Here is a 55,019-nt window from a genome sequence, read left to right on the forward strand (position 1 = left end):
GGTGGTGACCTGCTCCGGGGCGGGAGCGGGGGCGGGACTGGTGCTGCGCGGGGGCACGCGTCTCCCTCGGGTGGTGCTGCTGGGTGTCGGCTGAGCCTACTCGGGGTCCTTACCTCGGCTACGCGCTTTTCGTTCCCCGCGCCCGGCGCCGACCGACCCGGTAGAACGGGCTGGTGAGCGACTCCCCCGCACCCCTGTCCCGGACCGAGCGCGCCGCGCTCGCCGACCTGCTCACCGAGCTGGGCCCCGACCGACCCACCTGCTGCGAGGGCTGGACGACCGCCGACCTGGCCACCCACCTCGTCATCCGGGACCGGCGTCCCGACACCGCCCCCGGCGCCGTCCTCGGCGGGCCGTTCGGTCGCTGGACCGAGCGGGTCGCGGCCCGCACGAAGCTGGAGACGCCGTGGCCGGAGCTGCTGGAGAAGCTGCGCAGCGGCCCGCCGGCCCTGCTGCCGACGGCGTGGGGCCCGGTCGACGCGGTGCTCAACACCGCCGAGATGACGGTCCACCACGAGGACGTCCGACGGGCCCAGCCCGACTGGACCCCGCGCGCCCTGCCCCGCTCGGCGCAGGACGTCCTGTGGGGCCAGGTCGGCTTCATGGCCCGGACCCGCTCCCACGAGGGCGGTCTCGAACTGCGCCGCAGCGACACCGGGGCGTCCAGGACCGTGCGGTCGGGGCAGCCGCTGACCACGGTGACCGGCGAGCCGCTGGAGCTGCTGCTGTGGGCCGGTGGCCGGGATGCCGTGGCGCGGGTGGAGGTCACCCGGGCCTGAACGGGCACCCCGGTCCTCGGGTGTCGGGTCGTCCTGTCGAGGTGTCGACGTGTTGACCCGGCGCCGGGTTCAGTCGCGCAGCGGCCGGTCGGCCTCGTGCCGGATCGGGACGCCGGCGGCATCGAGGGCCTGCTTGACGTCGCCGATCCGCATGTCGCCGAAGTGGAAGACGCTGGCGGCCAGCACCGCGTCGGCGCCGGCCTCCACGGCCGGGGCGAAGTGGTCGACCGAGCCTGCTCCCCCGCTGGCGATGACCGGCACGGTCACCTCACGGCGGACCGCCCTGATCAGCTCGGTGTCGAAGCCGGCGCGGGTGCCGTCGGCGTCCATCGAGTTGAGCAGCACCTCACCGACCCCCAGCCGAGCGGCCTCGACGACCCACTCGACGGCGTCCCGGCCGGTGCCGCGGCGCCCGCCGTGGGTGGTGATCTCGAAGCCGGAGTCGGTGACCGCGCCGTCCTGGCACCGGCGGGCGTCCAACGAGAGCACCAGCACCTGGTTGCCGTAGCGGTCGGCGATCTCGCTGATCAGCTCCGGCCGGGCGACGGCGGCGGTGTTGACCGCGACCTTGTCCGCGCCGGCCCGCAGCAGCTTGTCCACGTCGTCGGGGCTGCGCACGCCACCGCCGACGGTGAGCGGGATGAAGACGCTCTCGGCGGTCCGGCGCACCACGTCGTAGGTGGTGGCCCGGTCCCCCGAGGAGGCGGTGATGTCCAGGAAGGTCAGCTCGTCGGCGCCCTCGGCGTCGTAGACCCGGGCCATCTCCACCGGGTCGCCGGCGTCGCGCAGGTCGACGAAGTTCACGCCCTTGACCACCCGGCCGGCGTCGACGTCCAGGCACGGGATGACCCGCACGGCCAGGCTCACGGGGCCACCCAGGCGTCCGCCTCGACCTCGACGAGCATCGCCGGGTCGATCAGCGCGCTGACCTCCACCATCGCGGTGGCCGGCCGGGCGGCGCCGAAGAACTCCCCGTGCACCCGTCCGACCTCCCCCCACTGCGCGATGTCGGTGACGTACAGCCTCGTGCGGACCACGTCGGCCGCGCTCGCACCGACCCGCTCCAGGGCGGCCACCACGTTGGCCAGCGCCTGCCGGGTCTGCTCGGCGGCCCCGCCCTCGACCAGGACGCCGTCCCGGGTGCCGGTGGTGCCGCTGACCCACACCAGCTCGCCGGCCCGGACCACGCGGGAGTAGCCGACGACGTCCTCCCACGGGCTGCCGGAGCCCAGCCGCTGCACGCTCACGCCGGTGCGACCTCGGCGGTCAGCGCGAGCGCCTCGGGCAGCGTGAACTGCCCCGCGTACAGGGCCTTGCCCACGATGGCGCCCTCGACGCCGATGTCGGCCAGCCCGGCCAGCGCGCGGATGTCGGCCAGCGAGGACACCCCACCGGAGGCGATCACCGGGCGGTCGGTGGCGGCGCAGACCTCGCGCAGCAGGTCCAGGTTCGGGCCCTTCAGCGTGCCGTCCTTGGTGATGTCGGTGACGACGTAGCGGGCGCAGCCCTCGGCGTCCAGGCGGGCGAGGGTCTCGTACAGCTCACCGCCCTCGCGGGTCCAGCCGCGGGCGGCCAGCCGGGTGCCGCGCACGTCGAGGCCGACGGCGATCCGGTCGCCGTGCTCGGCGATCGCCCGGGCGCACCACTCGGGGCTCTCCAGCGCGGCGGTGCCCAGGTTGACCCGGCGGCAGCCGGTGGCCAGCGCGGCCTCCAAGGAGGCGTCGTCGCGGATGCCGCCGGAGAGCTCCACGTCCACGTCGAGCTCGCCGACGACGCGGGCGAGCAGGTCGCGGTTGGAGCCGCGGCCGAAGGCGGCGTCCAGGTCGACCAGGTGCACCCACTGCGCACCGTCGCGCTGCCAGGTGCGGGCGGCCTCCAGCGGGTCGCCGTAGGAGGTCTCGCTGCCGGCCTCCCCCTGGACCAGACGGACGGCGAGGCCGTCGGCGACGTCGACGGCGGGCAGGAGCTGCAGCGTGGGCACGTGCACAGCCTAGGGAAGCCCTCCGACACGACTGTCGGACCTGTCGGGCAGGGTCCCGGGGTGTGGAGTTCAGCGAAGTCGTGCGCCGCCGCCGGATGGTCCGTGACTACGACCCGGACCGCCCGGTGCCGCCCGAGGTGCGGGACCGGCTGCTCGAACACGCGATCCGGGCGCCCAGTGCCGGGTTCAGCCAGGGCTGGGCCTTCCTGGTGCTGGAGAGCGCCGCCGAACGGGACGCCTTCTGGGCCGCGACCACCGGCGCCGGCACACCCGACGGCTGGCTGACCCGGATGCGCCGGGCCCCGCTGCTGGTGGTCCCGTTCAGCCACAAGGCCGCCTACCTGGACCGGTACGCCGAACCGGACAAGGGCTGGACCGACCGGGACGAGTCCCGCTGGCCGGTCCCGTACTGGGACGTGGACACCGGCATGGCCTCCCTGCTGATGCTGCTCACCGCGGTGGACGAGGGCCTGGGCGCCTGCTTCTTCGGGGTGCCGCCCGAGCGGGTCGCGGGCCTGCGGGCGGCGTTCGGCGTCCCGGACGCCCACTCCCCCGTCGGGTGCCTCTCCATCGGGTACCCCGGCCCCGACGACCGGCGCTCACCGTCACTGCGCCGGGGGCGGCGCGGGACCGACGAGGTCGTGCACCGCGGCCGCTGGTGAGCCGACCTGCGCACACTGGGCCGGTGGACAACGACGGGACGGGCAGCTCCGGCTGGACCCGCGCCCTGCCGGCCCGGGCCGGCCGGCGCACCAACCTGGCACTGCTGGGCCTGCTGCTGGTCGCCGGCGGCACCGGGGTGCTCGGCTTCGCCGTCGGGACGCCGACCGCCGGCCGGGTCACCGCCGTCGCGCACGGCGCCGCCGGGCTGGGCATGCTGCTGCTCCTGCCCTGGAAGACCGTCGTGGTCCGCCGCGCCCGGCGTCGTCCGGCGGTCCTGCGGGCCCCGTCGGCGGCCTGGTGGTTGACCGGTCTGGTCGCCGTGGTGCTGGTCAGCGGCGTGCTGCACTCCGCCGGCGCGGCCGGCATCTGGGCGACCTCGGGCACCCCGGTCGCCGCGTTGCAGGTGCACGTGGGCGCCACGATCGTGCTGGTCGTCGTCCTCGTGGCGCACGTGTGGGGCCGACACCAGCGCCCGCGCCCCACCGACCTGGACCGGCGGGTGTTGGTGCGCACCGGCGCCCTGGCTGCCGGGTCGCTGGCGCTGTGGGGCGCCGGCGAGGCGGTCTGGCGGGCCACCGGCACCCCGGGCGCTGACCGTCGGGGCACCGGCTCCCTGGAGCGCGGGACCGACGAGCCCACCGCCATGCCGGTCACCCAGTGGGCCAGCGACACCGTGCCGCAGTCGGTGGGCACGGACGTCCAGGTCGTCGCCGGTGGGCGCAGCGAGCGGGTCGCCGTCGCCGACCTCGCCGGGCAGGACACGGTTCGGGCCCTGCTGGACTGCACCGGCGGCTGGTACGCCACCCAGGACTGGGGCGGCACCACCCTGGCGCGGCTGTTCACCGACCGGTTCGGCGCCGACGTCCTCACCGACGCCGGCCACAGCATCGAGGTCACCTCGGTGACCGGCTACCGGCGGCGCATCCCGGTCCGGGACGCGACCACCACCCTGCTGGCCACCTCGGCCGCCGGTCGGCCGCTGTCGGTCGGGCACGGCGCCCCGGTCCGCCTGGTCGCCCCGGACCGGCGCGGCGTCTGGTGGGTCAAGTGGGTGACGAAGGTGGAGCTGGTCGAGTCCCCGTGGTGGCTGCAGCCCCCGTTCCCGCTGCAGTGAGGGCCGTCAGTCCACGGTGACGGTCGTGCCGACGACGAGCAGGTCCGAGGTGTGCGACCCGGCCACCCCGACGTCGTCGGGCCGGGCCACGAAGCCGGGCAGTTCGCCGATGCCGTCGCTGCCGTCGACGGCCCGCACCGTCACCGGGCCTGCACCGGTCACCCGGAGGACCACGTCCACGCCGTCGGCGGGCGGGGCGTGCACGGTGACCGTGAGGTGGTCGGCGCCCAGGGACTCCGCGGGGACGTCGCGGCCCTCGACGGCCGCGGCGTCCACCGAGGTGACCCCCGCCAGCCGGAGCACGACCAGCCGGGCGTCGCGCCGCGGGGCGATCCGAACGGTGACCTCGTCCCCGTCCCGCACGGCGGTGACCTCGGGCGCGGGCAGGTCCGCGGCCTGGGCGGGCCCGGTGGCCGCGCCCTCCGGCAGCACCGGGAACGCCTCTGCCAGGTCGGCCTGGCTCCCGTCCAGGTAGGCGCGCGTCCAGTCCTGCGGGCTCACCTCGGTGGACACCCACCAGGCCTGGCCGGTGTCGGCGTCCAGGGCGTACATCAGCTGCGTCGGGATCGGACGGGCGGCGTCGAACCGGTCGACGACCAGCCCGGTGACCACCAGCGCGACGGCCGCCACCAGGGCGGTCAGCGGCACCGGCAGACCGCGGCGCTCCCGGGGGAGGAGCAGCTCCAGCACCGGCAGCAGCGCCAGACCGAGCAGCACGGCGAACAACGCGGGCGCGCCGCCGGTGGCCAGGCCCAGCGCCGGGAAGAAGAGCACGACGGTGGGCGCGAGCACCAGCACCCCGACGGCGCCGCCGACCACGAGCGCGGGCAGCGCCAGCCGGGGGGCGAGCAGGGCGACCAAGCCGGCGACCGCGGCCGCCAGCGCGGGCACCGCGGCCAGGTAGGAGCCACCCGGGGCCAGCGCGGCCAGCACCAGGCCGAGCACGGCCAGCCAGACCAGGCCGCCCACCGCCAGCGTGACGGCGCCCAGCCGCCGGCGCAGCAGCACGTACCAGGTGAGCAGCACGGCCAGCACCAGCGCGACGACGCCGGCCCGGTACCAGCCCGGCTGCCACGGGTCGGTCATCCCGGCGTAGCCCGGCCGGACGGCGACCAGCAGGGCCCACAGCCCCTGTGCGGCCAGCGGGGCCAGCACCAGCGGGACCAGCCCGGCCGCGGCGCCCAGCAGCAGGCGCGGGGTGGTCGTCGTCCCCCGGCGGTGGGCGACCAGACCCAGCGCGAGGACGGCGACCGCCGCTCCCCCGGCCAGCGGCCACACCGACCAGCCGGGCAGGGACACCAGCTGCCCGAGCACCGGGAAGTAGGTGGCGTCCGACGCCGACGGCCGCCCCAGGTCGTCCAGGTCGGCGGCCCCCAGCGACCGGGCCAGGGCGAGGGTGTTGTCCCCCATCGCCTGCAGGCTGCCGGTGTCCATCGAGGCCGGGGTGTCCTGGGCGGTGTGGTAGGCCGCGGACCCGTCGATCCAGGCCGTGTTGAGCCCGGTGAACCGGCCGGCGTCCAGGAACGGGGAGAAGTCGGTGTCGTTGGGCAGCAGCCGGTAGACCTCGACGGCGAAGCTGGTCGCGACCGGGTGCACGGCGGTCTCGCCGTACACCCCGGCCAGCGCGCTGTTGCCCAGCGAGGTCTCGAAGGTGACGGGCGGGCCGCCGGTGCCGCGGGCCTCGTTGTTGAGCACCACCCCGCCGTCGCGGGCCAGCTCGTCCCGGGAGACGAAGGCCTCCGCGCCGCAGAGGCAGGCCTCCTCGGCATCGGTGAGGACCACGACCACGTCGTTGCGCAGCTGCGGGCCCTCGGTCAGCGCCCGGACGGTCTCCAGGATGCTGGAGACGCCGGCCGCGTCGTCGTTGCCGCCGGGGCCGGTCTCCACCGAGTCGTGGTGGGCGACCAGGAAGAGCCGGCCGGTGGGGTCGCTGCCGGGCAGCACCGCGACCACGTTGCGCACCCGCGCGGCCTCCACCTCGCCAGGCCCGTCGGGGTTCATCCCGATCGTGTCCTGCACCCGGACGTCGAGGCCCAGGTCGGTGAGGGTGTCCACCAGCCGCTCACGCACCCGGTCGTTGGCCGCGCTGCCGGTCACGTGGGTCTCGGCCGCGATCCACCGGACCTGCTCGAAGGCCCGGGCGGCGCTGAACCCCGTCGCCGGGGCGTCCGCCGGCTCGGGGTCCGGCGGTTGCACCGACAGCACGCCGAGCAGGGTGAGCGCGGACAGCAGCAGGACGGCGAGGAGCCCCGCCGGCCGCGAGCCGGTCAGGCCGTCGGGACGCACGGGACCTCCGGGGACGTGGTGGTGGTGCGGGTCACCCTAGGGCCCGCGCCGCCGCCGCCGTCCCGTGCTCAGACGGTGGCGAGCCAGTTGGTCAGCAGCGCGGCGCCGGCGTCCCCGGACTTCTCCGGGTGGAACTGGGTGGCGCTGAGCGCGCCGTTCTCGACCCCGGCGACGAACCGGTCGCCGTGCTCGGCCCAGGTGACCGCCGGCGGGGTCAGCGGCCCGGTGTCGGCGTGCTCCAGCGGGAACTCCCGGACGCCGTAGGAGTGCACGAAGTAGAAGCGCTGGTCCTCGATGCCGGCGAACAGCCGGGTGCCCGCGGGGGCCTGCACGGTGTTCCAGCCCATGTGCGGCAGCACCGGGGCCTGCAGTGCCTCGACGACCCCGGGCCACTCGGCGCAGCCCTCGGTGTCCTGGCCGTGCTCGACGCCGCGCTCGAAGAGCACCTGCATGCCCACGCAGATGCCCAGCACCGGTCGGCCGCCGGCCAGCCGCTTGCCGATGACCTTGGGGCCGTCCACGGCGCGGAGCCCGGCCATGCAGGCGGCGTAGGCGCCCACCCCGGGGACGACGAGACCGTCGGCCTCCATCGCGGCGTGCGGGTCCGCGGTCACCGTCACGTCGGCACCCACCCGGGCGAGCGCGCGTTCGGCCGAGCGCAGGTTGCCCGATCCGTAGTCCAGGACGACGACCTTCTTCACCCCTCCCACGCTACCCAGCCCGCGCCACCGGCCGCGCTCACGCCCAGGGCAGCACGGTCAGGGCGGGCCACTCCGCCTGCCAGCGGGCGGCCTTGGCCTCGTAGACGTGCCGGGCCGCCGGGCTCCCCGGGTTCGGCCGGACGACGAGGCCGAGGAGGTCGGCGAGGCCGTGCGGCGCGTACACCTCGCGGGTCGACACCGAGACCCCCACGCAGCAGCAGACCGCGGCGAAGTGGTCGATGGCGTCCCGGCAGTCGGTGAACGGCCGCGGGGCCGGGGCGTCGAAGTGGTCGGCGTACCAGAGGTGCACCCGGGCCTCGTTGCGCACCTCGACGGGCACCGGGCTGCCGGCGAACACCGTGGCGGTCCGCCGGATGACCGCGTCCTCGGCCTCCCAGGAGAGGTCGGGGTCGAAGTAGAAGAGGTCGGCGTCGCGGACGCCGGCGCCGGGCGGTCGGCCGGCCAGCCCGTTCCAGGCCGCCTGGAAGAGCACCCCGGCGGTCAGCCAGGCGTCGGGCAGCTCCAGCTCGCCCGCCCGGTCCAGCACCGAGGCGACGGTCGGGTCGGCCAGCACGAGGTCCAGGAACCGCCGCTCGTCCGACACCCTCCCCTCACGTGAGGGTAGGGTCCGCCTCGACTCGGCCCCGCGACTGCGCGGTGCGGCCCACTCCCCCAGCTCCACGACCGGAACGGTGCCATGACCACCACTGCCCTGCGCCCTGCCCGCACCCCGGGCTGGCTCGCCGCCCTCAAGGACCCCCGCCAGCTGCGCATCGAGGTGCTCGCGGGCCTCGTCGTGGCCCTCGCCCTCATCCCCGAGGCGATCAGCTTCTCCATCATCGCCGGCGTCGACCCCCGCGTCGGGCTGTTCGCCAGCTTCACCATGGCCGTCACCATCGCCGTCGTCGGCGGGCGCCCGGCCATGGTCTCCGCGGCCACCGGCGCCATCGCGCTGGTCATCGCCCCACTGGTCGCCGAGCACGGCCTGCAGTACCTGATCGCCGCCGTGCTGCTGGGCGGGGTGCTCCAGGTGGTGCTCGGCCTGATCGGCGTCGCCCGGCTCATGCGCTTCGTCCCGCGCAGCGTGATGGTCGGCTTCGTCAACGCCCTGGCGATCCTGATCTTCGCCGCCCAGGTGCCGCAGCTGGTCGACGTCCCGTGGTTGGTCTACCCGATGGCCGCGGTCGGACTCGTGATCATCTTCGGGTTGCCGCGGCTGACCACCGTCGTCCCGGCCCCGCTGGTCGCCATCGTGGTGCTCACCGCCGCCGCGGTCGCCGCCGGCATCGACGTCCCCACGGTCGGGGACCAGGGCGAGCTGCCCACCAGCCTGCCCGGCCTGCTGCTGCCCGACGTGCCGTTCTCCTTCGAGACGCTGTCGATCATCGCCCCGTACGCGCTGGGCATCGCCCTGGTCGGGCTGATGGAGTCGCTGATGACCGCCAAGCTCGTCGACGAGATCACCGACACCCCCTCCTCCAAGACCCGCGAGTCGGTCGGCCAGGGCATCGCCAACCTCGTCACCGGCTTCTCCGGCGGCATGGGCGGCTGCGCCATGATCGGCCAGACCATGATCAACGTCCGCTCCGGCGCACGGACCCGGGTCTCCACGTTCCTGGCCGGGGTGTTCCTGCTGGTCCTGGTCCTCGTCCTCGGCGACCTCGTCGCGGTGATCCCGATGGCCGCCCTGGTCGCCGTCATGGTCTTCGTCTCCATCGCGACCTTCGACTGGCACAGCCTGCGCACCATCCACCGCATGCCCCGCAGCGAGACCGCGGTGATGCTGGTGACCGTCGCCGTCGTGCTGGCCACCGACAACCTGGCCATCGGCGTCGGCGTCGGCGTGCTCACCGCCTGCGTCCTCTTCGCCCGCCGGGTCGCGCACCTGGTCACCGTCACCGGTGGGGACGTCGTCGACGGCGCACGCACCTACGTCGTCCGCGGGGCGCTCTTCTTCGCCTCCACCAACGACCTGGTCGGCCAGTTCGACTACGCCTCCGACCCCGCCCGCGTCGTCGTCGACCTCACCGGCGCCCACGTGTGGGACGCCTCCAGCGTCGCCGTCCTCGATGCGATCGAGCACAAGTACGCCACCCGCGGGACGACGGTGGAGATCGTCGGGCTCACCGACGAGACCGGGCACTACCACCAGCGGCTGGCTGGCCGGCTGGGCGGCGGGCACTGATGCGCGAGCCGGGCACCATGCAGATCGGCGAGGTCGCCGAGCGGATCGGGCTGTCGCTGCGGACCATCCGCCACTACGAGGAGGTCGGCCTCGCCGTCCCCTCGGCCCGCTCGGACGGCGGCTTCCGGCTGTACGTCGAGACCGACGTCGAGCGGCTGCGGGTGATCATGCAGATGAAGCCGCTGGGGTTCTCCCTGGAGGAGATGCGTGAGCTGCTGGAGGTGCTGGACGCCGGCGGCCCACCCGACCGGCTGGCCGCCTTCCGGGAGGCCGCGGCCGAGCGGGTCGCCGGCCTGCGCCGCCAGCTGGAGACCGCGGAGGCCTTCGCGAGCCGGCTCGGCGCTGCCCCTCAGTAGTAGCGCAGCACGCCCGAGGCGATGGCCAGCCCGGCCGCGACGAGCAGCACGACGACGACGGACCACTGTCCGCCCGTGCGGCCGTTCTCCGGGTCGTTGGCCTTGAACATCGACCAGGCGCCGCCCAGCAGGAAACAGCCGATGACGATCAGCCCGGAGGCGAAACCCACTTAGAGGGCGCCCTTGGTGCTGGGCACGTCGGTGACGCGGGGGTCCAGGGCCACCGCGGTGCGCAGCGCCCGGGCCAGGGCCTTGAACTGGCCCTCCACGATGTGGTGGGCGTCCCGGCCGGCGTAGAGCACCCGCACGTGCAGCGAGATGCGGGCGTTGAACGCGAAGCTCTCCAGCACGTGCTTGGTCAGCGACGTCGGGTAGTCCGGGCCGATCATCGGGGTCATGCCCTCGGGCTCGGCGTGCACGAAGTACGGCCGGCCTGACAGGTCGACGGCGGCCTGCACCAGCACCTCGTCCATCGGGATCGTGGCGTCGCCGTAGCGGGTGATGCCGCGCTTGTCCCCGAGCGCCTCGGCGAAGGCCTGACCCAGGGCGATGGCGACGTCCTCGACGGTGTGGTGGGCGTCGATGTGCAGGTCGCCGTCGGCACGGACCGTCAGGTCGATGCCGCTGTGCTTGGACAGCGCGGTGAGCATGTGGTCGTAGAAGCCGACACCGGTGGCGATGTCGCCCTTGCCGGTGCCGTCCAGGTCCACCTCGACCACGAGGGTCGTCTCTTTGGTGGTGCGCTCCACGCGCGCGGTGCGGGTCATGGTCGTCATCCTCCCAGGCCGTGCTCGGCGACGACCTCACCCAGGGCGGTGAGGAAGGCGTCGGTCTCCTCGGCGGTGCCGGCGGTCACCCGCAGCCAGCCGGGCAGCCCCACGTCGCGGACCAGCACCCCCCGGTCGAGCATCGACTGCCAGACGGCGGGGGCGTCCGGGAAGCCGCCGAAGAGCACGAAGTTGGCGTCGCTGGGCACGGTGGTCAGGCCCAGCCCCGGCATGGCCGCCACGATCCGGTCCCGCTCGTGCTTGACGGCGTCCACCGTGGCCAGCAGCTCGTCCGTGTGCGCCAGCGCGGCCCGCGCCGCAGCCTGGGTCAGGCTGGACAGGTGGTAGGGCAGCCGCACCAGCTGCAGCGCGTCGACGACCGCGGGGTCCGCGGCCAGGTAGCCCAGCCGCAGCCCGGCCATCCCGAACGCCTTGCTCATCGTGCGGCTGACGACCAGCCGGGGGCGGCCGGGCAGCAGGCTCAGCGCGGACGGCGTGCCCGGCCGGGCGAACTCGGCGTAGGCCTCGTCTACCACGAGCACGCCCTCGGTCACCTCGTACAGGGCGGTGACCGTGTCCAGCGCGACCGCGGTGCCGGTCGGGTTGTTCGGGCTGGTGACGAAGACGACGTCGGGCCGCACCTCGCGGACCTGCGCGACGGCCTCGTCGACGTCGATCGTGAAGTCCGCCCGGCGGTGCCCGTCGACCCAGGACCCGCCGGTGGAGGCGGTGATGAGCGGGTGCATCGAGTAGGACGGGGTGAAGCCCAGGGCCGTGCGGCCGGCGCCGCCGAAGGTCTGCAGCACCTGCTGCAGGATCTCGTTGGAGCCGTTGGCCGCCCACACCTGCGGGACCTCCACCGTCTCCCCCGACACCCGGGTCAGGTAGGTGGCCAGGTCGGTGCGCAGCGCGATCGCGTCCCGGTCGGGGTAGCGGTTGAGACCCAGCGCCGCCGTCCCCAGGGCCGCGCCGAGGTCGGCGAGCAGCCCGTCGGGCAGCGGGTGCGGGTTCTCGTTGGTGTTCAGCCGGTGCGCGGCCGGGACCTGCGGGGCGCCGTAGGGCGTCTTGCCGCGCAGCTCGGGCCGCAGCGGCAGGTCGTCGAGCGAGGTCACCGCTGCCGCACCGCCACCGCCGCGGCGTGCGCGGGCAGGTCCTCGGCGTGGGCGAGCACGTCGACGTGCGGGGCGATCTCGGCCAGCGCGGCCTCGTCGTACTCGATGAGGTGGATGCCGCGCAGGAAGGTCTGCACGGACAGCCCGCTGGAGTGCCGCGCGCACCCGCCGGTGGGCAGCACGTGGTTGGACCCGGCGGCGTAGTCACCCAGGCTCACCGGCGACCACGGGCCGACGAAGACCGCGCCGGCGTTGCGGACCCGCATCGCCACGGCCCGGGCGTCCCGGGTCTGGATCTCCAGGTGCTCGGCGGCGTAGGCGTCCACGACGGCCAGGCCGGCCTCCAGGTCGTCGACCAGGACGACGCCGGACTGGGCGCCGGCGAGGGCGGTGTCGATCCGGTCGGAGTGCTTGGTGGCCGCCACCTGACCGGGCACCAGCTCGAGCACGGCGTCGGCGAGGGCCTCGCTGGTGGTGACCAGCACGGCGCCGGCCAGCGGGTCGTGCTCGGCCTGGCTGATCAGGTCGGCGGCGACGTGCACCGGGTCGGCGGTGTCGTCGGCGAGGACCGCGACCTCGGTGGGGCCGGCCTCGCTGTCGATGCCGATCAGCCCGCGGAGCAGGCGCTTGGCGGCGGTGACGTAGACGTTGCCCGGGCCGGTGACCAGGTCGACCGGCTCGCAGGACCCGGCCCCGTAGCCGAAGACGGCGATCGCCTGGGCTCCACCGACGGCGTACACCTCGGTGACCCCCAGCAGCGCACACGCGGCCAGCACCCCGGCGTCGGGCAGCCCGCCGTTGTCGCGCTGGGGCGGGGTGGCCACCGCGATGGACTCGACGCCGGCGATCTGCGCGGGCACCACGTTCATCACCACGCTGGACAGCAGCGGCGCCAGCCCACCCGGGACGTACAGACCCACCCGGCGCACCGGGACCCAGCGCTCGGTCACCGTGCCGCCGGGGACGACGTCGGTGGTCACGTCGGTGCGGCGCTGGTCGGCGTGCACCTTGCGCACCCGCCGGACCGCCTCCTCCAGAGCCGCGCGCAGCGCCGGGTCGCAGGTGGCCAGGGCCTCGTCGAGGGCGGACTGCGGGACGGCGAAGTCCTCGGCGTCCACGCCGTCCAGGCGGGCGGTGATCTCCCGGACGGCGACGGCCCCACGCAGGCGGACGTCCTCGCACAGCGGGCGGACGGTGGCCAGCACGGCGTCGATGTCGGTCGCCGCGCGCGGCAGCAGACCACTGAGCTCACGCAGCCCCGGCAGGTCGGATCCACGCAGGTCGATGCGGGTGAGCACGGAGTTCTCCTCGGACGACGGACGGGACGTCCCAGGGTAGTTGCGCGCAGAGGCCGCCCACCGGCCGGTGCACCCGTAGGGTCTGCTCCCGTGGGCGAGCTGATCCCGTTGTTCCCGTTGAGCAGCCCCCTGTTCCCCGGCGTCGTGCTGCCGCTGCAGATCTTCGAACCGCGCTACCGCCGGCTGGTCGCCGACCTGGCGTCCTCCACGGACCCCCGGCGTCCGCGCTCCTTCGGCGTCGTCGCCATCAGGCAGGGCTGGGAGGTCGAACGCGTCGCGCCCGCCGAGGCGCTCTTCGACGTGGGCTGCACCGCCGTGCTGCGGGCGGTCACCCCGCAGGCAGACGGCGGCTACCGGATCGTCACGGTCGGCGCCGACCGGTTCCGGCTGCTGGACGTCGTGGTCGGGGACGACCCGCCCTACCTGCAGGCCGAGGTCGAGTGGCTGCAGGAGGAGGAGGCCGCCGAGGAGGCCGCCGGCGACGCCGACGGGCTCACCCCGCCGGACACCGCCTCCGACGAGGTCGTCAGCTCGGTGGCCCGCGGCTCCCTGTCGGTGCTGGTGCGCAGCGTCTCGGACCTGTTCGCCCGCTACGTGACCGAGGTCGCGGCGCTGCGCGGCGGGCTGGACGCCGACGACGAGGAGGACGCCGAGCTGCTGGCCGACCTGGGCCTGGACGGCGACGACGACCTCGGGCAGGCCGGCTCGGAGACCGCCGCACTGCTCCGCCAGGTCGGCGACGACGCCCGCGGGCTGTCCTACCTGGTGGCCTCGGCCGCGCTGCTGACCACCGAGGACCGCCAGTCGCTGCTGGCCGAGTCGGCCACCCGGCGCCGGCTGGCCGCGGAGTCCCGGCTGCTGCGCCGGGAGCTCACGATCCTGCGCGAGCTGGGCGCGGTGCCGGTGCCGCTGCAGCAGTTCGCCGGACCCCTGACCCCGAACTGAGCCGGGCGCCCGCCGTCTGATCCGCTCGGCACGGCGGACGGTCGCGCGGCGGTGTGGTGCCTGGTCGCGGCCCCGGTCAGCGGGGCTGGGTGGTCCCGCGCGGCGTGATCGGCCCTGGTGCTGTGGGCGGACCGCTTGTCCACGGCTGGTCACCGGTCACGTGGCCGCCGGACGACGAGGACGCGCCGGGGTACGACGGGGCGGCAGGGTCGGCCGGGTCGGCGCGGCCCAGGTCGTCGCGTGAGGTGAGCACGGTGGCGACCAGGTAGACCACGACCGCGGTGAACGGGCCCACGGCGAGCGCGGCCAGCGCGTTGAGGTCGACCGCGGTGGTCACGACGGTGCCCACGGTGGCCAGCTGGTCGGCGGTGGGCCCACGGCCCAGCAGCGCCCCCACCTGCCAGGCGGTGAGGGAGGCCAGCAGCATGCCGCCGGCCAGGCAGGACAGCAGCACCACCCCGCGCCGGGCGCGGAGGACGAACCAGCCGACGAGCCCGGCCAGGAGGCCGAGCCCGGCCAGCACCAGCACGTAGACGCCGTCGTCGCTCATGAACAGCTCGGGGCTGACCAGCCCGCCGCCGACGACCTCGACGCCGCCGTCGGTGGAGGTGACCCGGAAGTCCACCCGGGGCGCCAGCCACACCCAGACCAGCCCGGCGAGCGCGCCCAGCACCAGCAGCGCCAGGACCACCCGCAGCCCGACCGAGGCGTCGTCGCGGCTGCCGCGCAGGCCCGGCACCCCCACCGGCACGGCTGCCGGCGGTGTGACCGGGACCGGTGCGGCCGCGCCCGGACCGTCGGCGGACAGGCTCACAGCAGCGCCACGCTGGTGGGCCCGAGCAGTGCCTTGATGTCGCCCATCAACGCGGTGCTGGGGCGGACCCGCAGGCCCTCGGCCAGCCGCAGCACGGTCTCGCGCTGGCCGTTGACCAGCTTGAGCTGCACCTCCGTCGTCCCGGGGTGGCTGCCCAGCACCTCACGCAGCCGCTCGACCACCGGCGGGGTGCACCGGGCGGCGGGCATGGAGACCAGCACCGGCCCGCGCGGGCCCTCGGTCAGCTCGGGGACGGTCACCTCGGAGCCGAACAACGACGGGGTGTCGTCCCGGCGGGAGATGCGGCCCTTGACCACGACGATCTGGTCGCGGGCCACCTTGTCCTGCACCTCGACCCAGGTCTTGGGGAAGAAGAGCACCTCGATGCCGGCCTCGAGGTCCTCGATGGTGGCGATCGCCCAGGGCGCGCCCTGCTTGTTCGTCCGCGGCGACACCGCGGTGAGGATGCCGGCCACGGTGACGTTGGCGCCGTCCTCGACCCCGCCGGAGATGATCTCGGCCAGCGCGGTGTCCGCGTGGCTGGTGAGCACGTGCTCCACGCCGTGCAGCGGGTGGTCGGAGACGTAGAGGCCCAGCATGTCGCGCTCGAAGACCAGCCGCTCGGACTTGGACCAGTCCGCGGTCGGGATGGCGATGTCCAGGGCCGCGTTCAGCGGGTCGTCGGCGCCGAGGTCGCCGCCGCCGAAGAGGTCGAACTGCCCCTCGGCCTCCTTGCGCTTGAGGCCCATCGCGGAGTCCACGGCCTGCACGTGGATCGCCGCGATCCCCTGCCGGGAGTGGCCCAGGGAGTCGAAGGCGCCGGCCTTGGCCAGGGACTCGATGACCTTCTTGTTGCAGGCGACCGTGTCGATCTTGCGCATGAAGTCGGAGAAGTCGCGGAAGGCGCCCTTCTCCTCCCGGGCTCGGCGGATCGAGTCCACGACGTTGTGCCCGACGTTGCGCACCGAGGCCAGGCCGAAGCGCACGTCGTTGCCGACGGCGGTGAAGTCCCAGGAGGACTCGTTGACGTCGGGCGGGAGCACCTTGATGCCCATCCGGCGGCACTCGGCCAGGTACACCGGCCGGCGGTCCTTGTCGTCGCCCACGCTGGTCAGCAGCCCGGCCATGTACTCGGCGGGGTAGTTGGCCTTGAGGTAGGCCGTCCAGTAGGACACCAGCCCGTAGGCCGCGGAGTGCGCCTTGTTGAAGGCGTAGTCGGCGAAGGGGACCAGGATGTCCCACAGCGTCTTGACCGCCGCGGCGGAGTAGCCGTTGGCCTTCATGCCGGCCTCGAAGCCGACGTACTCGGCGTCCAGCACGGACTTCTTCTTCTTGCCCATCGCGCGGCGCAGCAGGTCGGCGGTACCCAGGGAGTACCCGGCGACCTTCTGCGCGATCGCCATGACCTGCTCCTGGTAGACGATCAGGCCGTAGGTCTGGCCGAGGATCTCCTCCAGGGACTCCGCGAGCTCCGGGTGGATCGGGACGATCTCCTGCTGGCCGTTCTTGCGCAGCGCGTAGTTGGTGTGCGAGTTGGCACCCATCGGGCCCGGTCGGTAGAGCGCACCGACCGCGGAGATGTCCTCGAAGTTGTCCGGGCGCATCAGCCGCAGCAGCGCCCGCATCGGGCCGCCGTCGAACTGGAAGACGCCCAGGGTGTCCCCGCGGGAGAGCAGGGCGTAGGTGTTCGGGTCGGTGAGGTCCTTGCTGATCTCGTCGAGGTCGACGGGGTCCTTGCCGTTGGTGATGATGTTGCGCAGCGCGTCGTCGATGACGGTGAGGTTCCGCAGGCCCAGGAAGTCCATCTTCAGCAGGCCGAGGGTCTCGCAGGTCGGGTAGTCGAACTGGGTGATGACCGCGCCGTCGGACTCCCGCCGCATGATCGGGACGCTGTCGATGAGCGGGAAGCGGCCGATGATGACGCCGGCGGCGTGCACGCCCCACTGGCGCTTGAGGCCCTCCAGCTTGCGGGCCTGGTCCACGACCTCGGCGGCGCCGGGGTCGGACTCGTAGCGGGCCCGGAACTCCGAGGCCTCCTTGTAGCGGGGGTGGCTCGGGTCGAAGATCCCCGACAGCGGGATGTCCTTGCCCATGACGCCCGGGGGCATCAGCTTGGTCAGCTCGTCGCCCACCGAGTAGGGGCGGTCCAGCACCCGGGCGGCGTCCTTGATCGCGGCCTTGGCCTTGATCGTGCCGTAGGTGACGATCTGGCTGACCCGCTCCTCGCCGTACTTCTCCGAGACGTAGCGGATGACCTCACCGCGCCGGCGCTCGTCGAAGTCGATGTCGACGTCGGGCATGGAGACGCGCTCGGGGTTGAGGAAGCGCTCGAAGATCAGGCCGTGGGCCAGCGGGTCGAGGTCGGTGATGCCCATGGCGTACGCGGCGAGGGAACCGGCGGCCGAGCCACGGCCCGGGCCCACCCGGATGCCCTGGTCCTTGGCCCAGTTGATGAAGTCCGCGACCACGAGGAAGTACCCCGGGAAGCCCATCTGGACGATGATCCCGACCTCGTAGTCGGCCTGCTTGCGCACGTGGTCGGGGATGACCCCACCGGGCCAGCGCTTGTGCAGCCCGCGCTCGACCTCCTTGACGAACCAGGAGGTCTCGTCCTCGCCCTCGGGCAGCGGGAACCGGGGCATCAGGTCCGCGCCCTCGGTGAAGGACACCTCGCACTGCTCGGCGACCAGCAGCGTGTTGTCACACGCCTCGGGGGTCTCGGAGAACAACGACCGCATCTCCGCCGCGGACTTCAGGTAGTAGCCGTCGCCGTTGAACTTGAAGCGGTTGGGCTCGTTGAGCCGCGAGCCGGTCTGGATGCACAGCAGGGCGTCGTGCGCGTCGGCGTCCTCGCGGTGGGTGTAGTGCAGGTCGTTGGTGCCCAGCAGCGGGATGCCGAGGTCCCTGGCGATCTCCAGCAGCATCGGCTTGGTCTTCTTCTCGATGTTGAGACCGTGGTCCATGACCTCGGCGTAGAAGTTCTCCTTGCCGAAGATGTCCTGGAAGTCCGCCGCGGCCTGCCGGGCGCGCTCCTGCTTGCCGGCACGCAGCCACATGTTGACCTCGCCCGACGGGCACCCGGTGGTGGCGATGAGGCCCGTGCCGTACCGCTCGAGGAGGTCCCGGTCGAAGCGCGGCTTGCGGTACTGGCCCTCGAGGCTGGCCAGCGAGGAGAGCCGGAACAGGTTGTGCATGCCCTCGGTGGTGCGGGCCAGCAACGTCATGTGGGTGTAGGCGGCCTTGCCGCGGTTGGACCCGCCGTCGCCCTCCTCGTCGATCAGCTTGTCGCCGAACTCGAACGGGGCGCGGTCGAAGCGGGACCCGGGGGTGTAGTAGCCCTCCATGCCGATGATCGGCTTGACCCCGGCGGCGTTGGCCTGCTTGTAGAAGTCGTAGGCGCCGAACACGTTGCCGTGGTCGGTCATCGCCAGTGCCGGCATGCCCTCGGCGGCCGCGGCCTTGGTGAGCTCGGGCAGCTTCGCGGCACCGTCGAGCATCGAGTACTCGGTGTGCACGTGCAGGTGCACGAAGTTCTCGCCGGCCGGGGTGCTGCTGCTCACGGGTGGGTGTGCTCCTCACGGGTCGCGACGACCTGACCGGGGTGCGGGCAGGACGGCGGATGGGGCTGGTGACCGGCGGGGAAGGCCGTTCGAGCGGTCGTGCGCGTGGTGTCGCGTGCGCCGACCGGGCTCCCCCGATCCTCGCACCTGACGGTGTGTACGCCGAGGGTCTGACAGAACGTGTCCGGCGACGAGGACCACTCCGTCACGGTGGGCCTGCGGGCTCCCCACCGAGGACACGGCGCATCGTGACGTGCGCGATGCCGGCCTCCTCGTAGGGCTCCCCCACCGCCACGTAGCCGGCCCGCTCGTAGAACCGGCGGGCGGTCAGCTGGGCGTGCAGCTCGACCTCCGCGGCGCCGAGTGCCACGGCCGCGCGGTGCAGCTGGGCGAGCACCGCCGCGCCGTGCCCGCGGCCGCGGACCGACGGGTCGGCCGCCATCCGGCCGACCACCCACCGGCCCTCCCGCTCGACCAGGCGGCCCACGGCGACCACCCGCCCGGCGTCGTCGCGGGACAGCGCGTGCACGGCGGTGGCGTCGGCGGCGTCGGACTCGATCTCGGCGGGCACGCCCTGCTCGACGACGAACACCCGGTGCCGCAGGGCCGCGACCTCCGGCCAGTCCGCGGCCCCGGCCAGTCGCGCGGTCACCGGCTTCACCTCGCCGTCCGGACGGCGGGCAGCGCGGTGGCCGGCACCAGCAGGAACCGCAGGTCGATGACGGCGTGCAGCAGGACGGGCAGCAGCAGCGAGCCGGTCTGCAGGTAGAGCGCGGCGAGCACCCCGCCCAGCACGCCGGTGGTGAGCACCCCGGCCATGCCCTGGTAGGCGTGCGCCAGGCCGAAGGCGACCGCGGCCACGACGACCAGCCCGCCGGTGGGCAGCGTGGGCGCCACGGCCGCGACGACGGCGAGGAAGAACCCGCGGTAGAGCCACTCCTCGCACACCCCGGCGGTGACCCCGACGAGGGCGAAGAGCCGCCGCTCGGGCACCGAGCGGGGCAGCAGGGCGACGGTGGACTGCACCGGCGGCTCGCTGTGCCGGCCCTCGCCCGGCCTGGGCCGGGGCGGCGGCGCGGTGGCCAGGGCGCCCGAGCGCAGCGCCCGGGTGGAGACGCCGACGAACCCGACCAGCAGCAGGCAGGCCAGCGTGGTGACGACGCCGGGCCACTGCTGCGGCCAGCGCAGGCCGAGCTGCCCGCCGTCGACGTCCGGGGCGGCCAGGAAGACCACCAGCACGAGCAGGGCCAGGCCCCACTCCAGGACCAGCAGCCGCCGGTAGAACGACCGCCGGGCCCGGGCGTCGGTGCGCATCCGGTCCTCGAACCGGCGGTGCAGCACGTGGCCCACGAACGGCTCGCCCACCACCAGGTACCCGGCGATCACGACCGCGGCCAGCTGGGCCGGGCCGAAGTCGGCGAGGGAGTCGGGCAGGCCGGTCACGGTGTGCGCACGTCCCCCGGGTCAGGCCTCGTCGCGCAGCCGGCCCAACGCCCCGGCGAGGTCGTCGGGGTAGGTGCTGGTGAACTCGACCCAGCGGCCGTCGGCGGGGTGGGCGAAGCCCAGCCGCATGGCGTGCAGCCACTGCCGGGACACGCCCAGCCGGGCAGCGAGCGTCGGGTCCGCGCCGTAGGCCATGTCCCCGACCAGCGGGTGCCGCATGGCCGAGAAGTGCACCCGGATCTGGTGCGTGCGGCCGGTCTCCAGCTTCACGTCGACCAGCGAGGCGGCCGGGAAGGCCTCCAGGGTGTCGTAATGGGTGACCGAGGGCCGCCCGGTGCTGACGACGGCGAAGCGCCAGTCGTGCTTGGGGTGCCGGTCGATGGGCGCGTCGATGGTGCCGCGGGACGGGTCGGGGTGGCCCTGGACCAGGGCGTGGTAGCCCTTGTCGACGGTGCGCTCCTTGAAGGCCTGCTTGAGCACGGTGTAGGCGTGCTCGCTCTTGGCCACGACCATCAGCCCGGTGGTGGCGGCGTCCAGGCGGTGCACGATGCCGCGCCGCTCCTCGGCGCCGCTGGTGGACACCCGGTAGCCGGCTGCGGCCAGCCCGCCGACGACAGTGGGCCCGTCCCAGCCGGGGCTGCCGTGGGCGGCGACCCCGACGGGCTTGTCGATGACCACGACGTCGTCGTCGTCGTGCACGATGCGCATCCCGGTGACGGGCTTGGGGGCGGCGGGCTCCCCGGGCGGGGGCGGCAGCTCGACCTCCAGCCAGCTGCCGGCGGTCAGCCGGTCGCCCTTGCCGCGGGCGCGGCCGTCGACGAGGACGGCGCCGGCGTCGGCGAGGTCGGCGGCGACCGTGCGGGTGAGCCCGAAGAGGCGGGACAGCGCCTGGTCGACGCGGGAGCCCTCCAGGCCGTCGGGCACCGGGAGCTCACGGTGCAGGCTGGCGGTCACCCCGCCATTGTGACCGATGATCAGGGGGTGGTCGGCCCGTCGTCGGTGGCCTTCTCCCCACCGCGGTCGCGGGAGCCGTCGAACTCGATGCCGCGCAGGGCGAGGACCGCGCCCAGCACGCCGCCGCAGACGATGGCGGAGTCGGCCACGTTGAAGATCGGGTAGAAGCCGCCGTCGGGCTCCAGCAGGGACACGAAGTCCACGACGCCGCCGCGCAGGAAGCCCGGGTCGCGGAACACCCGGTCCACCAGGTTGCCCACGGCTCCGCCCAGGACCAGGCCCAGGGCCACGGCCCAGCCGGTGCTGTACAGCCGGCGGGCCACCCGCACGATGACGACCACGACGACGGCGGCGATCAGGCTGAACACCACGGTGGCGCCCTCGGCGAAGGAGAAGGCCGCGCCGGTGTTGCGGTAGTTGGTGAGGTACACCAGCCCGCCCAGGGTGCGGATGTTCTCCGCCGGCCCGATCAGGGCGACGACGGCGAGCTTGGTGACCAGGTCCAGCGCGAACACCCCGAGGGCCAGGCCGATCAGCAGCCGGGTCCGCGAGGGCCGGCCCGCCGGCGTGCTCGCGGTCGTCTCGGGGGTGCTGGGGTCCTCGGCCACGCGGGCGACGGTACCGACCGCGACCCCCGCAGCAGGCAGGACGGCGGACGACACAGCAGGCCGGCACCACGGTGGCACCACGGCGGCAGGGCGGTGGAAGGGCCGTGGCAGGGCGGTGGCACGGCGGTGGCACGGCGGTGGCATGGCGAGGGTCACACCACCCGGACTGCGTGCTGACCCGCGCGGGGGACGAACATGGCGGTCGGATCGGCGATCCCGCTCCCCCTGACAGCACCGACGCTGCACCGCCGCAGCAGCGCGCCCACAGGAAGGCCCTCGTGACCACCCCCGCGACCAGCGCCCCCCGCAGCACCCCCGTGATCCCCGATGCGTCCCGGCCGGACGTCGTCCTGGTCGGTGGCGGGGTGATGAGCGCGACGCTGGCTGCCCTGCTGGGCATCGTGGCCCCCCAGTGGTCGGTGACCCTGTTCGAGGCCGGTGACCACGTCGCCGGGGAGAGCTCGGACGGCTGGAACAACGCCGGCACCGGCCACTCCGCGCTGTGCGAGCTGAACTACACGCCCGCCGGCAAGGACGGCGTGGTCGACCCGAGCAAGGCGATCACGATCAACGAGCAGTTCCAGGTCTCGCGCCAGTTCTGGTCTCACCTGGTGCGCAGCGGCCTCACCGACTCCCCCAAGCACTTCATCACGCCGGTGCCGCACATCAGCTTTGTGCACGGCGAGGAGGGCCAGCGCTACATGCGGGCCCGGCACCAGGCCCTCACCGCCTCCCCGCTGTTCGAGGAGCTCGAGCTCACCACCGAGCAGTCCGAGCTGGCCTCCTGGGTGCCGCTGATGATGGAGGGCCGCGACCCCGCGCAGCCGGTGGCCGCCACCCGCTCCACCGCCGGCACCGACGTCGACTTCGGCTCGCTGACCCGGCTGCTGCTGCGCCAGGGCAGCGACCGCGGCCTGGCCGTGCACACCGGGACCAGCGTGCAGGACCTCAAGCGCACCGCGGACGGCCGCTGGGACGTCACCGCCCGGCACCACGCCAGCGGCCAGGAGTTCACCGTCAGCGCGGGCTTCGTGTTCGTCGGGGCCGGCGGCGGCGCCCTGCCGCTGCTGCAGCGCGCCGACATCCCCGAGATCAAGGGCTTCGGCGGCTTCCCGGTCTCCGGGCTCTTCCTGCGCACCCGCAACCCCGAGCTGGTCTCCCGGCACCAGGCCAAGGTCTACGGCCAGGCCGCCGTGGGTGCGCCGCCGATGTCGGTGCCGCACCTGGACCTGCGGGCCATCGACGGCGACCAGTCGCTGCTCTTCGGCCCCTACGCCGGCTTCTCGCCCAAGTTCCTCAAGGCCGGGTCCTGGCTGGACCTCCCGCGGTCGGTACGGCTGGGCAACATCGGCTCCATGCTCGGTGTCGCCCGCACCCAGACCGCACTGACCCGCTACCTCATCGGCCAGGTGCTGCAGCGCCCCTCGGACCGCATCGAGGCCCTCGAGGAGTTCGTGCCCACCGCCGACGGCGAAGACTGGGAGATGATCACCGCCGGTCAGCGCGTGCAGGTCATCAAGCAGGACGAGAAGGGCCGCGGCGTCCTGCAGTTCGGCACCGAGCTGATCGTCGGCGCCGAGGGCTCCATCGCCGGTCTGCTGGGGGCCTCCCCCGGCGCCTCGACCGCCGTGGCCGCCATGCTGGACCTGCTCCGTCGGGCCTTCCCGGACCAGGAGCAGCGTTGGGCCCCGCTGCTGCGCGAGGCCATCCCGTCCTACGGCCGGAAGCTGTCGGACGACGCGGCCCTGATGCGCGAGGTCCGCGAGGAGACGACCGCCACGCTGCAGCTCACCGGACCGGTGGAGCTCGCCGCCCAGCACTGAGCCGGCGACGTGCAGAGCCCCCCGTCCGCGAGGACGGGGGGCTCTCGTCGTCCCGGCTCGACGCGCTAGGAGACGACGGGGTTCATCGGGGTGTCGATGACCTCACCGGGCTGCGCCCCGGGGAGGAACTGCTGCCACTCCCCCGACACCAGGGTCGGCGAGGGCACCACCTTCGCGCCGTCGGCGAAGTAGGTGGTGGCCAGCACCATCCGCGGCGCCGTCGTGCGGTTGGGGCCGGCGGTGTGGAAGCACAGGCTGGAGTGCACCGAGATCTCCCCCAGGGCGAAGGGCCCGTCCTCGACCGAGACGCCGGACTCGGCGAAGGCGCCGGACACGGCCCGGTCGTAGCTGGCGTCCTTCGTGGAGAAGGACACGTCGTCGACCAGGCGGTGCAGGTCGACGCCGCGGGCGAAGGACAGCGGGCCCATCTCGCGCGGGGTCTCCTGCAGCGGCATCCACACGGTGGCGACCGACTGGCTGTCGATCGGGAAGTGGTGGTCGTCGAAGTGCCACGGCGTCCGGCCGCACGCGGGCTCCTTGGCCAGCACGTTGTCGTGGTAGACCCGCACGTCGTCGACGGCGAGCAGGTCGGCCACGATCCGGCCGAGCCGGCGGCTGAGCACGAAGGCGGCGATCTCTGCCGAGTGCGTCCACATCAGCTCGTCGCTGGTGAACCGACCCTCGGGCCGGTCGCGGCCGGCCGCCTCCAGGTGCTCGACCAGCAGCCGGCGCAGCCGGCTGACCGCGGCCGGCGGCAGCACCGCGGGCAGCTTGACGAAGCCGTCCCGGGCGAAGGACTCCCGCTGCTGTGCGGTGACCGGGTAGACCTCGGCCAGCAGCGCGTCCAGCTCGTCGGCACCGGGCTCGGGCAGCCGGGCCGGCTCGTCGACCTCGGTGAGGGGCCCCTGGTCGCCGCCGTTGTCGGCCAGCGTCAGGTACCAGTCCCACCACTCGTTGTTGTCACCGGTCCAGGCGGTGTCCAGCCCGTCGCGCGCGGCGTGGGACTGGGAGACGTTGCCGCTCACGCGTGACGCACCGTGAGGAGGGCGACCTGGTGGTCGAAGACCCAGCGGCCGTCCTCGACGCAGGAGGCGAGGTAGCCCCCCACGACCGGGTCGGCGAGCATCTGGTCCAGGGACACCGAGTCGTCGAAGACGCAGCGCTGCAGGAAGCCCTCGGCGGTCTCCCGGTCGTCCTGGGTGACCGACGTGCGGTAGGTCAGCAGCTCCTCGGTCACGGTGACCGGGAGCGCCTCCAGGGCCTCGCGGACCTGCTCGGCCGACGTGTACGGCGTCCGGACGCCGGCGGGGTCGAAGGACCGCCGGAACGCCTCGTCGACGACGAGGTAGTGGGAGGCGCTGGTGGCCTGGGCGACGACGCCAAGACCGCCGGGGGCGATGGCCTCGACGAACCGGGTCATCCCGGCAGCCAGGTCGGCCTGCGGCAGGGCGTACAGCCCGTGGGTGGACCAGACGACGTCCCACCCGCCGTCCCGGACGACGAGGTCCTGCAGCGTGCACTCGTGGTCGGCGGCGCCCTCGAAGGGCGGCGCGAGCGTGCCGCGGGCCTCGTCCAGGCTGAAGCGGGAGGGGTCGAGCAGGTCGGTCTCGACGGTGAGGGACCCGGCCAGGGCGGCGACCGGCTCGGTGGCGAGCAGGGCGGTGGGGAACTTGCCGCTGCCGCAGGCGACGTCGAGCAGGTGGACGCGGTCACCGCCGGCGGCGAGGTCGGCGAGCGTGCCGGCCCAGTCACGGGCGAGGGCGAGCTGCCGGTAGTCCTCGGTGGCGAGGGCGTAGAAGGCCTCCATGCCGCGGCGGCCGGACTCCGACCAGTGGGCCAGGCTCGCGGACACGGTGTCGGTGGTGGTGCTGACTGGTGGGGGCACGCAAGGACTCTGCGCCCCACCGCGCCCGCTGTCCAGCGCACCTGCGTCAAGAACGATTACGCAGCTCGGTGTGGTTGTGTTCCGGGCGTGACAAGCCTCGCCACCCCGCTCGAGCTGCTGCGCAGCACCCTCGCGGGAGGCTCCGGACTCCGCCCCCTGGACGCCACCGCCTACGCGCGCGCCCACCGCACCTACGAGGCACACAGCGACCAGCGGGCCCTGCTGGCCGACCGGCTCGGGACCCTCCTGGACGACGCACTGCCCGGCACGGCACCCCGGTCGGTGCTCAGCATCGGCCCCGGGGACGGCAGCCTGGACGCCCCGCTGGCCGCCGGGCTCGCGCCCGGTCGCGGCCGGCTGCGCTGGGTCGCCGCCGAGCCGGACGGCGCCGTCGGCGCCCGCTGCCGGGACCGGCTCCAACGCGCCCTGGGGCACGCCGGGGAGGCCGTGCTGCACGAGGGCACGTTCGACTCGCTGGCCGACACCGTCGGCGACGAGCCCTTCGACGTCGTCCTCGCGGTGCACTCCCTCTACTACGTGCCCGACCTGGCCGAGGCCCTCGACGCGGCCCGCGACCGGCTGCTGCCCGGCGGCGTCCTCGTCCTCGCACTGGCGCCGCTCGCCGAGCTCAACCAGCTCACCGAGGCCGTCGGTCCGGGCAGCCACCGCTGGTGGAGCGACCAGCTGCCCGCTGCCCTCGCCGCCGCCGGCCTGGCCGGGACCACGACGCGGCTGGCCGGCCGGCTCGACGTCACCGACTGCCTGGACCGGGACTCGGCGACCGGCCGCGAGGTGCTGGACTTCCTGGTGGGGGCGGACTGCTCAGGCCTGGACGCCGACACCCACGCCGTACTGCTGGACGCCCTGGTCGCGGTCAGCAGCCGGGACGGCGACCGGCTGGTCGCGCCGCACCCGGTGGACCTCGTCGTCGCCTCCTGAGGCGTCAGGGCGGTCGCCTCCTGAGGCGCGACGGCCGCAGGGTCCTGGGCCGCGGGTGGTCGCCCGGGTGACGCCGGCCGCGACCAGGACCACCACGGCTGCCGCGCCGAAGGCCACCGGGACACCTCGTCCCAGCAGCGCCGAGGCGACCGGCGCACCGACGCCCTGACCCAGCAGCAGGGCCACGAAGAACGCCGACACGGCCGGGCCGGGGGTGGCGGACACCTCCGCGGCCCAGCCGATCAGCACCGAGGTGGCCGCGGTGAAGCCCAGCCCGAAGGCGATCGCGGCCACCGCGGGCACCGGGCCGACCGGGGGGACGGCGAACCCGGCGGTGCCGGCGGCGGTCAGCAGCAGCGAGCCCGTCATCGCCGTCGGGACGCCGGCCCGGAGCAGCCGCGGGGCCGCCCAGGCGGCCCCGGTCGCGCCGACGCCCAGGCAGACCCAGACCCCGACCGCGGCGTCCGGGACGAGACCGCGGTCCTCGAGGACCGCCCGGCCGTGGGTCCACACCGCCGCGCTCCCCGCGCCCAGCAGGACGGCGACCACGAGGGGTCCGACCCAGCCGGGCCCGACGTCGGGCCGGACGCGGTGCACGGGTCCCCCGGCGGCTCCCCGGGACAGCGCCAGCACCGCGACGGTGACCAGCGCGGTGGCCACCGCGGCGACCAGCCAGCCCGCCTGCCACCGCTGGGCGAGCAGCAGGGCGACCGCACCGGCAGCGACCAGGCCGGGCCCGGTGCCCGCGTTGACCACGGCCTGTGCCCGCGGCTCGTCGGGCCCGGGGACCGCGCGGCGGACCAGCACGACCAGGCCCGGGGAGGCTGCGCCGGCCCCGGCGCTGGCGAGCACCACCGAAGCGGCGAAGAGCGTGGCGGACCCGGCGACGGCGACCCCCAGGGAGCCGGCTGCGGCGACCCCGCCGGCTGCGGCCACCACGGTGCGGGGCCAGCGCTGGCAGCAGGCGAAGGCCACCGCGGCGGCCAGGCAGTAGGCGACCGAGGTCAGCCCGGACACCACCCCGACCGCGCCGGTGGACAGCCCGAGGTCCTGCTGGGCGGCCGGCACGGTGAGCCCGAAGACGTAGCGGACCAGCCCGTAGGTGCAGGCGATCAGTGCGGTGGCGGCGGGTACGAACGGCGTCCATAACGGTCGTTTCATTGAAACGATGGTTACATGGTCCTCGTGCCGATGCGACCCGATGCCCGCCAGCGCCTGCTCGACGCCGGCGAGGAGCTCTTCGCCGCCCTCGGACCCGGCTGCCCGGTGGACGCGGTGCTGGCCCGGGCCGACGTCGCCCCGGCCACGCTCTACGCCCACTTCGGCAGCAAGGCCGGGTTGCACGCCGCCGTGCTCGACGCCCGGCTGGCCCGGTGGGACGCCGCCTGGTCCGCCGCCGTGGCGGCCGCCGACGACGACCGCGGCCGGCTGCTGGCCGTCTTCGACTGCCTGGCCGACTTCCGGCGCGACGGGTCCCCGGCCCGGTGGTGCGCGTTCCTGGACGCCGCCGCCGGCGCACCGCCCGAGGACCCCACCGCCACCGCCGCACTGGCCGCCGACACCGCCCTGCTGCGGGGGCGGCTGACCGAGCTGGCCGGCCCGGTCGCCGGGGGCCGGGCCGGCGAGCTGGCCGACGCCCTGCTGCTGGTGGTCACCGGCACCCTGGCGATGCACCTGCGGGAGGCACCGGCCGACGCGGTGGCCCGGGGTCGGCGCACCGCCGAGGCCGTGCTGGCCGGCGTCACCGGCTGAGGGTCAGTCGACCTCGCTGGCCGCGCCGGCCTCGCCACGCCAGGTCGCCAGCCGGCCGGCGCGGCTGACCGCCCGCAGCCGGCGCTCGGCCTCCGGGCGGGACTCCCGCCCGGACACCAACAGCGCCTGGTCCCCACGCATCAGCCGGGTGTCCCGGTTGGGCACGAAGGGCTTCCCGTCGCGCACCACCAGCACGACGGCGGCGTCCTCGGGCAACCGGAGCTCAGGCAGGTAGACCCCGTGCAGCCGGGACCCCGGCGGCACGGTCAGCTGCATCAGCTCGGCGCCCAGGGCGTCCAGCGGGGCGGACTCGACGTCGATGTCCCGCGGCGTGACCGGGGTGGCGATCCGCAGCCAGCGGGCGACCGCCGGCAACGACCCGCCCTGCACGATCGTGAACACCACGACCAGCACGAAGACGATGTCGAACACCCGGGTCGCCTCGGGGACCGCGGCGGCGATCGGGAAGGTCGCCAGCACGATGGGCACCGCCCCGCGCAGCCCCGCCCAGGAGATGAACGCCTGCTGCGCCCAGGGCACGTGGAACCAGGCCAGGCTGGCCACCACCGACAACGGCCGGGCCACCAGCAGCAGCGCGCCACCGATCAGCAGCGCCGGCAGCACCGCCTCGGGCAGCCGGGAGGGGCTGACCAGCAGACCCAGCAGCACGAAGAGGCCGATCTGGGCCAGGCTGGCCATGCCCTCGGCGAACCCGATGGTGCCGGCCCGGTGCGGCAGCGCGGCGTTGCCCAGCACCAGCCCGCACAGGTAGACCGCGACGAAGCCCGAGGTGTGCGCCAGCGACGCCGAGGAGAACGCCAGCACGCACAGCGCCAGCGTGGCCAGCGGGTAGAAGCCGACCAGCGGCAGCGCGGCCCGGCGCAGCAGCCAGGCACCACCGAAGCCGATCGCCACCCCGATGACCGAGCCGCCGGCCAGCTCGCCGACCACCTCGACCGCGGTGATCCACCACGACACGGTCTCCCCGCCGACCAGCCGCTCGGAGAGCACCAGCACCAGCAGGATCACCGGGGCGTCGTTGAGCCCGGACTCCATCTCCAGCGAGGCCGCCATCCGACGCGGCAGCGGCAACCGGCGCAGCGTCGCGAACACCGCCGCGGCGTCGGTGGAGCTGACGACCGCGCCCAGCAGCAGCGCCAGCTCCCAGGAGAAGCCGAGCACCCAGACGGCGGCGGCCGCCGTCACCACGATGGAGACCAGCACCCCGACCGTGGCCAGCGTCAGGCCCGGCCCCACGGCCCGCCGGACGTCGGACCACCGGGTGGTCAGACCGCCCTCGGCCAGGATCACCACCAGCGCCGCGACACCGAGGGTCTGGGTCAGGCCGACGTCCTCGAACTGGACGCCGAACCCGCTCTCCCCCAGCACCACCCCGAGCAGCAGGTAGATCAGCAGCGAGGGCAGCCCGAGCTTGTCCGACAGGCGCAGCGCCATGGCGGCGACCAGCACGACGAGGGCGCCGACGGCGAGCGCGAGGGTCACCGTCGTGTCCATCGGCTCACCCCCATGGGCGCAGTGTCCCGCACCGGTGTGTCGATCGGGGTCAAGCGGCTTGGCGGCGGCTGGGATGATGGGACGTGTGAGCCCGTCCTCCCCGTTCGCAGCCCTCCCCCCGCAGGTCGACCTGCCCGTCCTCGAGCACGAGGTGCTGGCCCAGTGGGAGTCCGGTGGCGTCTTCGCCCGCTCGCTGGAGCAGTCCGCCGGGCGTCCGCAGTGGAACTTCTACGAGGGCCCCCCGACGGCGAACGGCCGCCCGGGCACGCACCACATCGAGGCGCGCGCGTTCAAGGACGTGTTCCCCCGGTTCAAGACCATGCAGGGCATGCACGTGCCCCGCCGCGCCGGCTGGGACTGCCACGGCCTGCCCGTGGAGATCGCCGTCGAGCAGGAGCTGGGCTTCGCCGGCAAGCCCGACATCGAGGCCTACGGGATCGCCGAGTTCAACGCCCGCTGCCGGGCCTCGGTCGAGCGGCACGTGGACGCCTTCGCCGAGCTGACCGACCGGATGGGCTACTGGGTCGACATGTCGACCGCCTACCGGACGATGGACCCCAGCTACATCGAGAGCGTCTGGTGGTCGCTGAAGACGGTCTTCGACAAGGGCCTGCTCACCGAGGACCACCGGGTCGCCCCCTACTGCCCGCGCTGCGGTACCGGCCTGTCCGACCACGAGGTCGCCCAGGGCTACGAGACGGTCACCGACCCCTCGGTCTACGTCTCGCTGCCGGTCACCAGCGGCGAGTGGGCCGGCCGGGCCGACCTGCTGGTGTGGACGACGACGCCGTGGACCCTGCCGTCCAACACCGCCGTGGCGGTGAACCCCGACGTCACCTACCTCGTCGTGAAGGCCGAGCACGCCGACCCCGACGGCACGGTGCGCGAGCGCACGGTCGTCGTCGCCGAGCCGCTGGTGTCCGCCGTCCTGGGGGCCGACGTGCCCTACGAGGTGCTGGCCACCACCACCGGCCGGGACTGGGAGAACGTGCACTACCAGCGGCCACTGGACCTGGTCGAGTTCCCCGAGGGCGACGCGCACTTCGTGCTGCTCGCCGACTACGTCACCTTCGACGACGGCACCGGCCTGGTGCACCAGGCCCCCGCCTTCGGTGCCGAGGACCTCGCGACCTGCCGGTCCTACGGCCTGCCGGTGGTCAACCCGATCGACACGACCGGGCACTTCCTGGCCGACGTCCGGCTGGTGGGCGGGCACTTCTTCAAGGCCGCCGACCCCACACTGGTCCAGGCCCTGGCCGACCGGGGCGTGCTGTGGCGGGAGTACCGCTACGAGCACACCTACCCGCACTGCTGGCGCTGCCACACCCCGCTGATCCAGTACGCCCAGCCCTCCTGGTACATCCGCACCAGCGAGATCAAGGACCAGCTGCTCGCCGAGAACGCCGGCACCACCTGGCACCCGGAGAACGTGCAGTGGGGCCGCTACGGCGACTGGCTGCGCAACAACGTGGACTGGGCACTGTCCCGCGACCGGTACTGGGGCACCCCGCTGCCGATCTGGCGCAACGAGGCCGACCCGACCCACCTGGTCGCCGTCGGCTCGCTGGCCGAGCTGTCCGAGCTGACCGGCCGGGACCTCTCCGACCTGGACCCGCACCGGCCCTTCATCGACGAGGTCACCTTCAGCCTGCCCGGGGTCGAGGGCACCTTCCGGCGGGTCCGCCAGGTCATCGACGCCTGGTACGACTCCGGGTCCATGCCCTTCGCCCAGTGGGGCGCCCCGCACCGCAACCAGGCCGAGTTCGAGGCCGCCTACCCCGCACAGTTCATCTGCGAGGCCATCGACCAGACCCGCGGCTGGTTCTACACGCTGATGGCCGTGGGCACCCTGGTCTTCGGGAAGTCCTCCTACGAGGACGTGCTGTGCCTGGGCCACATCCTGGCCGAGGACGGCCGGAAGATGAGCAAGCACCTGGGCAACACCATCGAGCCCATCCCGCTGATGGACCGGCACGGCGCCGACGCCGTCCGCTGGTTCATGCTGGCCGGCGGCTCGCCGTGGCAGGCCCGCCGGGTCGGGCACGAGACGCTGTCCGAGGTGGTCCGCAAGGTCCTGCTGACCTACTGGAACACCGCGAGCTTCTTCTCCCTCTACGCCTCCACCAACGGCTGGGACCCGGCGTCCTCCCCCGCCCCCGCAGCGGCCGACCGCCCGCTGCTGGACCGCTGGGCGCTGGCCGAGCTGGCCCAGGTCACCGCCGGGGTCACCGACGCCCTGGAGGGCTTCGACACCCACACCGCGGGCAAGCTGCTCGCCGGGTTCGTCGACGACCTGTCCAACTGGTACGTCCGTCGCTCCCGCCGCCGCTTCTGGGAGGGCGACCCGGCCGCGCTGGGCACCCTGCACGAGGTGCTCGACGGGCTGACCCGGCTCATGGCGCCCTTCGTGCCGTTCGTGACCGAGCGGGTGTGGGGCCGGGTCGTGGCCCCCGGCCTGGTCGGTGCCCCGGACTCGGTGCACCTGTCGACCTGGCCCGCCGTCGACGACGCCGCCCGGGACGACGAGCTGGTCGCCCAGGTCGCCCTGGTCCGCCGTCTGGTGGAGCTGGGCCGCTCCGCCCGGACGTCGTCCAAGGTGCGCACCCGGCAGCCGCTGGCCCGCGCCCTCGTCGCGGCCCCCGGCTGGTCCTCCCTCCCCCGCGACCTGGTCGCCGAGGTGGCCGACGAGCTCAACGTCGCCGAGCTGACCGCGCTGTCGGCCGTCGAGGGCGACCTCGTGGACGTCAGCGTCAAGGTCGACTTCCGCGCCGTCGGACGCCGGATGGGCAAGCAGGTCCAGGCCGTGGCCAAGGCCGTCGCCGCCGTCGACGCCGCCACCCTGGTCACCGCCTACCGCGCCGGGACGGCGACCGTCTCCGTGGACGGTGCCGACGTGGCCCTGGAGGACGGCGACCTCGTCGTCACCGAGACCCCGCGCGAGGGCTGGACCGTGGCGTCCGGAGGCGGGCTCACCGTCGCACTGGACCTCACCCTGACCCCGGAGCTGGAGCGGGCCGGCCTGGTGCGCGAGGCCGTGCGGCTGGTGCAGGACGCCCGCAAGGCCGCGGGCTTCGACGTCAGCGACCGGATCGCGCTGTGGTGGACCGCCGACGGCCAGCTGGCCGAGGCGCTCACCGAAGCCGGCGACCAGCTGGCCGGCGAGGTCCTGGCGACGTCGGTGCACCCCGGCACCGCGGGCGACGGCCAGGGCATCGAGGGCCCCGCCGGCTCCCGCTTCTGGGTCGCCCGCACCTGACCCCGGCCGGCCGGCCCGGCATTCGCCCCAGCTGGGTGGCTCAGCCACCCAGCAGGCTCGACTCCGCGCCTCCGCTGGCTGGCTCAGCCGCGCAGCTGGGGGGAAGGCCACCGTCGACAGTGGCTTCTCCCCCAGCACGGTGGCTCAGCCACCCAGCTGGGTCGGATCCGCAGCCTCCGCTGGGTGGCTGAGCCGCCTCCGCTGGGTGGCTCAGCCGCGCAGCTGGGGGGAGGGCCACCATCGACGGTGGCTCTTGCCCCAGCACGGTGGCTCAGCCACCCAGCGGAGGGCGTGTGGCGGGGCGTGTGGCGGGGTGGGCGGCACTGCGCGAGAGAGCTGCGGCGCGGGGTCAGCCTCGGGCGGTGGCGCGGCGGGTGCGTTCGCGCTCGGCGAGGTGCCGGTCGGGCTCGCAGACGCCGCAGGCGGTGAAGCCGTCCTCGCGGGCCTCGTCCAGCGGGAGCGGGATCTCCTCCTGGCCGGCGTTCTGAGAGCAGCCGGCCAGGTGGTAGCGGGGGCGCTCGTCGACCACGACCACCTCGTCGGTCAGGTCCAGCACGATGAGCAGGTCGGTGACCTCGACCTCCTCCTCCGGCGGCTCCCCGTCGTCGGACGGTCCAGGCCCGCCGGCACCCACCGGACGGGCCGAGTGCGACCCCACCGGGACGGCGTCCACGGTGGAGCCACCGGGGGACGTCGCGCTCCCGACTGCGGATCCCGTGACGACCGCCGGCGCAGCGGCTACCGGCTGGTCCACGGTCGCCGGGGACACGGCCGTCGACCCCGGGGAGCCGCCGTCTGCTGATGGGGCGGCGGCACCGGTCTCCGGTACGTCCGCGGCAGCGGGCGGGGCCGCCGGTTCGAGCGCCGCGTCAGGCCGTGCGTCCGTCGCAGCCGGCGGGGCCGCCGGTGCGGACACCTCGCCAGCCGGTGCAGACATCTCGTCAGCCGGGGCGGGCACCAGGTCAGCCGGTGCAGACACCTCGCCAGCCGGGGCGGGCACCAGGTCAGCCGGTGCAGACATCTCGTCAGCCGGTGCGGGCACCAGGTCAGCCGGTGCAGACACCTCGCCAGCCGGCGCGGGCACCACGCCAGCCGGTGCCGGCACCTCGTCAGCCGGCGCCGGCGGGGTCACCGCGGGGGGCTGGGTCTCCCCCGCCTCCGGGGTCCTGGACGCCGCAGCCGCAGGCTCCCCCGCCGTGGAGGGGCTCAGCTCCGCAGTGGCCACGGGGACGGCGGCCGGGACCGCGACCGGCGGAACCGGTGTGGCAGCCTCGCTCGTCTCTGGCGCCGACCCCACCCCGGCGCTCGCCGAGGCGCCCGCGTCAGCCGCGGGCGCGGGAGGTCGTCCGGTCGCTGTGGCCGCCGCACCACCCACGGGCTCCTGTGCAGCCGAGGACGACGACCCGGCCCGCGCGGCAGCCGCCCGGCTCCGCTGCAGGGTCTGCACGACCAGCACCACGGCGGCCAGTCCGCTGACCCCGACCGAGGCCCACAGCATGCCGGTGTCCCCGTTGCCCAGCCCACCGACGAGCAGCGCCACCGCGACCAGGACCAGCAACGCTGCCAGGACGATCATCCGCGCAGCGTAACCGCCGCCGCAGCGACCTCGCCCCGAGAACGGGCCTCGAGTTGATCATCGTCCCGTGGTCGTCCACCACGCCGGCACGACGGCGTGGCGGACAGCCGTGTGACGATGATCGAGGCGGCGCCGGGGGAACGACAGAGCCCCCGCGGATCGTGGGGTCCGCGGGGGCTCTGGTCGTGCTCGGGGGTCAGGCCCCGGCGTGCTGGTTCTGCCGGGCGTTCGCGGCCGGCTCGGCCGAACCGCGGCTGTCCAGGTCGCGCAGGTGGGACTCGAGGTAGGACCGCAGGCGGGTGCGGTACTCGCGCTCGAAGGTGCGCAACTCCTCGATCTTGCGCTCCAGGCTGCTGCGCTTCTCCTCCAGCGACCCCATGACCTCGACGTGCTTGCGCTCCGCCTCCTGGTCCAGGGCGGTGGCCTTGGCGCGCGCCTCGCGCTCCATCGTGTCGGCCCGGGTGCGGGCGTCGCCCACCATCGAGTCGGCGCGCTGCTTGGCCTCGGCGAGCTGCTGCTCGCTCTTGGCGCGGGCCTCGGACAGCATCCGGTCGCTGTTGGTCTTCGCGCTGCCCACCAGCTGGTCGGCCTGCTGCTTGGCCTCGTTGACGTACCGGTCGGCCGTCTCGGTCGCCAGGGTCAGCATCCGGGAGGCGCGCACACCGTCGTCCTCGCGAGAGGGCGCGGCGGCCGGCGGCGGGGGCGGCGGTGTCTGCACCGGCTCGGGGCGCTCGACCGGACGCTCCTCGGTCTTGGCACCCCCGCCGTTGCTGCGGAGCTCGTTGTTCTCCTCGATCAGCCGGGCGAGCTCGGCCTCGACCACGTCGAGGAAGGCGTCGACCTCGTCCTCGTCGTAGCCACGCTTGCCGATCGGCGGCTTCTTGAAGACGACGTTGTGCACGTCGGCGGGCGTGAGTGGCATCAGGTCACCTCGGGTCGGACGGATGGAACGAGGGCGCAGTCAGACGGGCGGCGGTCCAGCCGCGTCCGACGGGAGCGCCCTCTGGACAGAGAGCTGATCACGCGGCGGTCACGGCCAGCGAGCTCACGATGTTCCGCAGGATCACCACGGCGATCAGGAGCACCATAAACCCGAGGTCCAGCCGGATGCCGCCCAGGTTCAGCGGCGGGATGACCTTGCGGACCGCCTTCAGGGGCGGGTCCGTGGTCGCGTAGACGACCTCCAAGCCGGCTGCGACGACCCCGGAGGGACGCCACCTGCGGGCCAGGACCATCACCCAGTCGACCACGAAGCGGGCGAACAGCAGGATCAGGAAGACGAGCAGGACCGACGACACGATCTGCAGGAGAAGGGACACGGTCCTCGCTCATCAGGGGTCGGGGCTCGCGCTGGTCTGCACGGGCCCCACCGGTGGTCAGGACTGGTTGAAGAACCCGACCTCGCGGATGCGGGCCTTGTCCTCAGCCGTCACGTCGGTCCCCCGCGGGGAGAGCAGGAAGACCTTGGCCGTGACTCGTTCGATACTACCGTGCAGCCCGAAGGACAGACCGGCGGCGAAGTCGACCAGGCGCTTGGCGTCCTGGTCGTCCATCTCGGTGAGGTTCATGATCACCGGCTGGCCGTCCCGGAAGCGCTCGCCGATGGTCCGCGCCTCGTTGTAGGTACGCGGGTGCAGCGTGGTGATCCGGTAGGGCTTCGCCGCCGGCGGGGCCTGCGCGGGGGCCTGCTGGGCAGCCACCACGGGCTCCCGGACGGCGACGCTGACCGCGGTGGCCGCGACCGGGCCGGAGGCCACCGCGCTGCCGATCCGGGGGGCCGAGGGGGAACCCAGGCCGGTCGCGGGGGCCAGGTCCAGCCGGCGCGCGCTGTTACGACGCGGGAGCACCGGAGCGGGCTCGGACACCGCCAGCTCCTCCACCGGGACCTCCTCGGAGAACTCGGTCGAGGGGTACTCGGGCTCGGCGTACGCGTCGTCGTACCCGTAGCGGTCACGTCGGTCGCCGCTGCGGCGCTCGTCGCGGGCGTCGTCGTCGTACCCGGACTGGCGCGCGTCGTAGCGGCCGTACGCGGTGCGGGCGTCGTCGTCCTCGACGAGCCCGAGGTAGATGCCCATCTTGCGCATGGCTCCGGCCATCGGAAGGCCCCCTCTCCTGTGGTCGTGACCCGTGGTGTCTGGCCTGTGACTCAACGTGTGACTGATGGTGCTCGTGTGACTGGTGGTCTCACGGTCCTGCACCGGAGGCTAGGGGCCGGCTGCCGAAGAGCGCGGTTCCGACACGCACGACCGTGGCACCCGCGGCGACCGCGTCCTCCAGGTCCGCGCTCATGCCGGCGGAGAGCTCCCGGGCGCCCGGGTGGTCACTGCGGACCCGCGCGGCCACGTCTGCCAGCCGCTCGAACGCCGGCCGCGGGGCGCCCTCACGGGGAGCGACGGCCATCAGGCCGCACAGTCGCAGCGCGGGGTGCTCGGCGACCGTGTCGGCCAGCTCCGGCACGTGTTCGGGCAGCGCTCCCCCACGTGCGGCCTCCCGGCCCTGCGGACCGCCGAGGTCGACCTGGACGAAGACGTCGGTGACCACACCGGCGCGCTCGGACACCCCGGCCAGCCGCTCGACGAGCGAGGCCCGGTCCACCGACTCGACGACGGCACCCACCCCGACCACCGCGGTGGCCTTGTTGCGCTGCAGCTGGCCGACCAGGTGCCAGCGCAGCTCCAGTGCCGCGAGCTCCTCGGCCTTGCCGACCAGCTCCTGCACCTTGTTCTCCGCGAAGTCGCGCTGTCCGAGGGCGGCGAGCGCGGCGACGTCGGCGGCCGGCCAGGTCTTGCTGACCGCCAGCAGGGCGACGCTCCCGGGCTCGCGCCCGGCAGCGGCCACGGCGTCCTCGACGCGCCGGCGCACGGCTTCCAGCGCCTGGGCCAGCCGGTCGGGGGTCAGTTCGGGTCCAGCCACGCCACACCCGCCTGCCGGCCGGTGACGCCGTCCCGGCGGTGACTGAAGAGCACCCGGTCCTCCACGGTGCAGCGCGGGTCCTGCACGACCTGGCCGACCCCGGCACCGCGGAGCACCTGGGTCACCCCGGCGCGGAGGTCCAGCGCGGGCGTGCCCGTCCGGCTGCGGACGGCGGCGTCGGGGGCGACCCGGGCGACCTCGACCTGCATCGCGCGCGGCACCTCGTAGTCCAGGCCGCAGACGGCCGGCCCCAGCAGCGCCTGCACGTCGCCGGCCCGGGCGCCGAGGCCGACCATGGCGTCCAGCGCGGCGGTCACCACCCCCTGGCGCAGTCCCTCGCGACCGGAGTGCACCGCGGCGACGACACCGGCCACCGGGTCGGCCAGCAGCACCGGCACGCAGTCGGCCACCAGCACGCACAGCACCAGACCGGGGGTGGCGGTGACCAGGGCGTCGGCCTCGGGTGGCGGACCGGTCTGCGGTCCGGTGACCACGTGCACCCCGGTGCCGTGCACCTGGCGCATCCAGACCAGCGAGGACACCTCGACCCGCAGCTCGCGGGCCAGCCGCTCCCGGTTGGCGGCCACGTCGGCCGGGTCGTCGCCGACGTGGTCACCGAGGTTGAAGTGGTGGTACGGGGACGACGAACGGCCGCCCCGCCGGTCGGTCACCACCCGTCGGGGACGGGCGGTGGACCGGGTCGGTGGGACGGCCGGTTCGATGGGGCTCAACGCCTCACTGGCTCCGCAGGAACTCGGGGATGTCGAGTTCCTCCTCGAAGTCCTCCGAGGCCAGCGGACGACGCTGGCCGGAGACCGGACCCGGGATCGGCGGCAGCGGCGGCACCGTGATGCCACCACCCTGGGCCGACTGGCCGTGTCGCGGCGTCGAGGACTGCGCGGCCTGCGAGCCGGTGCGCGGCTGGGAGACCAGCCGCTCGCCGGTCTGCTGGGGCGCGGGCTGCGACGGGCGCTGCGGGGTGACCGGCAGGTTCTGCGTGGCCGGCGCCTGCTGGTGGGTCGGCTGGGCGTCCTTGCGGGCGGTGCCGCTGGGCTTGCCGCCGTCGAAGCCGGCGGCAATGACGGTCACCCGGACCTCGTCACCCAGGGCGTCGTCGATGACGGCGCCGAAGATGATGTTGGCGTCGGCGTGGGCGGCGTCGGAGACCAGCGAGGCCGCCTCGTTGATCTCGAACAGGCCGAGGTCCGACCCGCCGGAGATCGACAGCAGGACGCCGTGGGCGCCCTCCATCGAGGCTTCCAGCAGCGGTGAGGCGATCGCCTGCTCGGCGGCCAGCAGCGCGCGGTTGTCCCCGCGGGCGCTGCCGATGCCCATCAGCGCCGAGCCCGCACCGGACATGACCGACTTGACGTCGGCGAAGTCCAGGTTGATCAGGCCGGGCGTGGTGATCAGGTCGGTGATGCCCTGGACACCGGACAGCAGCACCTGGTCGGCGGTGCGGAAGGCGTCCATGACGGACACGTTCCGGTCGCCGAGCTGCAGCAGCCGGTCGTTGGGGATCACGATGAGCGTGTCGCACTCGTTGCGGAGCTCGTCGATCCCCGACTCGGCCTGGACGGCCCTCCGCTTCCCCTCGAAGGAGAACGGGCGGGTGACCACGCCGATGGTGAGCGCGCCGAGCTTGCGGGCGATCGAGGCCACGACGGGCGCGCCACCGGTACCGGTGCCACCACCCTCGCCGGCCGTCACGAAGACCATGTCGGCGCCCTTGAGCACCTCTTCGATCTCCTCGCGGTGGTCCTCGGCGGCCTGCCGCCCGACGTCGGGCTGCGCACCGGCGCCCAGGCCGCGGGTGAGCTCACGGCCGACGTCGAGCTTGACGTCGGCGTCGCTCATCAGCAGTGCCTGTGCGTCGGTGTTGATCGCGATGAACTCGACCCCCTTGAGGCCGACCTCGATCATGCGGTTGACCGCGTTCACCCCGCCGCCGCCGATGCCGACGACCTTGATGACCGCGAGGTAGTTGTGCGGAGGTGTCATGCTGCGCTCCCCAACTGGACCCTCATCCTCAGGTTAAGCATTATGGTTGACTGTCCGCCGGTCGCTGGCCCGGCGGTTGGTCTGCAGTCTGCCCCCTGCCGGCACCTGCTCCCGGCGTGGCGTGTCGACGGACGTCGACCTCACCGGTCTCTGCAGACCCGTCGGTCACACCAGCCTCACGGCTGGTGACGACCCGCCCTCCCAGCGTCTCATCCCGGTGTCGAGCCCGCCCCGGCGGGCCGTCCCCAGAAAAAGACCTCCGCTCGGCGCCCGGGCGTGTCGTCGACCCGGGCCCGGATCGGTCTCCTCAGGCCCGCGGGACCCGTCCCATGAGGAAGAACTCGGGGTTGGGCGGGATGGCGGCCCAGTGCGCCAACCGGTTGGACAGCGCGAAGAAGGACACGATCATCCCGACGTCCCAGACGTCGTCCTCGCTGAGGCCGTGGCCCCGGAGCCGGTCCAGGTCCGCCGCGGTCACCTCCACCGGTGAGACCGCCAGTCGCACCGCGACGTCGAGGACGGCGTGCATCCGCGGGTCCACCGGGGCCTTGCGCCAGTCCACCGCCACCTGGTCGGCCAGGTACGGGTCCCGGGCGCGGACCCGGGCGATCGCCCCGTGGGCGACCACGCAGTACAGGCAGTCGTTGGCCGCGCTGGTGGCGACCACGACGACCTCCCGGTCGGCCTTGGACAGGCCCGGGGTGTCCTTGTCCATCAGCGCGTCGTGCATCGCGAAGAACGCGCGCGCCTCCTCGGGGCGGTGCGAGAGCGCGGCGAAGACGTTGGGCAGGAAGCCGGACTTCTCCTCCACGGTGTCCAAGCGCTCGCGCAGGTCCGCGGGCAGGTCGGCGCGGGCGGGCACCGGGAAGCGGCTGATCGGGTCGGCTGCGGTCATGCCCGCCACCCTGCACCCGCCGGGCGCCCCCGCGCAGGGCGACTCTGTGCACGGCGACCCACCACAGGACGACCCACCACAGGACGACCCACCACAGGACGACTCAGCGCAGGACGACGGCCTCGGGTGAGCTGACGTCGATCTGGGCGGCGGGCTCCAGGGTGCCGGCGGCCAGCTGGTCCAGCAGCGCGGTGAGCACCTCCGCCTTCCGCTCGGCCCGCTCGGCGCTCCCCCACAGGACGCTGGTGCCGTCGGCGAGGGTCAGCGTCACGTCGTCGGGCGTCCCGGCGGCGACCGAGGCGAGCTGCCCGCGGACACTGCCCGGCAGGGACACCAGCGCCGCCAGCGCCGCCCTGGTGGCCGCGTCGTCCGGTCCGGGATCGGTGACCTGCACCGGCACCACCCCGGCCGGTGGGTCGCCGGTGATGGTGTCGAAGAGGGTGCCGCCTGCGTCGACGAGCGAACGGGTGCCCGCCTGGTCGACCACGGCCACCGCCACCCGCTCGCGCAGCGTCACCACCACCCGGTCCGGCCAGCCGCGGCTCACCTCGGCGTCGGCCACCTGGGGCAGGCCGGCCACCCGGGCCGCGGCGGACCCGGTGTCGACCCGCACCAGCGGGGTGCCCAGGGCGACCCCGGCGACCTCGCGGACCTGGTCGGCGGACAGCGTGGTCGCACCGTCGACCTGCACGGTGCGGACGGCGAGCAGCGGGCTGGCCAGCACCACCCAGGCGGCGACGGCGACCAGCACCAGGACCGACCCGGCGACCAGCAGCCGCCGCTGCCTGCGGTCCAGCCGTCGCGCCGGTCGGATGCGGGTGACCCCGGACCGGGCCGGGGAGGCACCGCGCCGGGCGCCGCGGGTGCGGTCCCGGGTGGTGCTCCCCGTCCGGTTCACCGCTGCGTCCCGTCCCCACCGGGCGGTGCGGCGAGGGCGGCGAGGATCTCCGGGCCGACCATGACGACGTCGCCGGCGCCCATGGTGAGCACCAGGTCGCCGGGCCGGGCCAGGCCGGCCACCAGCGGCGCGGCCGCGGACCAGGAGGGCTCGAAGCGGACCTGCCCGGCCGGGAGCGGGACCCGGTCGGCGACGAGGGCCCCGGTCACGCCGGGCACCGGGTCCTCGCGGGCGCCGTAGACGTCCATCAGCACGACCTCGTCGGCCAGCCCCAGCGCCTCGCCGAAGCCGGTGGCGAACTCCGCGGTGCGGCTGTACAGGTGCGGCTGGAAGAGCACCACCAGCCGGCCGTCGCCGACGACGGCGCGGGCCGCCTTCAGCTGGGCGGACACCTCGGTGGGGTGGTGGGCGTAGTCGTCGTAGACCCGGACCCCGGCCGCGACGCCCTTGAGCTCGAAGCGGCGGTGGACGCCACCGAAGCGGGCCAGCCCGGCCATCAGGCCCTGCGCCGGGAAGCCAAGCTCGAGGCCGGCCAGCAGGGCGGCGGCGCTGTTGAGGGCCATGTGCTCCCCGGGCAGCCGGATGGACACCCGGCCGATCTCCACACCGTCCAGGTCCGCGGTCCAGCTCGTGCCCTCCGGGCCGACGACGAGGTCGCGCAGCCGCAGGTCGGCGTCGGGGCCGGTGCCGTAGGTGCGCACGCGCGCGCCGCCGGTGGGCACCGAGCGCAGCCGGGCCGCACCGGGGTCGTCGGCGCACACGACGAGGAAGCCCTCGGGGTGCACGGTGCCGACGAAGGTGTCGAAGGCCGCCTCGACCGCGGCGAGGTCGCCGTAGTTGTCCAGGTGGTCGGCCTCGACGTTGGTGACGATGCCGGCGAAGGGGGCCAGCAGCAGGAAGGACCGGTCGCTCTCGTCGGCCTCGGCGACGAAGACGTCCCCGGTGCCGGAGTGGGCGTTGGAGCCGGACTCGTTGAGGTCCCCGCCGATGGCGAAGGAGGGGTCCGCGCCGCAGGCCTGCACCGCGACGGTGAGCATCGAGGTGGTGGAGGTCTTGCCGTGGGTGCCGGCGACGGCGACGCTGCGCCGGTCGGCCATCACCGCGGCCAGCGCGACCGCGCGCGGCAGCACCCGCAGACCCCGCTCCCGGGCGGTGGCGAGCTCGGGGTTGTCCGGGCGGATCGCGGTGGAGACGACGACGGTGGCGGCGTCGCCGAGGTGGTCGGCGGCGTGCCCGACCTCGATGCGGGCACCCAGGGCGCCCAGCGCGAGCAGCGTCGGGGTGTCCCGGCGGTCGCTCCCGGAGACCGTGAGCCCGCGGGCCAGCAGGATCCGGGCGATGCCGGACATGCCGGCCCCGCCGATGCCGATGAAGTGGACGGCACCGAGGGAGTCCAGCGGCGGGATCGGGTCGCGCCAGGCGGCGACGTCAGCGGCGCTCACGGACGAGCCACCTCCAGGGTGATGTCGGCCAGCTTCTCGTCGGCGTCGGGCACGCCGGCGGCGGCCGCGTGCCGGGACAGCTCGGCCAGCCGGGCGGGGTCGGTGAGCAGGGGCAGCAGGGTGCCGGTGATCCACGCGGGCGTCAGGTCGGCGTCGTCGACGAGCAGGCCGCCGCCGGCCTCGACGACGGGGAGCGCGTTGCGCCGCTGCTCGCCGTTGCCGATGGGCAACGGGACGAACGCACCGGGCAGCCCGACGGCGGACAGCTCAGCGACGCTGACCGCCCCGGAGCGGCACAGCGCGAGGTCCGCGGCGGCGTAGGCCAGGTCCATCCGCTCCAGGTAGTCCACGACCACGTAGGGCGCCGACCCGGCCGGCCGCTCGGGGACGGCGACCTCGGTGTTCTTGGGGCCGCGGGCGTGCAGCACCTGCACCCCGGCGGCGGTGAGCGCGTCGGCAGCGGCGGTGGCCGCGGTGTTCAGCGACCGGGCACCCTGGGATCCGCCGAAGACCAGCAGCGTGGGCCGGTCGGCGTCCAGGCCGAAGTGCGCGCGGGCCTCCGCCCGCAGGCCGGCCCGGTCCAGGCCGGTGATGGCCGGGCGCAGCGGCATGCCGACGTGCTCGGCGCCCCGCAGCGGCGTCCCCGGCGTGGTGACGGCGACCCGGGCGGCGACGCGGGCGCCGACCCGGTTGGCCAAGCCCGGCAGCGGGTTCTGCTCGTGCACGACGACCGGCACGCCCTCGCGCCGGGCGGCCAGGTACACCGGCAGCGCGACGTACCCGCCGAAGCCGACGACGACGTCGGCCTCCAGCTCGCGCAGGAGAGCGCGGGTCTCGGACACCGCTCGGCGGACCCGGCCGGGGACCCGGAGCAGGTCCGGCGTGGGCTTGCGCGGCAGCGGCACCGGGGGGATCAGCCGCAGGGTGTGGCCGCGGGCGGGGACCAGTCGGGTCTCCATGCCGCGGGCGGTGCCCAGGCAGGTGACCCGCGGGGGGCCGCCGGGGGTGTCGGTGCGACGCACCAGGGCGTCGGCGAGGGCCAGCATCGGCTCGATGTGGCCTCCGGTGCCCCCGCCGGCCAGCACGACGCTGACCGGCCGGGCGCGTGGGGCGGCGGGCGGTGGTAGTGCAGGGGTCACGGGTCCAGTCTCACAGGGGTCGGGGGGTCACCGCGGCCGGCCGGGCCGTTCGCGCTCCGGCCGGTCCGTCCGGGGGCGGCCCGGCTCACGGGTCCGGCCGGGGGTGGCCCCCCGGGTGGCCCCGTCACGGGGTGCCGCACGGTCCCGGGCAGTCTGCCCGGCTGCCGGCCCCGGCGCTCCCGCGGGCACCCGGCGCTCCCGCCGCGGGCCCTCGGGCTCCTCGGCCCGGGGCCCCGGTCGTCCGGTGCGGGTCAGCGTGCGGCCGGCCGGAGGCCGCGCCGGCCCGGGCTCGGTCCGACGGCGTCCCACGGTCGGCAGCGGGTCCACGGCGTGCGCGGGCACCGGCACCAGCCAGCGGGCGAGCCGGCCCAGCCCACGGACCGGGTGCGCGGCGCGGTGGGCGCGCTCGTGCTCGATGGCGGCGGGCTCGGCGCGGGCGAAGCGGACCAGCAGGCCGACGATGAAGAGGGTCAGCACCAGCGAGGTGCCACCGGCGGAGACCAGCGGCAGCGTGACACCGGTGACCGGCAGCAGACCGACCACGTAGCCCATGTTGATCGAGGCCTGCCCGATCAGCCACACGGTGATGGCGACGCTGGCCAGCTGGATGAACCGGTCGGTCGCCCGGCGGGCGATCCGGAAGCCGGCGTAGGCGAGCACCCCGTAGAGGGTGACGACGACGAGGCACCCCAGGAAGCCCAGCTCCTCGCCGATGATCGCGAAGATGTAGTCGCTCTCGGCGTGCGGGAGGATGTTCCACTTCATCCGGCTGTTGCCCAGCCCCACGCCCCAGAAGCCGCCGGTGGCCAGCGCGTACAGGCCCTTGACGGCCTGGAAGCCACCGCTCTCGGCGTCGGCGAAGGGGTCCAGGAAGGAGAACAGCCGGGCCGCCCGGTAGGACGCGCTCAGCGCGATGACGGCGATGGCGGCCGCGGCGACCAGGGCGAGGCCGGCGACCCAGCGGCCGGGCAGCCCACCGGCCCACAGCAGACCGGCGACGACGAGGGCCAGCCCGACGGTGGCGCCCATGTCGGGTTCGAGCAGCAGCAGGGCGGCGAAGACCAGGAAGACCGGGACGACGGGCACGAGCAGCGACTTCGTGGTCAGCCAGCGATCGCGCAGGGCGATGACGTGGGCGCCCCACAGGGCCATCACCAGCTTGGCCAGCTCGGAGGGCTGGAAGTCCACGAAGCCCAGCGGGATCCACTGCCGGGCGCCGTTGAGCTCCTTGCCGATGCCGGGCACGAGCACGGCGGCCAGCAGCACCGCGGACAGCAGCAGGCCCACCCCGGAGTACCGGCGCACGTAGCCGACCGGCAGGCGGAGCGCGACCAGCATCGCGCCCAGGCCGACCACCGCGAAGGCGATCTGCCGGACGCCGGGCAGCCAGGCGGGCTGTCCGTCGATGGCCGCCTCGACGCTGGAGGCCGAGAACACCATGACCAGTCCGATGGCCAGCAGCAGCCCGGCCGAGCCCAGGACCAGGTGCGAGGTGGTCATCGGGCCGTCCAGCCAGGCCGGGGCCCGGAAGAGCGGGCCGCGCGAGGCGGCCTCGCCCCGGCGGCGGGCGGCGGCCGACGTGGTCTCCCGGCGGGTGGTCCGGGGTGCCCCGTCCGCGGTCGCGCGCGGTCGGGCGGTCGTCGTGCTCGCCATCGAGGCCCCCGTCAGTGCAGCTGGCGTACCGCGTCGGCGAAGGCGCGGCCGCGGTGCGCGTAGTCGGTGAACACGTCCATGGACGCGGCGGCGGGAGCGAGGAGGACGGTGTCCCCCGGCTGGGCGAGCCGTGCAGCGGCCCGGACGACCTGGGTCATCACGGCCTCGCCAGTCACAGCAGTCACACCCGCCACGCCTGCATCATCACCGCTGGGGACGACGATCCGGGGGACGGTGGGGGCGTGTCGCGCCAGGGACCTGGCCAGCACCTCGCGGTCGCGGCCCAGCAGGACCACCCCGGCCAGGCGGGCGCCGACCGCGGCGACCAGCGGGTCGACGTCGGCGCCCTTGAGCAGGCCGCCGGCGACCCAGACGACCCGGGGGTAGGCGGCCAGCGAGGCGCCGGCCGCGTGCGGGTTGGTGGCCTTGGAGTCGTCCACCCAGTCGACGCCGTCGACGGAGGCGACCAGGACGTTGCGGTGCGCGCCGCCCCGGAAGCCGGCCAGCCCGCGTCCGATGGCCTCGGCGTCCACCCCCGCGACCCGGGCCAGCGCGGCGGCGACCAGGGCGTTGACGGTGTTGTGCGGGCCCGAGACCTGCAACGCCGAGCTCTCCACCAGCACGTCGCCGGCCGGGGAGGCGGCGAACGCCCGGTCCACCAGCGCCCCGGACCGGACCCCCAGCTGGCCGGGCTGCGGCTCGTCGAGGGTGACGGTGACCGGGTGCGGGTGCTCGCGGACCAGGGCGGCGGCCACCGGGTCGCCTGCGTCGGCGACCGCGACCGGGGTCAGCGCCAGCACCGTGGCCTTGGCGTCCCGGTAGGCCTCGGCGCTGCCGTGCCAGTCGACGTGGTCGTCGGCGACGTTGAGCACCGCGGCGGCCGCCGGGGCCAGCGAGGAGGACCAGTGCAGCTGGAAGGAGGACAGCTCGACCGCGAACGCGTCGAAGGTGGGCGTGCCGTCGGGGTCGGTGGCGGTGACCACCTCGACCAGCGGGCGGCCGACGTTGCCGGCGGCGACCGCGCGGCGACCCCCGGCCAGCAGCAGGGCCTCCAGCATGGTGACCGTGGTGGTCTTGCCGTTGGTGCCGGTGACGGCGTACCAGGGCGCGGGCCGCCCGTCGGCCAGCGGCAGGCGCAGCCGCCAGGCGAGCTCGGGCTCCCCCACCACCTCGACGCCGGCCCGGGCCGCCGAGCGCAGCAGCGGCGAGTCCGGCCGCCAGCCCGGCGAGGTGACCACCAGGTCGACGTCGTCCGGGCACTCGGTGACCGCGCCCAGCCAGGTCGCGCCGGCCTCCTCGAGCTCGGCGCGCACCGACGGGGTGCCGGCGTCGGCGAGCAGCACGGTGTCCCCGCGGGCCAGCAGCACCCGTGCGGCGGCGGCCCCCGAGACACCCAGCCCGCAGACCAGCACCCGCCCCAGGGCGGCCATCACAGCCCCGTGAGGGAGAGCCAGTCGGCGTAGAAGGCGCCGATGCCGAAGGCGACCGCCATCCCGGTCACCAACCAGAACCGCACGATGACGGTGTTCTCCGCCCAGCCGGCGAGCTCGAAGTGGTGGTGCAGCGGCGCCATCCGGAACACCCGCCGCCGGGTCGCCTTGAAGAAGGCCACCTGGATGACCACCGACAGGGTGACGGCGACGAAGAGGCCGCCCAGCACGACCAGCAGCAGCTCGGTGCGGGTGACGATCGCGATGCCGGCCATCAGGCCACCGAGGGCCAGGGAGCCGGTGTCGCCCATGAAGATCCGGGCCGGCGAGGTGTTCCACCACAGGAAGCCCAGGCAGGCGCCCATCGCCGCGGCCGCGACCAGCGTGACGTCCAGGGGGTCCCGGACGGTGTAGCAGCCGGCGACGACGGCGGTGCTGCAGTCGTGCCCGAACTGCCAGAAGGAGATGACGACGTAGGCACCGAAGACCATCGCCGAGCAGCCCGCGGCCAGCCCGTCCAGGCCGTCGGTGAGGTTGACGGCGTTGGAGAACCCGGCGATGAACAGGTAGGCCAGCGCCACGAAGAGCACCGCGGGCATGGCCAGCGGGGCGATTTCCCGGACGAAGGACACCGTGGTGGAGGCCACCGCCTGCCCGCCCGGTCCACCGGTCTCCACCAGCGCGAGGACGGCGAAGACCAGCCCGACGACCAGCTGACCGACCAGCTTGGCGGTGCTGTTGAGGCCCAGGCTGCGCCGGTGCCGGATCTTGAGGTAGTCGTCGAGGAACCCGACCGTGCCCAGCCCGACGAACAGGAACAGCAGCAGCAACGCCGTGGTCGTGACCCCGCGCCCCTCCTGGCCGAGCAGGAACAGGTGGGAGATGAAGTAGCCGGCCACCGTGGCGAAGACGATGACGGTGCCGCCCATCGTGGGCGTGCCCTTCTTGGACAGGTGGCTCTCCGGGCCGTCGTCCCGGATCTCCTGCCCGAACCCGCGGCCGCGGAAGGCCTTGATGGCCACCGGGGTCAGCAGGATGGAGATGATCAGGCCGAAGGCGGCCGCGACGAGGACGGACTTCACTGCGCGCCCACCTCGTCGCCTGCTCCCCCGCCGTCGGCGATGAGGTCGGCGGCCAGCAGCTCGAACCCGTAGGAGCGGGAGGCCTTCACCAGGACGACGTCGCCCGGGCGCAGCACCCCCGCGAGCAGCTGGCGGGCGGCAGCCCGGTCCGGCACGTGCACCGACTCCTCTCGGTGGGGCCGTGCTGCCACGGCCCCGGTGGCGGTCGCCGAGGCGGCTCCCGCCACGATCTGGCGTGCATCGGGTCCGACGGCCACCAGCAGGTCGACCACGCCGGCGGCGTGCTCACCGAGCCGGGCGTGCTCGTCGTCGGCACCGGGGCCCAGCTCGCCCATCGCGCCCAGGACCGCGACCCGGCGGGTGCCGGTCATCCTCGTCAGGGCGGCGAGCGCGGCGCGCATGGACTCGGGGTTGGCGTTGTAGGCGTCGTTGACCACCGTGACGCCGTCGGCGCGTGCGGTGACCTCCATCCGCCAGCGGCTGCGGGTGGCGGCGGCGGAGAGCCCGGCGGCGACCTGGCCGGGGGTGAGCCCGGCGGCCAGCGCGGCACCGGCGGCCGACAGCGCGTTGGCCACCTGGTGGGCGCCGACGACCTGCAGGGACACCTCGTGGGTCTCCCCACCGGCGTGCAGGGTGAACGTGGCACGGGCGGCGGCGTCCAGGACGACGTCGGTGGCCCGCACCTGCGCGGTCGGGCCGGTGCCGGTGAGCAGCACCCGGCCGCGGGTGCGGGGGGCCATGCCGGCGACCCGGGCGTCGTCGGCGTTGAGCACGGCGGTGCCCTCGGGGGCCAGGGCCTCCACCAGCTCGCCCTTGGCGGTGGCGATGACCTCGGCGCTGCCGAACTCCCCCAGGTGCGCGGAGCCCACGTTGAGCACCACTCCGACGTCGGGCCGGGCCACCGCGCACAGCCGGGCGATGTGCCCGGGGCCGCGCGAGCCCATCTCCAGGACCAGGTACCGGGTGCCGGCGTCGGCCGAGAGGACCGTCAGCGGCAGGCCGATGTCGTTGTTGAAGGACCCGGGCGGGCTGACCGTGGGGGCGACCGCGTCCAGCACCTGGCCGAGGAGGTCCTTGGTGGAGGTCTTGCCCGAGGACCCGGTGATCCCCACGGTGGTCAGGCCGGTCAACCGCTCGTGCACGGCGTGCGCCAACCGTCCCAGGGCCACGACCGGGTCATCGACGACGACCACGGGGCCGCCGTCGTGGGCGCGCTTGGACAGCGCCCCGACGGCCCCGGCGGCGACCGCGGCACCGACGTAGTCGTGCCCGTCGACCCGTTCCCCGGGCAGCGCGACGTACAGGTCTCCGGCACCGACCGTGCGGCTGTCCACCGTCACCGCCCCGGTGACGACGGCGTCGGGTCCGACGAGCTCGCCGCCGACGGCGGCGGCGATCTCGGTGAGGCTGAGCTCGATCACGGTCAGGCCTCTCTGTCCGGTGCGGCCTGGAGTGCGCGGCGCAGCTCGACCCGGTCGTCGAAGGGCGTCACGACCCCGCCGACGTCCTGACCGGTCTCGTGGCCCTTGCCGGCGAGGAGCAGGGTGTCACCCGGGCGGGCGCGACGCACCGCCGCCTCGATGGCGGCGCGCCGGTCCCCCACCTCCAGGACCTCGCAGACGCTGTCCGCGGGGACCCCGGCGAGCATCGCGGCGCGGATCGCCGCCGGGTCCTCCGAGCGCGGGTTGTCGTCGGTGACGACCAGCAGGTCGCTGCCCGCGGCCGCCGCCGCACCCATCCCGGCCCGCTTGCCGGGGTCGCGGTCGCCGCCGCAGCCCAGCACGGTGAGGACCCGTCCGCGGCCGGTGGCGCGCAGCGCCGCGAGGGCGGTGGCGACGGCGTCGGGGGTGTGCGCGTAGTCCACGACCGCCACGAAGGGCTGGCCGGCCTCGACCGGCTCCATCCGCCCCGGGACCACGGTGGCTGCGATGCCGACCAGCGCGGCGTCCACCGGCACGCCGACGGCGTCCAGCAGGGCGACCGCGAGCACCGCGTTGGAGACGTTGAAGGACCCGGGCAGTCGCAGCGACGCCGGCCGGGTGGACCCGTCGGGCAGGTGCAGGGTGAACACCGACCCGCCGTCGGGCCCGGTGGCCACGTCGGTGGCCCGCCAGTCCGCGGGCGCGCCGGTACCGCTCACCGTGGTGGTCGAGGCGCCCACCAGCCGCCGGCCGTGCTCGTCGTCGACGTCGACCACCTCGTGCGCGGCGCGACCGTCGAAGAGCCGGGCCTTGGCCTGGAAGTAGGTCTCGACGTCGCCGTGGAAGTCCAGGTGGTCGCGGGAGAGGTTGGTGAACCCGGCGGCGGCGAAGGCGACGCCGTTGACCCGGCCCAGCACCAGCGCGTGGCTGGACACCTCCATCACCACCGCGCGCACGCCGTCGGCCCGCATGCCGGCCAGCAGCGCGTGCAGCGCGGGGGCCTCGGGCGTCGTCCGGACGCTGGGGAGCTCGGTGACCACCGGGGCGCCGTCGGGGCCGGTGCCGCGGGTGCGGGTCTGCACGGTGCCGATCAGGCCGCTGGTCCAGCCGGCCGCGGCGAGGCCGGCCTCCACGAGGTAGGCGGTCGTCGTCTTGCCGTTGGTGCCGGTGATGCCCAGGACCGTCAGGGACCCGCTGGGCCGGTCGTACACCCGGGAGGCGACGGCGCCGACCACCGCGCGCGGGTCGTCCACGACGCACACGGCCACCGGCAGGTCACGCAGCCGCTGCGCCCCCTCGGGGTCGGTGAGGACGGCGACCGCGCCGGCGTCCACGGCCTGGGCCGCGTGGGCGGCGCCGTGGGTGCGCGCGCCGGGCAGCGCGGCGTACAGGTCACCGGGCCGGACCTCGCCCGAGGCGAGGGACACCCCGGTCACCGGCACCGTGGGGTCTCCCTGGACGGCGGGGCCGATGAGGTCGGCCAGCTGCGACAGGGCGGTGCTCACGGGGCTCCAATCTACCGGCGTGGCCGCCCGGCCCCCGTCGACGACCCGGCTCGGCGCGTGGCGGGGACCGGGCCGGGCCGGGAGCCGGGTCAGTTCGTGGGGGCGGTGCCGGTGAGCTGGAACTCCGGCCGGGCGGTGCCCGAGGGGACCACGTCGGAGGACGTGAGCGCGTACTGCATCAGGTCGGCGAACACCGGCGCTGCGACCTGGCCGCCCTCGGCCGAGCTGGTGGGCCGCTCCAGGTCGACGGCGATGACGTAGCGGGGGGCGTCGGCCGGGGCGAAGCCGACGAAGGTGGTGAAGTACCCGCCGCCGTCGTAGCAGCCGCACTCGGGGTTGGCGCGCTGCGCCGTCCCGGTCTTGCCGGCGACCCGGAACCCGTCGACCTCGCCCAGCGGCGCGGTGCCGCCGGGGCCGACGACGGCCTCCAGCATGTAGGCCAGCTGGTCGGCGGTGGACTCACTGACCACCCGGGTGCCCTCGGGGCGGGGCTCGGTGGTGACGGTGCCGTCGGCGGCGGTGACCGAGCTGACCAGGCGGGGCTCGATCCGGACGCCGCCGTTGGCGATGGTCTGGTAGACCGACGCCATCTGCAGCGCCGTCACCGAGACGCCCTGCCCGATCGGGATGTTGGCGGCCCTGCTCTGGGTCCAGTCCGCCGAGTCCTGCAGGATGCCGGCGCTCTCCCCGGGCAGCTCGATGCCGGTGGTGGAGCCGATGCCGAAGGCCCGCAGGTACTCCTCCAGCCGCTGGTCACCGACCTCGCGGGCCAGCATGATCGTGCCGACGTTGCTGGACTTGGCCAGGATGCCGGTCACCGTCCAGTCGATCGGCGCGTGGTCGTGGGCGTCGGTGACGACCCGGTCCCCGGCCTGGATGTGCCCGGGGACGCTGAGCACGGTGTCGGGGGTGGCGTGGCCCTCCTCGATGGCGGCGGCCAGCGTGACGGCCTTCATCACCGAGCCGGGCTCGAAGACGTCGGAGACCGCCGGGTTGCCCAGCAGCTCGGGGTCGGTGTTGCGGGCCTGCGCCGGGTCGTAGCCGGGGCAGGTGGCCATTGCGACGATCTCGCCGGTGGCCACCTCCTGGACCACGGCCGAGCCGCGGGTGGTCAGGCCGTTGGCGCACTCGACGTCCAGGCGCTGCTGCACCGTGTACTGCAGGTCCTCGTCGATGGTCAGCTGCACCGAGCCGCCGTCCACCGCCGGGGTGGAGGCGTCGATCCCGGAGGGGATGGGCAGCCCGCCGGCGCCCACCTCCACCCGGCGCTCGCCGTCGGTGCCGGCCAGGACGTCCTCGTAGCGCTGTTCGATGCCGGCCAGGCCGTCGCCGTCGCGGCCCACGAAACCGACGATCTGCCCGCCGACGACACCGGCCGGGTACAGCCGCACCGGGTCGTCCTGGAAGGAGATGCCGTCCAGGGCCAGCTCGCTGATCGCGTCGGTGGTGGCGGTGTCGACCTGCTCGGCGAGCACCACGTAGCGGCCCTCGCCGGACAGCTGCTCGGTGAGCTCGCCGGCCGGCACGTCCAGCAGCGTGGTCAGCGCCAGCGCGGTGCGCTCGGGGTCGGGCACGATCGTCGGGTCGGCGACGACCCGGCTGGCCTCCACGGAGTAGGCCAGCCGGTTGCCGTCGCGGTCGACGATCTCGCCGCGGATGGCGGAGATGTCGAAGACCCGCATCCGGTCGTCCTCGGCGGCCTGGGCGTAGGCGCTGCCGTCGATGCCCTGGAGCACGACGAGCTTGACGACGACGGCGACCAGCAGGGTGACCATCGCGATCAGCCCGAAGCGGTTGCGCCGGGCCCGGACCGTGGGGGTCAGCCCGCGGGCACGGCGGGTGCCGGGCTCGCGGCGCGGACGCAGTGCGTCACGGCCGGCCGTGCCGGGACGACGGTCCCCGGAGCGCGCCGGACGGCGGGAGGGGTCGTTGCTGCGGGTGCTCACGGTCAGCCTCCGGCCGGGTCGGCGCCGGGCACGGGTGCCGGGACGGGGGTGCCACGGACGACGGAGGTGCCGTCCGGGCCGAGGACGACGTGGCCGGCGGCGCCGGCGGGGACCAGTCCGGCGGCCGCTGCCGCAGCGGCGAGCTGGGCCGGGGTGCGGGCGTCGGTGACCTGCTGCTCGAGCCGCTCCACCTGCTGCGCGAGCTCGGCGTTGGCCGCACGCTGCTGGCTGGCTTGCAGCGAGTCCACGGCGATGGCCGTGTTCAGCGCCAGCAGGGACAGCGCGGTGGCGGCCAGCAGGGACACGACCAGGACGACGAAGGGCGCCCGGCGCCGCGCCGGTGCCGCGGTGCGGCGGGTGCGGGTCGGGGTGCCGACGGGGGCGGTGACCAGGCGCAGCTGCGGGCGGACCTGGACGGGTCCGGTGCGCCGGGTCGGACTGGTCCGGGGGGTGGTCCGAGGGGTGGTCCGGGGTGCGGTGGCCGACCGGGACCGCAGGGCCCCGGTGTGCACGCGTGCGGTGGCACTCATCAGGCAGCCCTCCGGGTGCGTTCGGCGGCGCGGACCCGGGCCGAGGCCGCGCGGGGGTTGACGGTGGTCTCGGCCTCGGTCGGGGCCTCGCCGCCGCGGGTGAGCAGCCGCATGGTCGGGGCGTGCTCGGGCATCGGCACCGGCATCCCGTGCGGCGTGGAGTCGGTGGTGCCGACGGCGAGGGCCTGCTTGGTGATCCGGTCCTCGAGGGAGTGGAAGGTGATGACGACGATCCGGCCGCCCACGGCCAGCGCGTCGACGGCGGCGGGGAGCACCCGGGTCAGCACGCCCAGCTCGTCGTTGACCTCGATCCGCAGCGCCTGGAAGGTGCGCTTGGCGGGGTGTCCGCCGGTCCGCCGGGTGGCGGCGGGGATGGAGTCGCGGACCAGCTCGGCCAGGCGGCCGGTGGTGGTGAAGGGCTGCTTCTCGCGCTCCCGGAGGATCGCCGAGGCGATCCTGCCGGCGAAGCGCTCCTCGCCGTAGGTGGACAGGACCCGGGCCAGCTGGCCGTGCGGGTAGGTGTTGACGACGTCGGCGGCGGTCAGCGGGCCACTGGGGTCCATCCGCATGTCCAGCGGCGCGTCGGCGGAGTAGCTGAAGCCCCGGCTGGGCCGGTCGAGCTGCAGCGAGGAGACCCCGAGGTCCAGCAGCACGCCCTGCACCTCGGTGACCCCGAGCTCGGCGAGCACCTCGGGGAGCTCGTCGAAGACGGCGGGGACCAGGGTGACCCGGTCGCCGTGCCCGGCGGCGGCGATCCGGCGGGCGGCCTCGGCGCGGGCGTCGGGGTCGCGGTCCAGGCCGATCACGCGCAGGCCGGGGTGCGCGTCCAGCATGGCCAGCGTGTGGCCGGCCAGGCCCAGCGTGCAGTCCACGAGGACCGCGCCGTCGGTGCTGCAGGCGGGGCCGAGCAGCTCCACGACCCGGTCGAGCAGCACGGGGACGTGCAGCGCGGGCTCGCGCGGCTCGTCTGCGCTCATGACGCGTCCTCTCGGTGCTGTCCGTGCGTGAGGTCGTCGGTCCGGCCGTGGGCCGACGGTCAGTGCGGGTGCTGCTGTCGTTCTCGGCCACGGTGGGCCCGGGATCGACTCGGGATCGGTGTTTAGGTGCGCAACTGCTGGTCAGGCGGTACCGACGGCCCTGCGGACTGCCGATGACCTGGGTGTCGCCGGCCCGAGGTGCCGGGACGACGCCCGGCGTGGAGCCGGGTGGAGCTGCGGTGCTGCGGTGCTGTGCGGTGCTGCCGTGCGGCGCTGCTCTGCGGTGGTGTGCCGCGGTGTCCCCGCGGGCTGCCCCAACGGTGGTGCTGGTGTGACTCGCGTGGCCCCAGGTGCTGGTGGGACTCCGGAGAGCCGGGTCGGGCCTGGTGCGTGGTCGTGCGGGGTGTCCGGGGAGTCCCGGGAGTCGTTCGGGTCCTGCGTGTGCCGTCCCGGTCGGCGACCGGGGCCGCGACTCGGTGCCGTGCCGTCCTGCTGCACTGCCGTCCTGCTGGTCTCGCTGGTCTCGCGTCGATCTGGTGTCGCGTCCAGTGGTCCTCGCGGGCGGGGCCCGCCTGGCGCCGGGGAAGTGCGCCAGGAGAGGCCCCGCACCGAGGTCCGCTGCTGCTCGGGGTCAGGGAGCAGGTGCTGCCGTCGTGCGGGTGGTGCTGATCGGACTGGTCGGGCTGGTCGGGCTGGTCGGGCTGGTCGGGCTGTCGCGTCCCGGGTGGCACCGCCTCCGTGCTCCGCCGGTCTCCAGCCGCGGGGAAGTCGGCTGGCGGTCCGGGTCCGAGCCGCGGGGAAGTCGGCTCGGGTGGGGCTCGGTCGTGCTGGGTGCGGTGGTGCTGTGTGCGGTGGTGCCGGGTGGGGCGCGGGGG

At 74.7% G+C, this 55,019-nt stretch carries 49 protein-coding genes; 10 read left to right on the forward strand and 39 right to left on the reverse strand.

The annotated features are described in order from the left end of the window. Positions 1-173: 173 nt before the first annotated feature. On the forward strand, positions 174-779 hold the full coding sequence (locus AC0IVP_RS15730; protein WP_056299365.1) for a TIGR03085 family metal-binding protein: 606 nt from the start codon (positions 174-176) through the stop codon (positions 777-779). Between the two features lie 69 nt (positions 780-848). Here the strand turns inward: AC0IVP_RS15730 and hisF are convergent, their stop codons facing one another. From hisF to priA, 3 genes are read right to left on the reverse strand one after another with little or no spacing between them, the layout of a single operon-like run. After that, the gene (gene hisF, locus AC0IVP_RS15735) at positions 849-1,646 is read right to left on the reverse strand and encodes an imidazole glycerol phosphate synthase subunit HisF (RefSeq protein ID WP_471757720.1); all 798 of its coding nucleotides are present in this window, start codon (positions 1,644-1,646) and stop codon (positions 849-851) included. Continuing rightward, entirely contained in the window at positions 1,643-2,026 is a 384-nt protein-coding gene (locus AC0IVP_RS15740; RefSeq protein ID WP_056299359.1) for a RidA family protein, read from the reverse strand. The genes hisF and AC0IVP_RS15740 overlap by 4 nt, the downstream gene beginning before the upstream one ends. Beyond that, positions 2,023-2,760 (reverse strand): bifunctional 1-(5-phosphoribosyl)-5-((5-phosphoribosylamino)methylideneamino)imidazole-4-carboxamide isomerase/phosphoribosylanthranilate isomerase PriA, encoded by a 738-nt coding sequence (priA, locus tag AC0IVP_RS15745; protein ID WP_056299789.1) that lies wholly within the window; start codon positions 2,758-2,760, stop codon positions 2,023-2,025. The genes AC0IVP_RS15740 and priA overlap by 4 nt, the downstream gene beginning before the upstream one ends. 62 nt (positions 2,761-2,822) lie before the next feature. On the opposite strand from priA, the gene AC0IVP_RS15750 reads away from it, so the two are divergent. Together AC0IVP_RS15750 and AC0IVP_RS15755 are read left to right on the forward strand one after the other, a co-directional pair. Next, positions 2,823-3,422 (forward strand): nitroreductase family protein, encoded by a 600-nt coding sequence (locus AC0IVP_RS15750; protein ID WP_056299356.1) that lies wholly within the window; start codon positions 2,823-2,825, stop codon positions 3,420-3,422. Between the two features lie 23 nt (positions 3,423-3,445). Then, a complete protein-coding gene (locus AC0IVP_RS15755) occupies positions 3,446-4,537 on the forward strand; it encodes a molybdopterin-dependent oxidoreductase (RefSeq protein WP_471757722.1) in 1,092 nt (363 codons plus the stop codon). A 6-nt stretch (positions 4,538-4,543) separates the two neighbouring features. On the opposite strand, the gene AC0IVP_RS15760 is transcribed toward AC0IVP_RS15755, so the two are convergent. From AC0IVP_RS15760 to AC0IVP_RS15770, 3 genes are all read right to left on the reverse strand, one after another. Then, a complete protein-coding gene (locus AC0IVP_RS15760; RefSeq protein WP_471757724.1) occupies positions 4,544-6,823 on the reverse strand; it encodes a M28 family peptidase in 2,280 nt (759 codons plus the stop codon). A gap of 68 nt (positions 6,824-6,891) precedes the next feature. Next, the gene (gene hisH, locus AC0IVP_RS15765; RefSeq protein ID WP_056299347.1) at positions 6,892-7,524 is read right to left on the reverse strand and encodes an imidazole glycerol phosphate synthase subunit HisH; all 633 of its coding nucleotides are present in this window, start codon (positions 7,522-7,524) and stop codon (positions 6,892-6,894) included. Between the two features lie 37 nt (positions 7,525-7,561). Beyond that, positions 7,562-8,128: a nucleotidyltransferase family protein gene (locus AC0IVP_RS15770; protein ID WP_471757726.1), complete on the reverse strand. Its 567-nt coding sequence runs from the start codon at positions 8,126-8,128 to the stop codon at positions 7,562-7,564. Positions 8,129-8,221: 93 nt separating this feature from the next. Between AC0IVP_RS15770 and AC0IVP_RS15775 the strand changes: the two genes are divergently transcribed. Together AC0IVP_RS15775 and AC0IVP_RS15780 are read left to right on the forward strand one after the other, a co-directional pair. Continuing rightward, entirely contained in the window at positions 8,222-9,709 is a 1,488-nt protein-coding gene (locus AC0IVP_RS15775; RefSeq protein WP_471757728.1) for a SulP family inorganic anion transporter, read from the forward strand. Next, positions 9,709-10,065, forward strand: coding sequence for a MerR family transcriptional regulator (locus AC0IVP_RS15780; protein WP_056299339.1), 357 nt, complete (start codon positions 9,709-9,711; stop codon positions 10,063-10,065). The genes AC0IVP_RS15775 and AC0IVP_RS15780 overlap by 1 nt, the downstream gene beginning before the upstream one ends. On the opposite strand, the gene AC0IVP_RS15785 is transcribed toward AC0IVP_RS15780, so the two are convergent. The 4 genes from AC0IVP_RS15785 to hisD are packed head-to-tail and all read right to left on the reverse strand — an operon-like array spanning position 10,059 to position 13,242. Then, on the reverse strand, positions 10,059-10,235 hold the full coding sequence (locus tag AC0IVP_RS15785; protein ID WP_471757730.1) for a hypothetical protein: 177 nt from the start codon (positions 10,233-10,235) through the stop codon (positions 10,059-10,061). The genes AC0IVP_RS15780 and AC0IVP_RS15785 overlap by 7 nt on opposite strands. Then, the gene (hisB, locus tag AC0IVP_RS15790; RefSeq protein WP_471757732.1) at positions 10,236-10,832 is read right to left on the reverse strand and encodes an imidazoleglycerol-phosphate dehydratase HisB; all 597 of its coding nucleotides are present in this window, start codon (positions 10,830-10,832) and stop codon (positions 10,236-10,238) included. A gap of 5 nt (positions 10,833-10,837) precedes the next feature. Further along, positions 10,838-11,944 (reverse strand): histidinol-phosphate transaminase, encoded by a 1,107-nt coding sequence (locus AC0IVP_RS15795; protein ID WP_056299335.1) that lies wholly within the window; start codon positions 11,942-11,944, stop codon positions 10,838-10,840. After that, on the reverse strand, positions 11,941-13,242 hold the full coding sequence (gene hisD / locus AC0IVP_RS15800) for a histidinol dehydrogenase (RefSeq protein ID WP_056299333.1): 1,302 nt from the start codon (positions 13,240-13,242) through the stop codon (positions 11,941-11,943). The genes AC0IVP_RS15795 and hisD overlap by 4 nt, the downstream gene beginning before the upstream one ends. Before the next feature lie 90 nt (positions 13,243-13,332). Here hisD and AC0IVP_RS15805 point away from each other — a divergent pair, with 90 nt between their 5' ends. Next, positions 13,333-14,187, forward strand: coding sequence for an LON peptidase substrate-binding domain-containing protein (locus AC0IVP_RS15805; RefSeq protein ID WP_471757734.1), 855 nt, complete (start codon positions 13,333-13,335; stop codon positions 14,185-14,187). A 76-nt stretch (positions 14,188-14,263) separates the two neighbouring features. Here AC0IVP_RS15805 and AC0IVP_RS15810 read toward each other — a convergent pair whose 3' ends face one another. The 6 genes from AC0IVP_RS15810 to lspA form a co-directional block, all read right to left on the reverse strand. Further along, complete coding sequence (locus tag AC0IVP_RS15810; protein WP_471757736.1) at positions 14,264-15,001, reverse strand: hypothetical protein; 738 nt, start codon at positions 14,999-15,001, stop codon at positions 14,264-14,266. Further along, positions 14,998-18,561, reverse strand: a complete 3,564-nt coding sequence (gene dnaE / locus AC0IVP_RS15815) for a DNA polymerase III subunit alpha (RefSeq protein WP_235564934.1) — start codon at positions 18,559-18,561, stop codon at positions 14,998-15,000. Before dnaE ends, AC0IVP_RS15810 begins: the two co-directional genes overlap by 4 nt. Positions 18,562-18,766: 205 nt before the next feature. Next, positions 18,767-19,213, reverse strand: coding sequence for a GNAT family N-acetyltransferase (locus AC0IVP_RS15820; protein WP_471757738.1), 447 nt, complete (start codon positions 19,211-19,213; stop codon positions 18,767-18,769). Positions 19,214-19,218: 5 nt separating this feature from the next. Further along, positions 19,219-20,004 carry a CPBP family intramembrane glutamic endopeptidase gene (locus tag AC0IVP_RS15825; protein ID WP_056299319.1) on the reverse strand — a complete coding sequence of 262 codons (786 nt, stop codon included), beginning with the start codon at positions 20,002-20,004 and terminating at the stop codon, positions 19,219-19,221. A gap of 21 nt (positions 20,005-20,025) precedes the next feature. Further along, positions 20,026-20,958, reverse strand: coding sequence for an RluA family pseudouridine synthase (locus tag AC0IVP_RS15830; protein WP_471757740.1), 933 nt, complete (start codon positions 20,956-20,958; stop codon positions 20,026-20,028). A gap of 20 nt (positions 20,959-20,978) precedes the next feature. Further along, positions 20,979-21,566 (reverse strand): signal peptidase II, encoded by a 588-nt coding sequence (gene lspA, locus AC0IVP_RS15835; protein WP_056299775.1) that lies wholly within the window; start codon positions 21,564-21,566, stop codon positions 20,979-20,981. A gap of 278 nt (positions 21,567-21,844) precedes the next feature. Between lspA and AC0IVP_RS15840 the strand changes: the two genes are divergently transcribed. Then, positions 21,845-23,389 carry a malate:quinone oxidoreductase gene (locus tag AC0IVP_RS15840; protein WP_471757742.1) on the forward strand — a complete coding sequence of 515 codons (1,545 nt, stop codon included), beginning with the start codon at positions 21,845-21,847 and terminating at the stop codon, positions 23,387-23,389. A 65-nt stretch (positions 23,390-23,454) separates the two neighbouring features. Here the strand turns inward: AC0IVP_RS15840 and AC0IVP_RS15845 are convergent, their stop codons facing one another. After that, positions 23,455-24,414, reverse strand: a complete 960-nt coding sequence (locus tag AC0IVP_RS15845; RefSeq protein WP_056299317.1) for a phytanoyl-CoA dioxygenase family protein — start codon at positions 24,412-24,414, stop codon at positions 23,455-23,457. Then, a complete protein-coding gene (locus tag AC0IVP_RS15850) occupies positions 24,411-25,274 on the reverse strand; it encodes a class I SAM-dependent methyltransferase (protein ID WP_471757744.1) in 864 nt (287 codons plus the stop codon). Before AC0IVP_RS15850 ends, AC0IVP_RS15845 begins: the two co-directional genes overlap by 4 nt. 87 nt (positions 25,275-25,361) lie before the next feature. Between AC0IVP_RS15850 and AC0IVP_RS15855 the strand changes: the two genes are divergently transcribed. After that, positions 25,362-26,213, forward strand: coding sequence for a class I SAM-dependent methyltransferase (locus tag AC0IVP_RS15855; RefSeq protein ID WP_471757746.1), 852 nt, complete (start codon positions 25,362-25,364; stop codon positions 26,211-26,213). Here AC0IVP_RS15855 and AC0IVP_RS15860 read toward each other — a convergent pair. Continuing rightward, positions 26,097-27,374 carry an MFS transporter gene (locus AC0IVP_RS15860; RefSeq protein ID WP_471757748.1) on the reverse strand — a complete coding sequence of 426 codons (1,278 nt, stop codon included), beginning with the start codon at positions 27,372-27,374 and terminating at the stop codon, positions 26,097-26,099. The genes AC0IVP_RS15855 and AC0IVP_RS15860 overlap by 117 nt on opposite strands. A 15-nt stretch (positions 27,375-27,389) precedes the next feature. Between AC0IVP_RS15860 and AC0IVP_RS15865 the strand changes: the two genes are divergently transcribed. Then, positions 27,390-27,965 (forward strand): TetR/AcrR family transcriptional regulator, encoded by a 576-nt coding sequence (locus AC0IVP_RS15865; RefSeq protein WP_471757750.1) that lies wholly within the window; start codon positions 27,390-27,392, stop codon positions 27,963-27,965. Between the two features lie 3 nt (positions 27,966-27,968). On the opposite strand, the gene AC0IVP_RS15870 is transcribed toward AC0IVP_RS15865, so the two are convergent. Beyond that, entirely contained in the window at positions 27,969-29,480 is a 1,512-nt protein-coding gene (locus AC0IVP_RS15870; protein WP_056299299.1) for a potassium/proton antiporter, read from the reverse strand. A gap of 85 nt (positions 29,481-29,565) precedes the next feature. Between AC0IVP_RS15870 and ileS the strand changes: the two genes are divergently transcribed. Next, positions 29,566-32,736: an isoleucine--tRNA ligase gene (gene ileS, locus AC0IVP_RS15875; RefSeq protein WP_471757752.1), complete on the forward strand. Its 3,171-nt coding sequence runs from the start codon at positions 29,566-29,568 to the stop codon at positions 32,734-32,736. 349 nt (positions 32,737-33,085) lie between these two features. On the opposite strand, the gene AC0IVP_RS15880 is transcribed toward ileS, so the two are convergent. The 19 genes from AC0IVP_RS15880 to rsmH all read right to left on the reverse strand — a co-directional run bounded on the left by AC0IVP_RS15880 (position 33,086) and on the right by rsmH (position 54,144). Then, positions 33,086-33,409 (reverse strand): hypothetical protein, encoded by a 324-nt coding sequence (locus AC0IVP_RS15880; RefSeq protein ID WP_471757754.1) that lies wholly within the window; start codon positions 33,407-33,409, stop codon positions 33,086-33,088. A 1,099-nt stretch (positions 33,410-34,508) separates the two neighbouring features. Continuing rightward, a complete protein-coding gene (wag31, locus tag AC0IVP_RS15885) occupies positions 34,509-35,234 on the reverse strand; it encodes a DivIVA-like cell division protein Wag31 (protein WP_056299291.1) in 726 nt (241 codons plus the stop codon). Between the two features lie 97 nt (positions 35,235-35,331). Then, a complete protein-coding gene (locus AC0IVP_RS15890; RefSeq protein WP_056299288.1) occupies positions 35,332-35,631 on the reverse strand; it encodes a YggT family protein in 300 nt (99 codons plus the stop codon). A gap of 57 nt (positions 35,632-35,688) precedes the next feature. Continuing rightward, entirely contained in the window at positions 35,689-36,408 is a 720-nt protein-coding gene (locus AC0IVP_RS15895) for a cell division protein SepF (RefSeq protein ID WP_471757756.1), read from the reverse strand. A gap of 88 nt (positions 36,409-36,496) precedes the next feature. Then, entirely contained in the window at positions 36,497-37,225 is a 729-nt protein-coding gene (locus tag AC0IVP_RS15900) for a YggS family pyridoxal phosphate-dependent enzyme (RefSeq protein WP_235564932.1), read from the reverse strand. Beyond that, complete coding sequence (pgeF, locus tag AC0IVP_RS15905; protein WP_471757758.1) at positions 37,207-37,896, reverse strand: peptidoglycan editing factor PgeF; 690 nt, start codon at positions 37,894-37,896, stop codon at positions 37,207-37,209. The genes AC0IVP_RS15900 and pgeF overlap by 19 nt, the downstream gene beginning before the upstream one ends. A 64-nt stretch (positions 37,897-37,960) precedes the next feature. Continuing rightward, complete coding sequence (ftsZ, locus tag AC0IVP_RS15910) at positions 37,961-39,226, reverse strand: cell division protein FtsZ (RefSeq protein ID WP_056299280.1); 1,266 nt, start codon at positions 39,224-39,226, stop codon at positions 37,961-37,963. 307 nt (positions 39,227-39,533) lie between these two features. Beyond that, positions 39,534-40,121: a peroxidase-related enzyme gene (locus AC0IVP_RS15915; protein ID WP_056299276.1), complete on the reverse strand. Its 588-nt coding sequence runs from the start codon at positions 40,119-40,121 to the stop codon at positions 39,534-39,536. A 103-nt stretch (positions 40,122-40,224) separates the two neighbouring features. Beyond that, a complete protein-coding gene (locus AC0IVP_RS15920; RefSeq protein ID WP_056299273.1) occupies positions 40,225-41,019 on the reverse strand; it encodes a cell division protein FtsQ/DivIB in 795 nt (264 codons plus the stop codon). Further along, on the reverse strand, positions 41,016-42,461 hold the full coding sequence (gene murC, locus AC0IVP_RS15925; protein ID WP_056299270.1) for a UDP-N-acetylmuramate--L-alanine ligase: 1,446 nt from the start codon (positions 42,459-42,461) through the stop codon (positions 41,016-41,018). Before murC ends, AC0IVP_RS15920 begins: the two co-directional genes overlap by 4 nt. After that, the gene (gene murG, locus AC0IVP_RS15930; protein WP_471757760.1) at positions 42,458-43,600 is read right to left on the reverse strand and encodes an undecaprenyldiphospho-muramoylpentapeptide beta-N-acetylglucosaminyltransferase; all 1,143 of its coding nucleotides are present in this window, start codon (positions 43,598-43,600) and stop codon (positions 42,458-42,460) included. The genes murC and murG overlap by 4 nt, the downstream gene beginning before the upstream one ends. 27 nt (positions 43,601-43,627) lie before the next feature. Next, on the reverse strand, positions 43,628-45,253 hold the full coding sequence (ftsW, locus tag AC0IVP_RS15935; protein WP_471757762.1) for a putative lipid II flippase FtsW: 1,626 nt from the start codon (positions 45,251-45,253) through the stop codon (positions 43,628-43,630). A gap of 11 nt (positions 45,254-45,264) precedes the next feature. After that, positions 45,265-46,683 carry a UDP-N-acetylmuramoyl-L-alanine--D-glutamate ligase gene (gene murD, locus AC0IVP_RS15940; protein WP_471757764.1) on the reverse strand — a complete coding sequence of 473 codons (1,419 nt, stop codon included), beginning with the start codon at positions 46,681-46,683 and terminating at the stop codon, positions 45,265-45,267. Continuing rightward, complete coding sequence (gene mraY / locus AC0IVP_RS15945; RefSeq protein ID WP_056299265.1) at positions 46,683-47,765, reverse strand: phospho-N-acetylmuramoyl-pentapeptide-transferase; 1,083 nt, start codon at positions 47,763-47,765, stop codon at positions 46,683-46,685. The genes murD and mraY overlap by 1 nt, the downstream gene beginning before the upstream one ends. Then, the gene (locus tag AC0IVP_RS15950) at positions 47,762-49,186 is read right to left on the reverse strand and encodes a UDP-N-acetylmuramoyl-tripeptide--D-alanyl-D-alanine ligase (RefSeq protein WP_471757766.1); all 1,425 of its coding nucleotides are present in this window, start codon (positions 49,184-49,186) and stop codon (positions 47,762-47,764) included. The genes mraY and AC0IVP_RS15950 overlap by 4 nt, the downstream gene beginning before the upstream one ends. Before the next feature lie 2 nt (positions 49,187-49,188). Beyond that, entirely contained in the window at positions 49,189-50,691 is a 1,503-nt protein-coding gene (locus AC0IVP_RS15955) for a UDP-N-acetylmuramoyl-L-alanyl-D-glutamate--2,6-diaminopimelate ligase (protein ID WP_471757768.1), read from the reverse strand. Between the two features lie 89 nt (positions 50,692-50,780). Continuing rightward, a complete protein-coding gene (locus AC0IVP_RS15960) occupies positions 50,781-52,637 on the reverse strand; it encodes a peptidoglycan D,D-transpeptidase FtsI family protein (RefSeq protein ID WP_471757770.1) in 1,857 nt (618 codons plus the stop codon). A 2-nt stretch (positions 52,638-52,639) separates the two neighbouring features. Then, the gene (ftsL, locus tag AC0IVP_RS15965; protein WP_471757772.1) at positions 52,640-53,167 is read right to left on the reverse strand and encodes a cell division protein FtsL; all 528 of its coding nucleotides are present in this window, start codon (positions 53,165-53,167) and stop codon (positions 52,640-52,642) included. Beyond that, positions 53,167-54,144, reverse strand: coding sequence for a 16S rRNA (cytosine(1402)-N(4))-methyltransferase RsmH (gene rsmH / locus AC0IVP_RS15970; RefSeq protein ID WP_471757774.1), 978 nt, complete (start codon positions 54,142-54,144; stop codon positions 53,167-53,169). Before rsmH ends, ftsL begins: the two co-directional genes overlap by 1 nt. Between the last annotated feature and the right edge of the window lie 875 nt (positions 54,145-55,019).

This window comes from Klenkia sp. AC732 (genome assembly GCF_979256525.1).

What these genes read in the sequence shown, in the direction of transcription:
- AC0IVP_RS15775 (WP_471757728.1), top strand. Translation starts at nt 8,222, where the DNA reads ATGACCACCACTGCCCTGCGCCCTGCCCGCACCCCGGGCTGGCTCGCC.
- AC0IVP_RS15780 (WP_056299339.1), top strand. Translation starts at nt 9,709, where the DNA reads ATGCGCGAGCCGGGCACCATGCAGATCGGCGAGGTCGCCGAGCGGATC.
- hisB (WP_471757732.1), bottom strand. Translation starts at nt 10,832, where the DNA reads ATGACCCGCACCGCGCGCGTGGAGCGCACCACCAAAGAGACGACCCTC.
- AC0IVP_RS15860 (WP_471757748.1), bottom strand. Translation starts at nt 27,374, where the DNA reads ATGAAACGACCGTTATGGACGCCGTTCGTACCCGCCGCCACCGCACTG.
- AC0IVP_RS15865 (WP_471757750.1), top strand. Translation starts at nt 27,390, where the DNA reads ATGGTCCTCGTGCCGATGCGACCCGATGCCCGCCAGCGCCTGCTCGAC.
- AC0IVP_RS15870 (WP_056299299.1), bottom strand. Translation starts at nt 29,480, where the DNA reads ATGGACACGACGGTGACCCTCGCGCTCGCCGTCGGCGCCCTCGTCGTG.
- wag31 (WP_056299291.1), bottom strand. Translation starts at nt 35,234, where the DNA reads ATGCCACTCACGCCCGCCGACGTGCACAACGTCGTCTTCAAGAAGCCG.
- AC0IVP_RS15895 (WP_471757756.1), bottom strand. Translation starts at nt 36,408, where the DNA reads ATGGCCGGAGCCATGCGCAAGATGGGCATCTACCTCGGGCTCGTCGAG.
- ftsZ (WP_056299280.1), bottom strand. Translation starts at nt 39,226, where the DNA reads ATGACACCTCCGCACAACTACCTCGCGGTCATCAAGGTCGTCGGCATC.
- AC0IVP_RS15915 (WP_056299276.1), bottom strand. Translation starts at nt 40,121, where the DNA reads ATGACCGCAGCCGACCCGATCAGCCGCTTCCCGGTGCCCGCCCGCGCC.
- ftsW (WP_471757762.1), bottom strand. Translation starts at nt 45,253, where the DNA reads ATGGCGAGCACGACGACCGCCCGACCGCGCGCGACCGCGGACGGGGCA.
- murD (WP_471757764.1), bottom strand. Translation starts at nt 46,683, where the DNA reads ATGGCCGCCCTGGGGCGGGTGCTGGTCTGCGGGCTGGGTGTCTCGGGG.
- ftsL (WP_471757772.1), bottom strand. Translation starts at nt 53,167, where the DNA reads ATGAGTGCCACCGCACGCGTGCACACCGGGGCCCTGCGGTCCCGGTCG.
- rsmH (WP_471757774.1), bottom strand. Translation starts at nt 54,144, where the DNA reads ATGAGCGCAGACGAGCCGCGCGAGCCCGCGCTGCACGTCCCCGTGCTG.